Below are 56630 nucleotides of genomic sequence, written 5' to 3'. Positions count from 1 at the left end.
TCGCCGCCCACGACCGGGGCGGCGACGTCCTGGTCGCCACCAAGGGCGGTCATCTGCGCCCCGGTGACGGCAGCTGGACGCTGGACGGCAGCCCCGGCCACCTGAGGAGAGCCTGCGAGGAGTCCCTGCGCCGGCTCGGTGTGGAGGCCATCGGGCTCTACCAGTTCCACCGGCCCGACCCCCGCGTCCCGTACGCCGAGTCCGTCGGCGCGGTGCGCGAACTGCTGGACGAGGGCAAGATCCGCATGGCCGGCGTCTCCAACGCCGACCCGGAGCAGATCCGGCAGGCCGACGAGATCCTCGGCGGGCGGCTGGTCTCCGTGCAGAACCAGTTCTCCCCGGCCTTCCGCTCCAGCGAGCCGGAGCTGGAGCTGTGCGACGCACTCGGCATCGCGTTCCTGCCCTGGAGCCCCTTCGGCGGCATCTCCCGGGCCGCCGGACTGGGCTCGGCGTACGCCCCGTTCGCGCGGATCGCCGAGACCCACGGGGTGAGTCCGCACCGGGTGTGCCTGGCCTGGATGCTGGCCAGGTCACCGGTGGTCGTGCCGATTCCGGGTGCGAGCCGGCCGGAGTCCGTCCGCGACTCGGCGGGCGCCGCCGACCTCGTGCTCACGGCCGACGAGGTCGCGGAACTGGACGCGGCCTGAGGCCGGTTCCGGGCCATCCGGGGAGAACGCTTGCCGCACGACGGCTCACAGGCCCACAGGCCCACGGCTCACAGGGGAGGACCACCACCGATGGCGTCGTCGCTGGAAAGACCGCTCGACCACCGCTACCGGGGCGAGCACCCGATCCGCACCCTCGCCTATCTGTTCCGCGCCGACCGCGGCCGACTGGCGGCCGCGGTCGGCGTCTTCACGGTCAAGCACAGCCCCGTCTGGCTGCTGCCGCTGATCACCGCGTCCATCATCGACACCGTCGTGCAGCACCAGCCGATATCCCGGCTCTGGACCAGCACCGGCGTCATCATGGCCATCCTGCTGGTCAACTACCCGCTGCACGTCCTGTACGTCCGTCTCCTCTACGGCAGCGTCCGCCGCATGGGCACCGCGCTGCGCTCCGCCCTGTGCACGCGCATGCAGCAGCTCTCCATCGGCTACCACTCCCGCGTCAGCGCCGGAGTGCTCCAGGCCAAGGTCGTCCGGGACGTGGAGACCGTCGAGCAGATGGTGCAGCAGACCGCGGAGACCGGTCTCGGCGCGCTCACCGTGCTCGCCGGCGGACTCCTCATCATCGCCGTCCGCACCCCGGAGTTCCTCCCCGTCTTCCTCGTCGTCGTGCCCGCCGCGGCCCTGCTCATCGCCCGGTTGAGGGCCCGGCTGCGCACCCACAACGAGCACTTCCGCCACGAGGTGGAGGCGCTGTCCTCCCGGGTCACGGAGATGACCCGGCTCATCCCGGTCACCCGTGCCCACGGTCTGGAGGGCAAGGCCCTGCGCCGGATGAACGGCACCCTGGACCGGCTGCTCACCTCCGGGATGCGCCTGGACCTGGTCAACGGCCGGTTCGGCTCGCTGGCCTGGGTCGTCCTCAACGTGGTGGGCGTGGCCGTGCTGGCCGGCGCGGCGCTCGTCTCGTACTACGACGTCTGGGGCGTCACCGCCGGCGACGTCGTGATGCTCAGCGCCTTCCTGACCACGCTCACCAACTCGACGACCACGCTCGCCGGGCTGGCCCCGGTCATCACCAAGGGACTGGAGTCCGTCCGCTCGGTCGGTGAGGTCCTCCAGGCGCCCGAACTGGAGGACAACGAGGGCAAGGCGGAGCTCACCGCACTGCGCGGCGCGATCACCTTCGAGGGCGTCGGCCACGCGTACGAGGCGGACGGGCGCCCCGCGGTGCGCGACTTCACCCTCGACGTCGCGCCCGGCGAGACCATCGCCCTCGTGGGCGCCTCCGGGGCGGGCAAGTCCACCGTGCTGAACCTCGTCATCGGCTTCATCCGTCCGACCTCGGGCCGGCTGCTGCTCGACGGCACCGACATGAACAGCCTCGATCTGCGCACCTACCGGCGCTTCCTGTCGGTCGTGCCCCAGGAGTCGATCCTGTTCGACGGCACGATCCGGGAGAACGTCGCCTACGGCATGGACGACGCCGACGAGGAGACGGTGCGGGCCGCGCTGCGGGACGCCAACGCGCTGGAGTTCGTCGACCGGCTGCCGCAGGGCCTCGACACCGTGGTCGGGGAGCGCGGCGCACGGCTGTCCGGCGGGCAGCGGCAGCGCCTCGCCATCGCCCGCGCCCTGATCAGGGACCCCAAGGTGCTCGTCCTGGACGAGGCGACCTCGGCGCTCGACACCCGTTCGGAGGCGCTGGTGCAGGAGGCGCTCGCCCGGCTGCTGCGCGGGCGCACCACGTTCGTCGTGGCGCACCGGCTGTCCACCGTGCGCGGCGCCGACCGGATCGTGGTCATGGGGGAGGGCCGGATCCAGGAGATCGGCACCCACGAGGAACTCCTGCGGCGGGGCGGGGCGTACACGGCGCTGCACAGCGGTCAGGTGGCCTGACGTCCGGTCAGCAGGCGAAAGTTTTTGGTCAATTACGACCAGTCGAGTAAAAGGGGTGAATGCTTCCGCCTGGCTCGGGCATACGCAGCGAAAACCAGAGAGGGGCGCTTCGTGCTCGTACCGGATCCGAAGGTCGTCAGAGGGCTGCTGACGCGGTATGCGACGCTGCAGATCGCGCAGGCGGAGAGGCACTCGCCTGCGGTGGCGCGGGAACTGGAGGACGTCAGCTACACGCTCTGCGTGATGACGGGAACGTCCAGCATCCACGACGCCGTCGCACGGGCGGACAACCTGCTCGCACAGGAGCGGTCCGCGGCCGGCCGGGCCGCGGACCCGGACGGGGAGAGCGGCCTGCCCCTGGCCGTCTGATCCCGTTCCACCGGGCTCGTGACCGGCCCCCGCGACGGGCCGGTCACGAACCCGTCGCGGGGGCGGTGCGCCTGCCGTGGAACGCCGAGCGGTAGGCGTACGGCGTGGTGCCCACCACCTTGCGGAACCGCTCACGGAACGCCGTGGGCGAACCGAACCCGGCCTGCCGGCCGATCCGTTCGACGGTGTGGTCGCTGTTCTCCAGCAGGTACTGGGCGCGCCTGATGCGCGCCCGCAGCAGCCACTGCAACGGCGTGGTGCCCGTCTGCTCGCGGAAACGGCGGCTGAAGGTACGCTCGCTCATCCCGGCGCGCGCGGCCATGGCGGCGAGCGTGACCTCGTGCGCCAGATTGTCCTCGATCCAGTCCAGCAGGGGCTCCAGGTCCGAGCCGCGGGGCACGGGCGGGTGCTCGTGCACGATGAACTGGGCCTGACCGCCCTCCCGTTCCAGCGGCATGACCGACATCCGGGCCGCGTTCGCGGCCACGACCGAGCCCAGGTCCCGGCGGATCATGTGCAGGCACATGTCCAGTGCGGCGGCGGCGCCGGCCGAGGTGAGGATCTGGCCGTTGTCGACGTACAGCACGTCCGGCTGCACCTCCACGAGCGGGAAGGAGGAGGCGAGCTTCTCGGCGGCCACCCAGTGGGTGGTGGCGCGGAGCCCGTCCAGCAGTCCGGCCTCCGCCAGCACGAAGGCACCCACGCACACCGAGGCGATCCGGGTGCCCGCCTCGGCCGCCCGGCGCAGCGCCGCGAGCACGGCGGGCGAGAGCGGCGGGGCGTCTTCGGCGCGCCCCGGGACGATGACCGTGTCGGCGTCCGCCAGCGCCTCCAGCCCCCGGTCGACGCGCAGGGTCAGACCGCCGTCCGCGGACACCTCCGGCGTCTCGGCGCACAGGCGGACCCGGTAGGGGCGCCGGCCGTCGGGCAGCCGCGTCCAGTCGAAGACCTGCATGGGCGCCGCCATGTCGAACGGCACGACCCGATCGAGAACCAGAATCGCCACGGAGTGCATGACCGCCACGATAAGCGGGTTCCCGCCGTCCGCGCGGGCCGGGGCACCGGAGGGACGAGGAGTGGAAAGCACCGGTCAGGGGTGTTGGCGGGAATCCGTTGGAACCTGTCGTTTCAGCCTCTGGGGGGCGCCCGACGGGCCGCTTAGCGTGAGCCCGCCACCACTGATCGCACCATGGAAAGGGTCCCGGTGACCAAGCTCCTGCTGTCCCTCCACGTCCTGGCCGCCATCGTCGCCGTCGGTCCCGTGACCGTCGCGGCGAGCATGTTCCCGCCGGCCGTGCGCCGGGCGGCGGTCCCGGCCGGGGGCGGTGGGCCCGCCGCCACCGCGGTGACCACCGTCGAGCTGCTCCACCGCATCTGCCGGGTCTACGCCCGCATCGGGATCGCGGTACCCCTCCTCGGATTCGCCACGGCCCTGGCGATGGGGGTGCTGGGCGACGGCTGGCTCGTCACGTCGATCGCCCTGACCGCGGCGGCGGCCGGCGTCCTGCTCGCCTTCGTGCTGCCCCGCCAGGACGAACTCATCGGGCAGCTGACCGGGCACCGGCCCGTCGACCGGCACGGCACGGTGCAGCTGGCCATGTTCACCGGGGTGTTCAACCTGCTGTGGGCCACCGTCACGGTCCTGATGATCGTCCGTCCCGGTTCCACGACGGGGGCGTGAACCACCCGCGGGGGAGCGCGGAACGTCTTGAGCGAGATATGGGGGAGATGTCCGCTCTGTGCCACTCGTGCAGGGGAATCGCCACGTCGCGGTGGACGGGCGCCTACACTCGGCAGTCGCGTCCCCGCACCGGGGCCGACGAACAGAAAGGCACGTTGTCGGGTGTTCCAGGATTCCCCCATCTACGACCGACTCATCGCGGAGTGCGGCGATGTGCCCGCACAGGTCCGCCGCGAGGCCGAACGCGTGAGCAGGGAGCTGGAGCTGGTCATGCGGCCCCTGCAGTCCCCCGGCTACGCCCCGGGCCTCGACCGGCCGCAGTCCCCGGGCAACGGATGGCAGCGCACCGCCCTGCTGCCCGGACCGCGGTCGCACTGACCGCGGGATCCGCGGCCCGGCGTGGCCGGGGGGCGGCAGCCCCTCACCGCAGCGTGCTGCTCGCCCCGTCGGCCTCCGAAGGCGCCGCGGGAACGGGGCGGGCCAGCCACTCGGCGATGGTCCGAGCGATCGGCTGCCCCGTCTCCACTTCCACGAACCCGAACTGCCCCGACTGGTTGCACTCCAGGAACCACCACGTCCCGTCGGCGTCCTCGGCGAAGTCGAAAGCGCCGTACGTCAGTTCGGCCCTCCGGACGTAGGCGCGGACGGCGTCGGCGGTGCGCGGCGGGACCTCGACCGGCTCCCACGGCGCCCCGGGGGCGGCGAAACGCACGTCCACCTCCGCCGGATCCGCGTCCGGTGCCGTCGCCTTGCGGGCGGCCAGGAACCGTTCACCCACCACGGTGAGCCGGATGTCGGCCCGCTTGGCGATCCGCCGCTGGAGCAGCGTCGGCCCGAACGCGACGGCGGAGAAGTCCGTGTCCGGCGCCACCCGGCTGGTCGGCACCGCCCGCGGGGGGTCCTGCGGATGCGCCCCCGACACCGGTTTGACCACCAGGTCCGGGAAGCGCTCCGCGAACTCCCGGGCGGCGCGCGGGAACGTGGTGATCACCGTGGCGGGCACGGGCAGGCCGCACCGCTGGGCCAGGCGCAGCTGCCACGGCTTGTGGCGGGCCTGCCGGGCCGCGTCCGGGTGGTTCATCCAGCGCGCGTCCGAGCCGCGCAGCATGCCGTAGAGCGCCTGTGAGGCCTCCTCGGTCAGCCATGCGGACGGCTGGGCCGCCCGTCCGGCCGGGGTGCCCGGCCGGCGCACCCACACGGACCGCAGCCCGTTGATGCTCACCAGCCGCCCCCCGGCGGACAGGTGGCCGCGGAAGCGGCCGTGGACGAACTCGCCGGACAGCGAGACGCCGTCGGTCAGATCGGCGGGGTCGATGCGCACCACCGGCACCCCCGAGCCGTTCAGGTGCACGACCACCATGTCGGCGGTCACGTCCTCCTCACAGGTGAGGATCAGCACGGTCATCGTCTACGGTCCGCGTTCAGTCGTCGAAGTGGGTCTTGGAGCCCGCGGTGGACGTCGTGGTCCCCACCTCGCGCAACAGCGCGTGGTCGCAGGCCGCGATCCGCCCGTCGACGAGTACGTTCAACTGCAGTCCGGAGTCATACGCGTACGGAGTGGCAACCGCCAACTCCGCTGCCGGGCGTGCGTAGTTGAGCGCGAACGGTTGCATCGTCTCTCCCTCGTCGGTGCTGCGCCGATCAAGCGGCGGCCACCTGTCCGCCGTCGCCTGGTCCGCCGACTTCTTTTGCTTTCCAGAGACTTATACGAATCGAACGGGTGGTTGGTTTCCTCACGGTGCGTAGTCATCGACGGATCGGTGGTCCGGACGCCGGGACGCCGCTCCGAGCCCCTTCGCGCCGAGGGGGCCGCGCACGGCGCGCAGAGCGAGCAGGAGGACGCCGATGTCGTCCAGGAAGACCGGGTCGGGCACCAGGTCGGCCGGCAGCACCAGGTAGAGGACCGCGCCCCAGAAGACCCAGCGCGGCCCCGTGGGCAGACCGGCGCGGCGCAACTCCCGTCGCGTACGGACCAGTCGCACCAGGACCGCGACGGCGCCGGCCAGCACGACGGCCGCGAGGACCGCGGCGACCACGAGCACCACGGTGGTCGTCTCCAACGGACTGCCCTCCTTCCGGGGCCCGTGCCGAGGACCTCGTCCCGGCACGGGCTTCCTCCGAGCGGATTCCCCCTCCCGACGCCGGTATGGCCGCCGGGAACCGGACAGGCGCGCCCGCGTCCGATGCCCCGTGAGATCCCGGCGGAACACCGGATCGCCGCAGGTCATCCCGATGGCCCAGCCGACGGGCAACGCCCTGTGGGGCGCCCGGCGACGGGCCGGAGAGGCCTCGGTCTCCCGCAGGGGGCCGAGCGGGAACAGGCGCCCGAGCGCACGAGGGCCGTGGTCGGCACGCTGCCGCGAAGAGGTCTTGCGGGCGCCGGGCGGTCCGGCCGGCGCCCGGGGCACGGCGCGCGCCGGGGTGACCGCTCCGACCGGGGCACGGGCCCGGTCCCGCACCCGCGCCACCGTCGGAGCGGAGGCCGGTCCGCCTGATCCGGAACCGGCTATCGGTCGGACGCCGCCGACTGCGCTTCGGACGCGGCCGACCGCGACGCGGCCGGCGCCTCGGCGTCCTCGTGCGCCGCGGGACGCCGGGCCCTGGTGCCGCCCTTCAGCCGGTCCAGCGCGCGGGTCAGCTGCTGCAGGGGGGAGACGGCCGTCCGGGAGTCCGGCTGCTGCCGGTTCCCCGGCACCTCGGCCGACTCCCGGTACGCGGCCAGCGCCTCGTGCGCGCGCTCGGCGGCCTCCCGGTACAGGTCCCGGGACTTCGTCATGGCGTCCAGCGCCTCGGCGTACATGGCCACCAGCTCGCGTTCGCGGGCGAGCTCCTCCTCGAGCGTCAGCAGCCGCCAGTCCTCCCGCAGCGCGGTCAGGGCGTCCTGAGCGCCGTCCGGCAGCGGACGCGGCAGCGCGTCGAACCGGGTCACGGCCTCGACGAGATCGGTGGGCTCCGTACCGTCCAGGAAGACCGCGCGCACGGAGAAGTCCCCGGCGTCGTAGCCCTCCGGGGCGGGGCCGCCGGGCAGCACCACCGCACCTCCGCGCGGCACCTCCACGCCGAACTCCCGCAGCGCCCAGTTCACCACCCGCGCCTGCTGCGGCGCGGCCCGGTGCTCCACGACGCGGTGCCGCAGACCCGGCGGCAGCCAGTGCGCGAGCGGCACCCGACCGCGCTCGTCCGTGGTCATCGCCTCATGGACGACGACATGGAGGTGCCACGCGTCACGCGCGCAGTCGCGCAGCCGCCGCCGCACGGCCTTGTCGTCCTCGGGGAGCGGGTTGATCCCTCCCCGCCGCAGCCCCGTCGCGGCGTCGTGCCACCAGTCGGCGTCCGGCTCCCGCGGCCAGAACATGCCGGCCGGGGACGGCCAGGAGCGGTCCCACGGCTGCGTGGCCTCCGCGACCAGCGTCCAGTCCTGACCCCCCTCCGCGCCGGGCGCGAGGCTCAGCCGGGCCCGCACGGTGACCTCCCCGGCGACCCGCACGCGGGACTCGAAGACCCGGTACGGGGAGGCCGCGGGTTCGGGGACCTCCAGGAAGTCGTCGATGTCCTGACTGTCCTTGAGCCGGCGCAGGGTGCGCCGGAGTACGTCCTCGGCCGTCGTTCCGGCGTGGCGGCCACGGGTCAGCCAGACCGTGGAAGGAGTGGTGGGACGGGCTGCGGGGGAGGTCGACATGGGTCCAGTGGTGAGCGGGGGCACGTGCTCCTGCCAGTATCGTCGCCGTCGGCCGGCGAAATGACGCGGGACCCGCCGGACGGAGGGTCCCGGCTGCGCCTACCCCGCCGGACGGCCTCCATGTGACGCGAGCGGACGCGCGGTGGCGCGCGCGGGGTGTGCGCGGCGCGCACACGGAGGTGGCCGTTCACCCGTGGTCCCGGTGGTGCCGGGGCGACCACAATGGGGCCCGCGGCCGGGCCGGCCCACCATCCGCACCGGGGCCGGCCCCGCCCTCACGGGCCGGTCAGCCCCGGGTGCCGCGCGGAAGCGCGGACCCTACCAGCGCGGAGCCGGCCCCGTCGCATATTCCCCCGGAAAACGCCAAAGCCCTCACCTCGGTCGAGCACACACCGTAGCGTCGACGTCACGTTCGCGGTACAGGCGTGCGAGAAGGGGGATCCGGCGTGCCCGGAATCGACGAGAGCCTGCTGGAAGCCATGCGTGTCCCGGGCGCCCGCGGAGCCCTGGTGGTCGACTGGATCAGCGGGCTCGCGCTGGGTGCGGTGGGCGAGGCGCCGGGAGGCGACCCGGAGGCGACGGCGGCGGAGACCGCCGAGCTCGCCCGTCTCTCCATGGAGAGCGGCACCCTCGCGCCGGCCGACGGGGCCGGGCCCACCGGGTCCGGCAAGGAGCCGTCCGTCCAGGACCTGATCCTCACCACCGCCGACGCGTACCACCTGCTGCGGTTCGTCGTCACCGCCTTCGACAGCACGGTGTTCCTGTACCTGTGGCTCGACCGTGCCGACGGCAACCTGGCCCTGGCCCGGATCCGGCTGGCCGAGATGGCGGACCGGCTGGTGCTCGGATGAGCGCGGCGGCGTACCCGGACGGATCCGCCCCGGACCTGCTCGGCACCCTCGCGGCCGACCGCGCCACCGGAGCGCTCGCCACGCGGTCCGGCGTCTTCTACCTCTCGGCGGGACACGTCGTCCACGTCGAGTCCGCGGACAGCCCCGGTCTCGAGGACCTGCTCACCCGCAGCGGTGCCGTCGCCCGGGACGGCTGGTGGGAGGCGGTCGAGCGGGCCGGGGCCCGGCACCGCGTCGGCCGCCAGCTGGTGGACAGCGGCCGTCTCACCACCGGTGCGCTGGAACTGTGTCACCTGGGCGCGCTGTTCGACGCGGCGTACTTCGCGCTCGCCCACGACGGCACCGCGCTCCGCTTCCGCCCCGGAGTCGCGCACTGGCTCGGCACGGTCCGTCCCGTACCGGTGGCGACGGTGCTGCGCGAGTCCTGGCGCCGCCGCGACCTGCTGCACCGCATCTGGCCCGACCCGGCCGTGGACACCGCCCCGCTCACCCGCGTGCCCGGTGTCGACCCCGCCGACCTGCCGCCCCGCCGAGGCCGCACGTTCGCCCTGGTCGACGGCGGTCGCACCGCCGCACAGATCGCCTCGGTCCTGGCCTGCCGCACCTTCCACACCCTCGTCGAACTGCGCCGCCTGGCCGCCGACGGACTGGTCACCCCCGCGCCACCCGCGCCCGCCGCACCCGTCCGTCCCGTCCCCGGCGAGGGCGGCTCGGCGTGGGACGAGCCCGACACAGCGTTGCTGAGACGGCTCCTGCACGCCTTGGAGGCACTGTGATCCGCGCGCGCCGACAGCGTGCCGAAAGGAGACTGCTCATGGCCGTCGAGACCGACGTGCTGGACGAACTGCGTCGGCTCCGCACCCGTGTACCCCGGCTGGCGGGCTCCCTCGCGGCCACCGTCGACGGACTCGTCCTGGCCCACGACGTACCGGACACCGAACCGGAGGGACTGGCCGCGCTCACCGCCGCCGCGCTGGGCGTCGCCCACCGCATGACGGACGCCGCCGCCCGCGGCGGCTTCCGGGAACTCCTGGTACGGGGCACCCAGGGCTACATCGCCACCTACGCGGCCGGCGCCACCGCCGTCCTCACCCTCCTCGCCGACGACCGGGTCAACGTGGGCCGGCTGCATCTGGAGGGCCGGCGCAGCGGCGCCCGGATCGCGGAGCTCGTCGACACCCGCATCGGTCCGGGCGGGGGCCGGCACGCCGACCGGCTCGCGACCGGGGAGCACCCCGCGCCGCCCCCGGACCCGGCCCGCCGCATCGGCACCCTCCCGGTGCGGACCCCGCAGCGGCCCGCACCCCGCCCCCGGCCCCAGCCCGGCGGCTGATCCGGCTCTTCCCCGGGCCGCGCGCCGGCACACGGCCCGGCGACCGGCCCACACCACCCATCACGAGGAAAGGACACCTCTCATGGCCAACACCGAGACCGCGCTCAAGGAATGCCTCAGCTCCATCGACGGGGCGACGGCCGCCGCGCTCGTCGACTACACCAGCGGCATGGCCCTCGGCACCATCGGCGGTGGCAAGGACTTCAACCTGGAGGTCGCCGCCGCCGGCAACACGGACGTCGTGCGGTCCAAGCTGCGCACGATGGAACTGCTGGGCCTGAAGGAGGAGATCGAGGACATCCTGATCAGCCTGAGCAGCCAGTACCACCTGATCCGCCTGCTGAAGGGGCGCGGCGGCAACGGTCTCTTCCTGTACCTGGTGCTCGACGGGAGCCGGGCCAACCTGGCGATGGCGCGGCACCAGCTGCGCCGCATCGAGTCCGACCTCGAGGTCTGAGCCGGCCGCCGGACGGATCCCGGCCCGGGCCCTTCGCGCCGCACCGTGCGCGGAGGGCCCGCCGGCCCGTGCGGGTGAGGCCGCGTCGGGCAGCCACAGGTCGGGACCGAAGACCTCGTGGTGGAAGTCGCGGGCCGGGACACCGGCGCCGGGCAACCGGCCGCGCACGGTGCGCATGAACGGCAGCGGGCCGCACAGGTGCACCGTCGTGTCCGCCGGGACGTCGATTCCGGTCAGGTCCGTCAGCCCGCCGCGGGCGTCGGGCTCCTCGGCACCGGGACGTTCGCACCGGAAGACCGCCTCCGCGTCGGGCAGCTCGTCCACCGTCCCGCGGGTCTCGGCGCGCAGCCGATGCCGGCCGGGACCAGGACGAGGGGGGTGTCGGCGTCGTCCAGAGCCACGTCCCCGAAGGGCACGGAGAGGGTGAGCTCGTCCCCGACGGCCGTCCGCTCGTGCAGCAGGTCGGAGACCTCGCCGTCCGGTGCGCCGTCCGCGCCGGCGACCCGCTTGACGGTGATGCGGCGCAGCTCGTCGCCGGGGTCGGAGGACAGGCTGTACTGGCGCAGCTGGTGCGCACCGTCGGGCACGAGCACCCGCACGCTGACGTACCGGCCCGCCCGGGCGCGCGGGACCTCCGGCAGCGGATCCCGGACATCTTCGGGCACACCGGCACACCGGCACACCGGGGTAGGGCCGTCCGGCCCATGCGGAACACCGTCGAACCGGACAGGCTTGACCTCAGAGGGACGATCCGGGCGTCGAGGCGCCCTGGAAGCCCGACGCGAACCGGACGTGAGAGGGAGTGACGGTCATGGCCGAACAGGTCCTGCCGAACGTGGCGGAGGGCGCCCCGGTGGGCGACCTGGGACGCCGTCTGGCCCGGCGCCGCACGGAGCTGGGCCTCACCCGGAGGGCGGTGGCGGTCCGGGCGGGCCTGGCGCCCGGTTACCTGCGTTACCTGGAGGAACAACCGGGTGCCGCACCGGGCACGGGCGTCCTGATCAGGCTGGCCGGCGTACTCGGGACCACGCTGAACCAGCTCGCCGGCGGGGACATCGACCTGCCGCCCGGCCCCGGGCGGGCCGCCCGCAACGCGGAGTTCACCGAGCTGGACACCGAGGAGTGCCGCGTGCTGCTCGGCACCCACGGCGTGGGACGGGTCGCCGTTCCCACCGACGAGGGACCGGTCATCGTCCCCGTCAACTACAGCGTCGTCGACGGCGCCGTCGTCTTCCGTACCGCCCCCGGCACGACCCCCGCGCGGGCCTCCGGTCACCGGGTGGCCTTCGAGATCGACCGGATCGACGACGCGCTGAGCCAGGGATGGAGCGTGCTGGTGCGCGGGGACGCGCGGGCCGTCACGGACCCGGACGAGGCGCGCCGCCTCGACGAGCGGGCGTTCAGCACGCCCTGGACGGGCGGCCGGCGTGAGCTGTGGACGCGGATCGATCCGCTCGAGGTGACCGGGCGCCGCATCACGGTGTGAACCGGCGGCCCGGAGGCCGGTGGGGCCGGAGCCCCGGCGGGGCCGGACGGACCGGCGGCGGAGCGGCACCGCGGGGGACCGGTGCCGCTCCTGACGCCAGTATCGCGCGCCGGGGTGCCGCGCCGCGGGTGCCGAAGGTCCCCGGTGAGGGCCGACCGGCCCCGGCGGGGCAGGACCACGGCCCGGGGCCCGTCGTGCGGGGCGCGTCGGACGCGGGCCGCGCCGCGAGGCGGCCTGCGGCACGGCGACGGCGTCCGCGAGCGCGGCTCCCGGCGCGGTGAGCGGCGGGAGTCGCCCGCCGGACCGATGCCGCACCGTCACCGTGGCACGTGCCGGTGGGCGAGCGGCAGGCGGCCCCCACCGGGCGCGGCCGGCCCCCACCGGGCGCGGCCGGTCCTTTCCGGTGTGCCCGGTGTGCTCCGTGTCCGCCGCGGGTACCCCGTGCGCAACCGCCTGCCGTGGCGGCCGTCCCGACCACGACGGCGTGGATCCCACCGTCGGTGACGGATCAGGGACGGACCGACGCGGTACGGCGTCCGGCATCCGTCGGCGGGAGGAGCGTCGAAGTGACGGGCTGGACGTGGGAGTACGAGGGGTACGACCCCGCCGACGCGCGCCTGAGGGAGTCGCTGTGCACCCTGGGCAACGGCTACGTCGCCACCCGGGGCGCGCTGCCGGAGTGCGCCGCGGACGAGGTGCACTACCCGGGCACCTACGTGGCCGGCTGCTACAACCGGCTCACCTCCGAGGTGGCCGGACGGCAGGTCGAGAACGAGGACATGGTCAACCTCCCCAACTGGCTGCCGCTGCGCTTCCGCCTGCCCGGCGAGTCCTGGCTCACCCCCGACACCGGGACCGTGCTCGAGCACCGCGAGATCCTGCACCTGTCCTCCGGGGTGCTGGAACGCGGCACACGGTACGGCCTCGGTCCGGGGCGGGCGTTGCTCGTGCGCCAGCACCGGCTCGTGCACATGGCCGACCCGCATCTGGCCGCGCTGCGCACCGAGCTCACCGCGGAGGGCTTCTCCGGCACCCTCGAGACCGAGGCGGCGCTCGACGGCGGCGTCACCAACGCCGGCGTGCCGCGCTACCGGGACCTGGACGGCCGTCATCTGACCCACGTGCTCACCGGAACGGCCGCCGCGGACACCGTCTGGCTGCGCTGCCGCACCCGCACCTCCGACGTCCGGGTCGCCCTCGCCTCCCGGATGGTGTCCGAGGCGCCCGTCACCCACCGGCACGACCGCCCGCGCGCCCTGCAGACGATCCGCCTGGACCTGGCCGCAGGCCGCCCCGTCACCGTCGACAAGATCGTCGCCCTGCACACCTCCCGCGACCCGGCGATCAGCGATCCGCTGCACGCCGCCGTCGACCGGGTGGGCCGGGCGGGCGGCTTCGACGAGCTGCTCCAGCCGCACCTGACGGCCTGGCACCAGCTGTGGCGCCGCGCGGAGCTGGACGTCCCCGGTGAGGCGGGCCGCATCCTCCGGCTGCACCTGTTCCACGTGCTGCAGACCCTCTCGCCGCACACCGCGGACCTGGACGTGGGGGTCCCGGCCCGGGGACTGCACGGCGAGGCCTACCGCGGCCATGTCTTCTGGGACGAGCTGTTCGTCCTGCCGTACCTCAACCTGCACTTCCCCGAGGTCTCCCGCGCGCTGTTGCACTACCGGCACCGGCGCCTGGAGCGTGCCCGCACCGCCGCGCGGGACGCGGGACACAGGGGCGCGATGTATCCCTGGCAGAGCGGCAGCGACGGCCGGGAGGAGACCCAGCAGCTGCACCTCAACCCCCACTCCGGCCGCTGGCTGCCCGACCACTCCCGCCTCCAGCACCACGTGGGCTCGGCGATCGCGTACAACATCTGGCAGTACTGCGAGGCCAGCGGGGACGAGGAGTTCCTGCACACCAAGGGCGCCGAGATGCTGCTGCAGATCTCCCGCTTCTGGGCGGACTCGGCCACCTGGGACGACCGTCTGGGCCGGTACCGCATCAAGGGCGTGGTCGGTCCGGACGAGTACCACGACGCGTATCCGGACGCCGCCGGGCCGGGCCTCGACGACAACGCCTACACCAACGTCACGGCCGCCTGGGTGCTCGCCCGCACCCTGGACGTGCTGCGGGGCCTCCCCGAGCCGCGCCGCCGTGAACTCGACGAGCGGACCGGGCTGGACGAGGGCGAACTCGAGGAGTGGGACCACATCTCCCGCACCCTCCACGTCCCCTTCCACGACGGCGTCATCAGCCAGTTCGAGGGGTACGGCGAACTCGCCGAACTCGACTGGCGGGGCTACCGGCGCCGCTACGGCGACATCCGCCGCCTGGACCGGATCCTGGAGGCCGAGGGCGACACCGTCAACCGCTACCAGGCCTCCAAGCAGGCGGACGTCCTGATGCTCGGCTACCTCTTCTCGCCCGCCGAGCTCCAGGGCGTCCTCCGCCGGCTGGGCCTGAGCCTGGACGAACGGACCTGGCGGCGCACGGTGGACCACTACCTGCACCGCACCAGCCACGGCTCCACGCTCAGCGGCCTGGTCCACGGCCGGGTCCTGGCCCGGGCCCGGCGCGCGGACGCCTGGAAGTTCTGCCAGGAGGCCCTCCAGGCGGACATCGCCGACATCCAGGGCGGCACCACCGGCGAGGGCATCCACCTCGGGGCGATGGCCGGCACCCTCGATCTCGTCCAGCGCGGGCTGACCGGACTGGAGACCCGCGGCGGAGCCCTGTGGCTCGACCCGGTGCCCCTGCCGGAGCTGTCCTCCTACGGCTTCACCCTGCGCTACCACGGCCACTGGGGCGTGCGGCTGCGGCTGGAGCACGGCCTGCTGGAGGTCACCGTGCCCTCGTCCGGCCGGTCGCCGATCGACGTGCACCTCCCGGACCGCACCGTCCGCCTCCAGCCGGGCGAGACGGACCGGCTGGTCCTCCCGGGCTGACGGCCCGGCCGGTCACTTGTGGAAGGACACGTATCCGTTGCGGTCGGGGCCGGAGCCGCTCCTCGCGGACGAGGGGACGTCGGCGCGGCTGCCCGTGGGCTTGCAGAGGTGGGTCGTGTCCTTGTCGTCGTTCCACGGGAAGGTGCAGGTGTCGCGGTAGACGACGTTGTCCTTGTCCGAGTCGGTGCCGTTGCCGCCGCGCAGCTTCACGTGGTCACCGGGCCGGAGGAGGTGGCTGGCGGCGGAGGCGGACCCGTTCCCGGCGGCGTCCGTGACGACGTACCCCTCGAGGCCGACCGTCGTCGACGACGAGTGGTTCTTGATCGTCAGGTCCCCCAGGTGTGGGCGTTGCCCCCGGAGCACCGGTCGGAGCGGCCGGCGCGCCCGGTCCGGGGGCCGGACCGGGCGCGCCCGACGGTGCGATCGCTCGGAGGGTCAACGGCTCACGCGCCGCTGGCCCGCAGCATGTCCTCGCGCTCGACGATCTTCACGCGCTCGCGGCCCTGCGGCTCGCCCAGCGCCTTCTCCGCGGCGTCCAGGCGGTACCAGCCGTCCCAGGTGGTGAAGCGGATGCCGCGCTCGGCGAGGAACGCGTCCACGGCCTCCGGTCCAGGGGACGCGGGCGTGTGCAGCCGCCCGTTGGCGTAGTCGTCCAGCAGGTTCGCCACCGTCTCGTTGGCGTCGCCCTTGGTGTGGCCGATCAGGCCCACGGGGCCGCGCCGGATCCAGCCCGTGACGTACGTCGACCGCAGGTGTTCACCGGTCTCCTGGATCACGCGTCCGCCCTGGTCCGGGACCGTGCCGGAGTCGATGTCCCAGGGCAGCTTGGGCAGTTTGTCGGAGAGGTAGCCCACCGCGCGGTAGACCGCGCTGACGTCCCAGTCCTTGAAGGTTCCGGTGCCCTTGACGTTGCCGGTGCCGTCGAGTTCGGTGCGTTCCGTCCGCAGGCCGACGACCTTGCCGTCCTCGCCGAGGATCTCCACCGGGGACTCGAAGAAGTGCAGGAACAGCTTGTGCGGGCGGTCGCCGGTGTCGCGGATCGCCCAGTTCTCCAGGGTCTTGGCCACCATGTCGGCCTGCTTGTTGCCGCGCCGGGTGGCGATCGAACCCTCGTCGTAGTCGATGTCCTCGGGGTCGACGATCACCTCGATGTTGGGGGAGTGGTCCAGCTCCCTCAGCTCCATCGGGCTGAACTTGGCCTGCGCCGGGCCGCGGCGGCCGAACACGTGGATCTCCACCGCCTTGTTGGCCTTCAGGCCCTCGTAGACGTTCGGCGGGATCTCCGTCGGCAGCAGCTCGTCCGCCGTCTTGGCGAGGACGCGCGCGACGTCGAGGGCGACGTTGCCGACGCCGAGCACGGCGACCTTCTCGGCCTCCAGCGGCCAGGTGCGCGGCACGTCCGGGTGGCCGTCGTACCAGGAGACGAAGTCCGCGGCGCCGTAGGAGCCGTCGAGGTCGATGCCCGGGACGGACAGCGCGCGGTCGGCCATGGCGCCGGTGGCGAAGATCACGCCGTCGTAGAACGCGCGCAGGTCGTCGAGGTGGAGGTCGGTGCCGTAGTCCACGTTGCCGAACAGGCGGATCTGCGGTTTGTCGAGCACCTGGTGCAGGGCCGTGATGATGCCCTTGATCCGCGGGTGGTCGGGGGCGACGCCGTACCGGATCAGTCCGAACGGCGCCGGCATGCGCTCGAAGATGTCGATGGACACGCCCGGTTCGGCGGCCACGTCGGACTTGAGCAGGGCGTCGGCGGCGTAGATCCCGGCGGGGCCGGATCCGACGATGGCTACCCGCAGGGGGCGGGGCATGGTCAGGTTCCCTTCGAGCGATGACAAGCGTCTCGCCCGGAAGCCTAAACTAAGGCATGCCTTACCTGGTACGCGGGTCCGGTCTATGGGCTCATAAGTCTACGTTATGACATCTCATCGGCCCCCTTATGTCCCGGGAGCGGCTGTTCCGCCCAGATGACCTTGCCGGCCGGCAGGTAGCGGGTGCCCCAGCGCTCGGCGAGCTGGGCGACCAGGAACAGGCCCCGTCCCCCCTCGTCCGTCATGGTCGCGTACCGCAGGTGCGGGGAGGTGCTGCTGCTGTCGTAGACCTCGCAGATCAGGTTGCGGTCGTGGAGCATGCGCACCCGGATGGGGGCGCCGCCGTAGCGGATGGCGTTGGTGACCAGCTCGCTCAGGATCAGCTCCGTGGTGAACGTCAGCTCGTCCAGCCCCCACTCGGCCAGCTTCCGGGTGACCGCGGCACGCACCTCGGCGACCGCCGCGGGATCGGACGGCACCGGCCACTCGGCGATCCGGTCGGCGGCCAGTGCCCGCGTCCGAGCCACGAGCAGGGCGATGTCGTCGCCGGCCCGGCCCGGGCGCCGGGACTCCAGTACGGCCCGGCAGGTGTCCTCGGGGGACTCCCCGGCCCGGGACAGGGCCTCGCGCAGCAGTTCCAGGCCCACGTCGATGTCGTGTTCCCGGTCCTCGACGAGCCCGTCGGTGTAGAGGACGAGCCGGCTGCCCTCCGGCAGTTCCAGGTCCGCCGTCTCGAACGGCAGACCACCGAGTCCCAGCGGGGGTCCGACGGGCACGTCGGGGAACTCCACGCCGCCGTCCGGGTGGACCAGGGCCGGTGGGGGGTGGCCCGCGCGGGCGACGGAGCAGTGCCGCGAGCCCGGGTCGTAGACGGCGTACAGACAGGTCGCCCCGGTCACCGGGGCGCTGTGCTCCTCCTGCGCCTCGTCCTGGTCGATGCGGGCGACCAGCTCGTCGAGCAGGGCGAGGAGCTCGTCGGGCGGCAGGTCCAGCGCGGAGAAGTTGTGCACCGCCGTGCGCAGCCGGCCCATCGTGGCCGCGGCGTGCAGGCCGTGGCCGACGACGTCGCCGACCACGAGCGCGACCCGGGCCCCGGACAACGGCAGGACGTCGAACCAGTCCCCGCCCACCCCGGCCTGCGCGGGGAGGTAGCGGTAGGCGATCTCCAGGGCGGTCTGCTCCGGCAGGGTGCGCGGCAGCAGGCTGCGCTGGAGCGTCACCGCCATGCTGTGCTCGCGCGTGTAGCGGCGCGCGTTGTCGATGGAGACCGCGGCCCGGGCGACCAGCTCCTCCGCCAGCGCCTGCTCCTCGACGTCGAACGGCTCGGGCTTCTCGGAACGCCAGAAGCTGACCACGCCGAGCACCAGGGTGCCGGCCCGCAGCGGCACGGTGATCAGCGAGTGGATGCCGTACTCCACGACCTGCCCGGAGCGTTCGAGGTCCTGCGCCCGCCAGCCCGGGGCGTCACTGAGCCGGGGTTCCAGGACGGCCCGGCCGGTGGTGAGACTGCGGCCCTGCGGGGAGGACTCGACGAAGCGGATCGTCTCGCCGACGGGATAGAGCGGGGCGTCCCCGCGGACCCCCGTCATGGCCGTGCGGCGCAGCGTGGCCGCCGCGTCCGGGTGGCCACCCGCCAGCACCGACTCGAACAGGTCCACCGTGACGAAGTCCGCGAACCGGGGCACGGCCAGTTCGGTGAGTTCCTCGGCCGTGCGGGTGACGTCCAGGCTCGTCCCGATGCCCACCCCGGCGTCGTAGAGCATGTTGAGCCGCTCGCGTGCCGCCTCGGCGCGGCCGGACAGGGCACGCAGCTCCGTGGAGTCCCGGACCGTGGCGACGCTGCCGGGCGGGCCGCCCGCGCGGTCGGTGGGCCGCTGGTTGACCGCCAGCAGCCGGTCGCCCACCAGGTGCACCTCGTCCGTGGCGACCCTTCCCGAGGACAGCAGGTCGGCGGTGCCGGGGTCCAGGCCGATGTCCAGCACATGGCGGCCCTCCCCGTCCTCGGGCAGACCGAGCAGGCGGTGCGCCTCGTCGTTGGCGAGCATCAGGGTCCCGTCCCCGTCGACGATGATCACACCCTCGCGCACCGAGTGCAGCACCGCGTCGTGGTGTTCGTACATCCGGGTCATCTCGTGCGGGCCCAGACCGTGGGTCTGGCGCAGCAGCCGTCTGCTCACCAGGGCCGCGCCCCCGGTGGCCAGGGCGAGCGCGGCGGCCGCCGCACCCAGCACGAGCGGCAGCTGGTTCTCGGCGGCCCCGCCGACGTGCTCGGTCGTGATCCCCGAGGACACGAGGCCCACCACGGTGCCGTCGGCGTCCTCGACCGGCACCACGGCCTGCACCAGCTCGCCGATGGTGCCCTCGATCTCCTCGATCACGGGTTCACCGGCCAGCGCGGGCTCGATCGTGCCGACGAACTGCCTGCCGATGCGGTCCGGCTTGGGATGCGTGTAGCGGATGCCGTCGGTGTTCATGACGACGATGAAGTCGACGTTCGCCTTCTCGCGGGCCGCCGTGGCGTGCGGCTGCAGCACGGCCGTCGGGTCGGGGGAGCCGAGCGCCTCGACGACGCCCGGCGCGCTGGCGAAGCTCTGTGCGACGGCGAGCGAACGGTTGCGGGCCTCCTGCGTGCTGTCCCGCCGCACCTGCAGCACCAGGGCGACGACGGCCGCCACGACGAGCAGCAGCACGATCACCAGGTGCAGCACGAACACCTGCCCGGCGACGCTGCGGCCGCTCAGCACCGACCGCAGTCCCGCCGCCGGATGCCACCGCGAGCGGCCGTCCCTCTCCCGCCGGCGCCGTACGGACGCCATGGTGCCGGGCCGCAGGGGCGGCCGGGTCTTGGATCGACCCATGAGTCGGACCATGTGCCATGTCTACACTGCCGGGCCACGCGAGGCGAGGGCGTCACCCGTCGTGACCGGCGGTTCTCACCGTAACGTCACCGGTCCCGGGCCGCCCGCTCCCACGCCACCGGGTTCTCGCGGTGGTTGAGGAGCTTGGGGTACGCGGCGGCGGTGCTCTCCCACTGCCGGGCGTCGGCGATGGCCTTGAGCAGCTGGATGATCTGAGCACGACAGGTGACGTGCGGCAGCTGGGCCAGCTCCCAGAGGAAGGGGACCGTGGCGGCGGTCGCCTGTTCCGTGACGAAGCCGTACTGGCAGATCCGTTTCCGCAGATCCTCCAGGGCGGCCCGGGCCGTCTCGGCGTCCCCCCAGGCGATGCCGTTGAGCAGCAGGGGGATGGCCGCCGCCGATCCCGTGGAGTCCTGGATGTCGCCCCACGGCACGCGGGACAGCGCCGTGAGGGGCGTGGTCCGTGCCACTCCGGTGGGGGACGTGTGGCGCACAGGGCGCTCGCTGCTCGGCTGCTGTGTCGAAGCGCTGCGCATGGCGTGGGTGCCTTTCCGCGGCAGTCGTGTCAGGTGGGCGGGTGGGCCGACGACCGGGCCCGCGGCGTCCTGCCCGCCGGTGGGGAGGGAGGCAGGACCCGCGTCTCGGACCGGGCGCCGACGATGCACAGCCCCCGGCCGTGCTCCTCCAGGGCGGAGCCGGCGTCGGGGACGTGGACGGGCGGGTGGTCGTCGGGGGCGGTGAGGGTGCGCGGTGGAGGCGCCGGCTCCGGACGGAGCCCGAGCCGGACGCCCGGCGCGCCCGTGCACCGCGATGCCGCGTGCGGCGCGGCTCCGGCCGACGGCCGGAGCACTGGATGCGCAGGTGAGGACACGGCATCTCCCCGATGCGACGTCAGGACGGGGCGTCAGCACGGGGGTTGACGCCGCAGCTATTATCCACGCTGACAGCGCTCGCGTGCAATTGCACGAGAAATTGCGCGGAATGGGGGACGGGGCGAGTGCGTCCGACAGGGCCCGGCCCGTCCCGGACGAACGGCCGGCCCCGTGCGCGGCGGGACATGGGAACAGCGAGGAGACTGCGGTGCCAGGAGTGCGGAACGGAGTGCGGGCCAGCCAGCTGGACGCCCGCTGGATCAAGAGCCGGCACAGCAACGCCGAGGGCAACTGCGTCGAGGTGGCCCCGCTGTCCGACGGGGCGATAGCGATGCGCAACTCCCGTGACCCCGACGGTCCCGCCCTGGTCTACACGGCCGCGGAGCTGGCGGCGTTCCTCGCCGGCGCGAAGGACGGCGAATTCGACCACCTGGTCTGAGCCCCGGCGCCGGCGCCGGGGGACCGGGCCGGCGCCGACGATGCGGAAGTGCGACTCCCCACTTCTTCACGACTTCTGCGCGCGGCTGCGGTGCGGCAGGATGAGGTGCGATAGTGTGAATCGCCCTTGTGCCGGTCTGCTGGGAGTCAGGATGTCCGCCGCGTCGCATCGCATCTCCCGTCTGGAACCCTATCTGGACAGGCCCGAGCCGGCTCCGACCCTGCTGAAGATGCTGGTCGGCGTACAGCTGGCGGGCTTCCGTGAGGACGCCGGGATGGCCCAGGACCAGGCGGCGCGCTCCGTCGGTTTCAGTGCGGCGAAGCTGTCCCGCATCGAGTCCGGCAAGGGCCGCCGCCCGCCGACCGAGAGCGACGTCCGGGCGCTGCTGGAGCTGTACCGCACCGACGACTACGAGGCCTCCGTCCTGCTCAAACTGCTGCAGCGCGCCGGGGAGCCGGGCTGGTGGCAGCGGTACGACAAGCGGCTGATGCCCGAGTGGTTCGACCGCCTGGTCGGCCTCCAGGAGGCCGCCGCCACCATCCGTACCTTCGAGATCCAGTACGTCCCCGGCCTGCTGCAGACGGCCGCGTACACCCGCGCGGTGGTCGAGCGCGGCCTGCCGAACGCCCCGGCGAGCGAGGTGCAGCGCAGGGTCGAACTGCGCATGCGCCGCGCGGAGCTGCTGTTGCGCGAGGGTGCCCCGCAGTTGTGGGCCGTCATCGACGAGTCGATTCTGCTGCGCGTCCTGGGCGGCTCCGAGGTGATGCGTGAGCAGCTCGCGCACCTGGTGCGGATGGCCGAGCGGCCCAACGTGACGGTGCAGATCGTTCCGTTGGACGTGACGAACGCCTCGGCTCCCGCCATCCCGGTGACGTACCTGCGCTTCGGCGGTCTCGATCTGCCCGACGTGGTCTACCTGGAGCACATCAGGAGCGCCAACTTCCTCGAGGACCGCGACGAGACGGAGGAGTACCGGATCGCGCTGGACCGCCTCGCGGACGAGGCCCTCGAGCCCCGCGAGTCCGTGGACCTGCTGCGCAGGACGATGCGGGACCGCTATCCCGCGCCGCGGTGAGCGTCGCCCCCGCGCCGTGGCGGGGACGCGCGGCGCCCCTCGCCGGACCCCGAAGGTTCGGCGAGGGGCGCCGACGCGTCGGGGCTACAGCGGGACCCGGCCCACGCCGCCGAACTCGATCCACTCCTGGGTGAGCTGACGGGGCGCCACCTCGGTGTCCGGACGCCAGGTGGACACCTCCACCAGGCCCGGTTCCAGGATCTCCAGGCCCTCGAAGTACGACTCGACGTCCTTCTGCCGGCGCACGCGGCCCCAGCGTCCCTGGGTCGCCCGATTCATGAAGTCGGTCACGGAGGCGCGGACCTCGGGGTCCTCGCTGACCAGCTGGCAGGTCACCATGAAGCTGCCCGGCGCCAGCCTCTCGCGCACCCGGCGGGCGAGGGCGAGCGGGCCGTCGGTGTCGCTGTCCGGGATGCAGTGGAACACCGAGTTGAACAGCACGCACACCGGCTGCGAGAAGTCGATCAGGCGCCGGGTCTCGGCGTGACCGAAGATCTCGTCGGTCTCGCGCATGTCGGCCTGGATGACCGCGGTGCGCTCGTCCTGCTCCAGCAGGGCGCGGCCGTGGACCAGCACCATCGGGTCGTTGTCGACGTACACCACGTGGGTGGTCGGGTCGATGCGCTGCGCGACCTGGTGGACGTTTTCCTGCGTGGGCAGGCCGGAGCCGTGGTCGAGGTACTGCCGTATGCCGTACTCCTGCGTGAGGATCCGGACCACCCGCTGGAGGAAGCGCCGGTTGTTCAGGGCCAGGCGGCGCGTGCTGGGCACCACCTTGTCGAGTTCCTCGACCGCGGCCCGGTCCGCCGCGTAGTTGTCCTTGCCGCCCAGGTAGTAGTCGTACATGCGTGCGGCCGTCGGCACGGTGGCGTCGATCTCGGTGGACAGCTGCTTACCCGTGTGCATCGTTCCCCCTGCGGAGTGCCGCGCCAACTGGACTGGCTGGACAGGGAGTACATCCTAGGGAGCACCGCGCGGCCGGTGCCAGCCCATCGCTGAAGGAGGGCACGGACGAACGACGCCCCGGCCGCCTCCGGTCACGTACGGGATCCGGGGGGACGCGCAGGGTGACGCCCCGGGACCCGGAGGGGGTGCTCGCGGGGCGGAGCCGTTCCCGCGCGGCTCGGAGGGGGGAAGCCTTCGCCGGCCCCTGCGCGAGCGCTTGTGTCCCGCTATCGTCGGTTTCGTCCGACTGGGCGTTCGTCGCCGACGAGGCAGCGGCCGGCCCATCCGCCCCCGGGAGGCACGCATGGACGACTACTACGACCTCGGCACCTACGGCCGGCCCGTGACGACCTCCTCCGCCGAAGCCCAACTCTGGTTCGACCGCGGGCTGATGTGGACGTACGCGTTCAACCACGAGGAGGCCGTCGCCTGCTTCGAGAGGGCGGCCGAGGCCGACCCCGACTGCGCCATGGCCCACTGGGGCATCGCCTACGCCCTCGGCCCGAACTACAACAAGCCCTGGGAGGCCTTCGACGGCGACGAACTCGTCACCACCGTCGCCCGCACGCACGGCGCGGTGGAGCGTGCGCACGAGAAGGCCGCGCACGCCGCACCCGTCGAGCGGGCCCTCGTCGGGGCCCTGCGCGCCCGCTACCCGCAGTCACGGGTCGCGGAGGACTGCTCGGTGTGGAACGAGCCCTACGCGGACCGGATGTGCGAGGTGTACGCGAGCGCCCCCGACGACCCGGACGTGGCCACGCTCTGCGCCGACGCCCTGATGAACCTCACCCCCTGGCAGCTGTGGGACCTCAGGACCGGCCGCCCGGCCGACGGCGCCCGCACCCTGGAGGCCAAGGCGGTGCTCGACGCCGCGCTCGCCACCGACGCCGGTGCCCGGCACCCCGGGATCCTGCACCTGTACATCCACCTGATGGAGATGTCCCCCACGCCGGAGGCGGCCCTCACCGTCGCCGACCGGCTGCGCGGGGCCGTCCCCGACGCCGGGCACCTGCGGCACATGCCCTCGCACCTGGAAGTGCTGTGCGGCGACTACCGCCGGGTCGTCTCGGACAACACCCTCGCCGTCGCCGCCGACGAGAAGTACCTCGAGCGCGCCGGCGCCATGAACTTCTACACGCTCTACCGCGCCCACAACCACCACTTCAGGATCTACGGAGCCATGTTCGCCGGCCAGTCGGAGGTGGCCCTGGACGCCGCCGCGCAGCTCGAAGCCGCCGTCCCCGAGGAACTGCTCCGGGTGCAGAGCCCGCCCATGGCCGACTGGCTCGAGGGGTTCCTCGCGATGCGCGTCCACGTCCTGATCCGCTTCGGCCGGTGGGACGACATCCTGGCCCTGCCGTTCCCGGCCGATCCGGAACTCCACTGCGTGACCACCGCCATGCTCCACTACGCCCGGGGCGTCGCCCTCTCCGCGACCGGCGCCACCGACCGGGCCGAGGCCGAACGGGAGGACTTCCGCACGGCCGTGGGCCGGGTCCCCGAGTCCCGGACGCTGTTCAACAACACCTGCCGCGACATCCTCGCCGTCGCGGCGGCGATGCTGGACGGCGAACTCGCCTACCGCAAGGGCGAGTACGAGGCCGCCTTCGCCGCGCTGGAGCGGTCCGTCGAACTGGACGACAACCTGCCCTACGACGAGCCCTGGGGCTGGATGCAGCCCACCCGGCACGCCCACGGCGCACTGCTGCTGGAGCAGGGCCGCGTGGCGGAGGCCGAGGCGGTCTACCGCGCGGACCTCGGCCTCGACGCCACCCTGCCCCGGCCCCTGCAGCACCCCGGGAACGTCTGGGCGTTGCACGGGTTCCACGAGTGCCTGCTGCGCACCGGCAGGACGGGGGAGGCCGCGATCGTGGCCCAACAGCTCAAGCAGGCGGCCGCGGTGGCCGACGTGCCGATCGAGTCGTCCTGCTTCTGCCGCCTGGAGACCCGTCCCGTGACCGCCGGTGACGACGACTGCCACTGCCCCTGAGCCCCGGCGGGCCCACCCGGGACCCGCCGGCCTCAGTCGGCCGCGGCTTCCGCCCGACGGCGGGGCCCCGACTCCATGACGGTCTGGAACGTCTTCATGCAGGGGAAGCAGTGCCGGTCCGTCGCATGCCGCCGGCGGGACTCCTCCTGCTTCTCCACTCCGCACAGCGTGGACCTCTTGTCAGGGGTGAGGACATGCCACACCGGTTTCCCCGAGGTGTCTGCACCGCACCACATCTCGTGCATTCCCAGCTCCCTCCGGGTAGGCATGGAGACCGCTTCCATACGAGCACGGCAGGGGCCGGGACGGCTCGTCCGGAAGGCCACTCGGGTGATGTGCGCGGCCGGGATGCCCGTCCGTCCTCCCGGCCGGATCCTGGAAGGACGACGAAGGCGCCGACCGGGGTACACCCGCCGCTCGGGTCGGGCGGACGACGGGTGACCGTGCGCGGTGAGATCGTCGGCCTCGCGAACTCCGACCGGGACGTGGTGGAGCTCCTGCGGCGGGCGGGGCTGCCGGAGGGAGAGCGGCTGCTGGACGATCCGGCCGGGTGAGGCGGACCGGCGGCCGGGCCCACGTCTACGACGCGGCGTGAGGGGCCGCGCCCGCTCGGCCGGGACGCGCTCCCGGTCGCTTCGGGGACCGCAGGACCTCCCGTGCGCGGCACGCGCGCTTCCCACGCACCCGCGGCCCCCGTCGGCGCCGACTCCGACGGGGGCCGCGCCTGTCCGTCTGCCCCCGCTTCCCCACGGCATGCGGTGCACGCCGGCCGGTGAACCGGAGGACCGACCGCCGCACGGGTTCCGGGGAGCGCCGGTCCCCGAGCCCGGACACCCCGGTCCCGGGAGCCCCGGTCCTCCCCCGGGTTCTCCGGTTCCGGGACCGCTCCAGGCAGCCGCCGCCCGACCCCGCGCCGTGCGGGCGTCGCGCCCGCGGAACCCGGACCGGCCCGTGCGGTGCGGTGCGGGAGACCGGTGAGATTGCCGGTCCGCACCGGCCCCCTCCTCTCCGACAGTGGCACCGCCAGCCCATCGGCGGCGCCCCCGGCCGGGGCACGGACACTTCCCACGCCGTACTCCCGTGCACCGGCCGGCCGGGCGGTCCGCCGCGACAGAGAGGACCACTCGTCGTGCACCAGCACCCCCACACCGGTACCGACGGACCGACCGCCCGGCCGCTCGCGGCCCGTGCCGGGCGACGCGGGACCGGCCGGCTCGCCGGACTGGCCGCGGCCGTCGCCGCCGTCGTCGGCCTCACCACCCTCAGCGGCCCCGGCGCCCATGCGGCGGACAACCCCTACGAGCGCGGTCCGGCGCCGACCGAATCCAGCATCGAGGCGCTGCGCGGCCCCTACGCGGTGTCGGACATCTCCGTCTCCTCGCTCTCGGTGACCGGCTTCGGCGGAGGCACCATCTACTACCCGACCAGCACCTCCGACGGCACCTTCGGCGCGATCGCCATCTCGCCCGGCTTCACCGCCTACGAGTCCTCCATCGCCTGGCTGGGCCCGCGCCTGGCCTCCCAGGGCTTCGTGGTCTTCACCATCGACACCAACACCACCCTCGACCAGCCCGACTCCCGCGGTGACCAGTTGCTGGCCGCGCTGGACTACCTCACCCAGCGCAGCGCGGTCCGCGGCCGCATCGACGGCAGCCGGCTCGGTGTCATGGGCCACTCCATGGGCGGCGGCGGCAGCCTCGAGGCCGCCAAGGACCGGCCCTCGCTCCAGGCCGCGATCCCGCTGACGCCCTGGAACCTCGACAAGAGCTGGCCCGAGGTCAGGACCCCCACCCTGATCTTCGGGGCCGACGGCGACACGATCGCCCCGGTCTCCAGCCACGCCGAGCCCCTGTACTCGGGCCTGCCGTCCTCCCTGGACCGCGCCTACCTGGAACTGAACGGCGCCACCCACTTCACGCCCAACTCGTCGAACACGACGATCGCGAAGTACAGCATCGCGTGGCTGAAGCGGTTCATCGACAACGACACCCGCTACGAGCAGTTCCTGTGCCCGCTGCCGCGACCGGGCCTGACGATCGAGGAGTCCCGGGGCAACTGCCCGCACGGCTCCTGACGTCCGGCCGACCCCGGCCGGACCCGGCCGGCCGACGACCCGGTGGCGGCCCGCACACGGTGCGGGCCGCCACCGGCGTTGTGCGCGTGCACCGCCGCGGACCGTCCGCCCTGGGCCGCGGCACACTCCCTCCTCCGACGAGCCGTGAGAAACCGCTGACGACGCGGCGGATGCGCGGTCCCGATGACGCGGACGTACACCTTCCACCGTTCCTTACGCGTGAGTAAGGTCGTGGGAATGACCGGACAGACGAACCCGGGATCCGCCCCGCACCGGTACCGCCCGGGACCGGCGCGGCACGCGATCGCCGAGCTGCTGGACGGGCTGCGCGCCGACGGCGGCGTCCGCGTCGTGACCGGTGAACCCGGCTGCGGCCGCACGGCCTTCCTCGAGTTCGCCGCCCGCTCCTTCCGCGCCGGGCCGGTGTGGCACGTCCGCGCCGACCCGGACCGGACCGGGCGGCCCCACCACGGCCTGCGCACCCTGCTGCGCGCCGCCGGCCGTCCCGTGCCCGTCCCCGGGGACGGGACGGCGGGAGAGGCGCTGCTCGACGTCCTGCGCGCGGCGGCCGCCGCGTCCCCCCTCCTGGTGTGCGTGGACGACGTGCACCTGTGGGACGCCGCGTCGCGCGCCGCGCTGGGGCACGCGGCCGCACGGGTGCGAGCGGCGGGCGACCGGGTGGGACTGCTCCTCGCCGTGCCCGGGCACCGGCCCGTCGACCGGGAGACGGCGGGGCTGCCCGTGTGGCGCATCGCCCCGCTCGCACCCGGGGACGCGGCGGGCCTGGTCGACGACGTGACGGACGGCACCGTCGACCCGGTCGTGCGCGAGGAACTGGTGACGGAGGCGGAGGGCAACCCAGCGCTGCTGCTGGCGCTGGTCCGCCGGCTGTCGCCCGCCCAGCTCCGCGGCCGTCACGCGCTGCCCCGGCCGTTGGCCGACGCGGAGACCCTGACCGCGGTCGTCGGCGGGGGCCTGGCCGGCGTACCGCCGGACCAGGCCGACCTGCTCCTGACGACGGCTGCCGCCATGCGGGCGACCGGGGAACCGGACGCCGCCGCGGACCTCGTGCGAAGAGCGGCCGGGAACGCCGCGGGGCCGCTGCCCGAGACGCTCGCCCCGGCCGACGGCCGGCTGCGCTTCCGCAGCGCGCTGCTCGGCAGGGTGGTGTACGCCGGTGCTTCGCCCGAGCGGCGCCGGGCCGTGCACCACGCACTGGCGGAGTGCCAGCCGGACCCGCACGGTGTCCCGGCGCTGCTGCACCGCTCGTGGACGGTCACGGGCCCCGCTCCCGACCTCGCGGCCGAACTCGCGGCAGCGGCGGCCGACCCGGCGTCCGCGCTGCCGCCCGGCCTGCGCCGCGAGGCGTACACGCGCGCCGCCGAGCTGACGCCGGACGACGCCGGGCGCGCCCTGCGGTACACGGCCGCCGCGCGGCAGGCCCTCCTCGCCGGGCACCCGCCCGAGGCCCTGCGGCTGCTCGACGCCGCCCGGAGCCGTCCGGCACCCGCGTCGGTGCGCGGCGGCGCGGAACTCCTGCGCGGCGCGGTGCTGCTGGCCGACGGCCCGGTGGACGACGCACGCGAGTCCTTCCTGCTCGCCGCCGGCCTGCTGGCGGACCACCGCCGCGAGGAGGCCGACACGGCGGGCCTGGGCGCGGCGGACGCGGCGTGGGCCGCGGGGGACAGGGCGGCCTGCCTCCAGGCCCTCGCCCCCGACGGCCGCCCTCCGCACGAGTCCGCCCGCTCCGCCCTGCTCCGCGACCACCGTGACGGAATGCGCGCCGTGCTCCTGGGGCGTTTCGACCTGGCCGCCGCCCCGCTGCGGCGCGTGGTCGAGCGGGGGCTGTCCGCCGACGAGCCCGAACGGCTGCTGGGTTCCGCCGCCGCGGCGCTCATGCTCGGCGAGGTGACCGCCGCCCGCAGAGCCGGCGCGCGGGCCCTGGCGGCCGCCCGGACCCACGGATCCGCCGCCCTCGAACCGAGGGCGCTGGAGTACCTGGCCTACGCCGAACTGAGGGCCGGCCGCCACCAGCTCGCGCGCACCCACGCCGAGGAGGGGCTGAGCACCGCGCGGCGGACCGGGCAGCGGAACACGGCCGCCCACCACCACGCGGTCCTGGCCCTCGCGGCGTCGATCGAGGGGGAGAAGGAACTCGTCGCCGAGCATGCGGCGGCGGCCCTGTGCACGGCCCGGCGGCACGGACTGGCCCAGGCCGCCACGCTCGCGCAGTGGGCCCTGGCCCGTGCCGACCTGGGCGCGGGCCGCCCCCGGGAGGCCGCCGACCGGCTCGGACCGCTGGTGCGGCCCGGTGCGCGGCGCGGCCACTTCGCGGTGTGGATGCTCGCCGTCCCCTGCTTCGTGGAGGCCGCCGCACTCGTCGGCCGGCCCGAGCAGGCCCGGACGGTGGTCGAGGACTTCGCGCTGTGGGCCGCGTGCGGGGCGGACCCGCAGGCCCCCGCCCAACTCCTGCGCTGCCGTGCCCTGCTGGCCGCGCCGGAGGCCGCCGACGAGCTGTACCTGCGCGCCCTGGACCGCCATGAGGGGACTGCCGGCGAGTTCGAGCGGGCACGCACCGAACTGCTCTACGGCAAGTGGCTGCGGCGCCGGCGCCGGCTGGGCGAGGCGCGTGTGCGGCTCGGGGAGGCGCTGATGGGCTTCGAACGCTGCGGCGCGCACCCGTGGGGACAGCAGGCGACGGCGGAACTGCGGGCCAACGGCGCCGCGTCGGGCGGGGCCGGGGCCGCACGGCCGTCCCGGCACGGTCCGGGGGAGCTGTCCCGGCTGACCCCGCAGCAACTGCGCATCGCACGGTGTGTCGCCGAGGGCGCCACCAACCGGGAGGTGGCCCTGAGCCTGTCCGTCAGCACCCGCACGGTCGACTACCACCTGCGGAACGTCTTCGCCACGCTCGGCGTCCGCTCCCGGGTGGAGCTGGCCCGACTGGTCGAGCAGGCGGAAAAGACCGGTGCACAACTCTAGGGACCGACCGGACGGTATGCCATCCTTCGGGGCAGGACGAGTCAGGTGGCGGGCGGCCCACGGGCTCCTCGGCCGGCCGGGCGCCGGTACGGGGAACCGTCCCGCGGGCGCCGCCGGGAAGCCGACCCTGGGGGAGATGAGCGATGCAACACGCCGTACGGCCACGTACCCTGCTCCGCCCCGGGCCCGTGCCCGCTCCGCGGCCGCGGACGCGGCGCGTGCGGTCGCTGATCGACGCCGACGCGCTGCGCGTGCTGCACCGGGCCGCCCGGGTGCTGCTGGACGACCTGCCCCAGCTCACCGACCGCCTGGTCGCCGTCCTGCAGGAGCAGGAGCCCGTCTACCGGGCCGCCGTCGAGGAGGACCCCACCGCGACCTGGCAGGAGGTGCACCGCTCGCTGCGGCACAGCATCTCGTCCCTGCTCGATCCGCGGGGCGCCCGGGACGCGGCGCGCCGCTGCTCCTGGAAGATCGGCGCCACCCGCGCCGAGCAGGGGATGCCGCTGGACGCGCTGCTGCACGCCTTCCGGCTGGGCGGCTCGCTGGTGTGGCAGGGCCTGGTCGACGAGACGTCACGGACGGCGCCCGAGGACGTGCGGCTGCTGGTGCACGTGGCGTCCGACGTGTGGGACTTCGTCGACGAGCACTGCACCCTCGTGGCGGACGCCTACCGGCAGACCGAGCGGCAGCTGGCCTGGCGGCGGGAGAACAGGGTGCGCCTGCTCGCCGCGGCCCTGCTGGACGGCACGAGCCGCATCGCCGACCTGCCCGAAGCCGCGCAGGCGCTGGACCTGCCGGAGCAGGGGCGGTACGTGGTCGTCGCGGTCGGCGGCGGCCGGCCCACCGGTTGTCCGGGTGCCCAGGCGGTCCTCGGTCCCGGTGTGCGCGTGCACTGGCACACGGGAGTGGAAGCGGACTACGGCATCGTCCTGGCCGAGGACGGTGAGGAGGTGGTCGTGCCGGAGGAACAGCCCCCCGGGGTACGGGTGGGCATCAGCGGCGAGGTGGAGGGGCTGGCCGCCGTCGGTGAGGCCCGCCGGCTGGCGGACACCGCGCTCGGCCTGTCCCCGGAGACGGGTGGCACGGTCCGGCTCACCGACCACCTGCCCGCAGCGCTGGTGGTGTCGAGCCCCGAACTCGGTGCCGCCCTCGTCGACCGGCTGCTCGGTCCGCTGGAGCACCTCGAACCCGCCGACGCGGAGGTCCTGCTGGACACCCTGGCCACCTGGCTGGCCTGCGACGGTTCCGCCCAGCGGGCGAGCCGCCGCCTGTACTGCCACCGCAACACCGTCCTCAACCGCCTGCGCCGCTACGAGCAGTTGTCGGGCCGCTCCCTCTCCCGCCCGTCCGACCTGGTCGAGGTCAGCCTCGCCCTGACGGCCCGCAGTCTCCTCTCCCGCTGACGAACCGCACCGCCCCTCGGCCGGGGCGTGCCCGGACGCGGGCGGGAACGCCCCACGGGGGTCTCCCGGGCGGGACGGACGGGGGTGCGCGGGGCGGACCCGGGGCGCGTGCCGCCGTTCGCACGGTGTCCGACGGGCCGCACGGCACTCCCGGGACCGACCACCCGGGCACGGGCGGCCGGCCGCGCCGACCGTACCGGCTGTGCCGACCGTGCCGATCGCACCGGCCGCACCGGTCACACCGGCCGTGCCGCCCGCTCAGCCGATCCACCCGGCCCGGGGGAGGGCCGGACCGGGTCGGGGCGGAGCCGGCCGGTGGGCCGCCGCCGGTCCCGCCGCCCGGATGGGCACCCGCACAACCCCCGTCCGCCCCCGTTGGTACGCCGCAGCGAGCGGGCCAGGAAGCCTGTACCGCCCGCCCGTGCCCGTGCTGTCGTGAGCTCGCCTTTCCCCGAATCCCCCGAAGCCGTCGCCGCCCCCGGGCGGTACGGCCCCGAGGAGCCGCGATGCCCGAAGCACCACCGGACGCGCTGCCCGCACTGCACGTCGAGAACGTCGACGTGACGTACGGACGCGCCGTGTCCGCCCTCCGTTCCGTGTCCCTGACCGTGCCGCACGGCACCGTCGTCGCCCTGCTCGGCGCCAACGGCGCCGGCAAGACGACCCTGCTGCGGGCCGTGTCCGGCACGCTGCGCCTGCACCGCGGCGCGATCGCGGCCGGCCGCATCCGCTACGGCGAGACGGAGCTCGACGGCAAGGACCCCGTCGCGGCGGTCCGCGCCGGAGTCGTCCAGGTCCCCGAGGGCCGTCGGGTGTTCGCCGGACTCTCGGTCGACGAGAACCTGCGCTCCGGCGGACTCGGGCTCGGCCGGCGCGGACGCGCCCAGGTCCAGGAGGCGCGGGACCGCGTCTTCACGCTCTTCCCGCGGCTCGCCGAACGCACCCACCAGGCCGCCGGACTGCTGTCCGGGGGCGAGCAGCAGATGCTCGCCATCGGCCGCGCCCTGATGGCGGCCCCGCGCCTGCTGCTCCTCGACGAGCCCTCCCTGGGCCTCGCCCCGCAGATGGTGCACCGCATCGCCGAGGTGATCCGCGAGATCAACGCCCAGGGCACCGCCGTCCTCCTGGTCGAGCAGAACGCCGGCATGGCGCTCTCCCTCGCCGACCACGCCCACGTGCTGGAGGTCGGCGAGACCCGTCTGTCCGGCCCCGCCGACGAACTCGCCCGCACCGACGCCGTACGCCGCCTCTACCTGGGCGAGTCGGCCGAGGACCGGGGGGCCGCGTGAACGACCGCACCCCCGTCGCACCGCCCGCGCTCGACGTACGGGACGTCACCGTGCGCTTCGCCGGCCTCACCGCCCTCGACGGCGTCTCCTTCACCGCCGCCCCCGGCTCGCTGCACGCGCTGATCGGACCCAACGGCGCCGGCAAGTCGACCTGCTTCAACGTGCTGTCCGGCCTGTGCCGCCCGGACGCCGGCACGGTGACGCTCGGCGACACCGAGCTGACCCGGCTCGCCCCGCACCGCATCGCCGCGCTCGGCGTGGCCCGCACCTTCCAGAACATCGTCACCACCCAGGGCACGGTCGCCGACAACCTGATGCTCGGCCGCCACGCGAAGTCCCGCGCCGGCTACGCCGCCAGCGCGCTGCGCCTGCCGAGCGCCGTGCGCGAACAGCGCGCGCACCTCGCCCGCGCCCGTGAGATCGCCGAACTCACCGGCCTCGGCCACCACTTCGACAGCCCCGTCGGACTGCTCTCCTACGGCGACCGCAAACGGGTGGAACTCGCCCGCGCCCTCTGCCTGGAGCCGCGCGTGCTGCTCCTCGACGAACCGGTCGCCGGCATGAACGCAGCGGAACGCGCCCGCACCGCCGACGTCGTACGCGAGCTGCGCGCCGAACTCGGCCTGACCATCGTGCTCGTGGAGCACGACATGGGCCTGGTCATGCGCCTCGCCGACGACGTCACCGTCCTCGACTTCGGCCGGACCATCGCCCACGGCACACCCGACGAGGTCCGCCAGGACCCCGAGGTGCTGCGCGCCTACCTCGGCACCGGAACACAGGAGGAGGAGGCGGCGTGACCGGCTTCCTGGACAACGTCCTCAACGGCCTCGCGCTCGGCGCGGTCTACGCACTGGTCGCCCTCGGCTTCGTCGTCATGTTCAAGGCCTCCGGCGTCCTCAACTTCGCCCACGGCTCCCTGCTCCTGTTCGGCGGCTACCTGATCGCGGTCCTGCACGACGACCTCGGCTTCGCCGGCGCCCTGGCGCTGGCCGTCCTGGCCACGGCCGCGCTCGCGGGCGCCCTCGACCGCTTCCTGCTGCAACGAGGAGGGCTGGACGAGCAGTCCGCCCACATCCAGACCATCGTCACCATCGGCATCGACATCCTGCTCTTCACCGACCTGGCCCGGCGCATCGGCGGCGACCTGCTGCCGCTGGGCGACCCGTGGGGCGACGCGGTGACCGAGCTGGGGCCGGTGACCGTCGCCGACAGCAGGCTCGCCGCGATCGTGGTGTCCACCGTGGTCATCGGCACGGTGTTCGCGCTGTTCCGGTTCACCTCCTGGGGACTGTCCCTGCGGGCTGCCGCCGAGGACCTGGAGGCGGCGGCCCTCATGGGCGTGCGCCTCGGCCGGGTGCGCGCGGGCGGCTGGGCCCTGGCCGGTGCGCTCGCCGCGCTGGCGGCGGTGTTCCTCGCCTCGTTCCCGGCGCCGGGCCTGGAGCGCACCACCGGACAGATCGCGCTGCACGCCTTCCCGGCGGCGATCCTCGGCGGACTGGCCTCCCCGGTCGGCGCCCTCGCGGGCAGTCTGCTCATCGGCCTGACCGAGGCGCTCGTCGTCGGCTACCAGTCCGAACTGCACGTACTCGGCGAGGGCTTCGGCGACGTCGCCCCGTACGCCGTGATGCTGCTGGTGCTCCTGGTACGGCCCACCGGGCTGTTCGGCGGGAAGGGAGCGGCCCGTGTCTGACCGTCTCCCCGGCGCCCTGACGCGCCGCCCCGCGAGGATCCTCCTGCTCGCCGTCGCCCTGTGCCTGCCGCCCTTCTACCTGGACGCCTTCTGGCTGCGGATCGGCCTGTTCTCCATGGCCGCGGCCATCGGCGCCGTCGGGCTGTCCCTGCTCAGCGGCACCGCGGGACAACTCTCCCTCGGCCACGCCTTCTTCCTCGCCGTCGGCGCCTACGGCTACGCCTACCTCGCCGGCGAGCCCGGCCCCGGACTGCCCCCGGTCATCGCCGCCGTCCTCGCCGTGCTGCTCGCCGGAGCGGCGGGCGGGCTGTTCAGCCCCGTCGCCGGCCGGGTGAAGGGCATCTACCTGGGCATCGCCACCCTCGCGCTGGTCTTCCTCGGCCACCACGTGCTGCTGACCGCGGACTCCGTCACCGGCGGCTTCAACGGCCGCTCCGTGCCCCCGCTGGAGCTCGGCGGGTTCGCCTTCGCGGCCTCCGACCCCGAACTCGTCGTGCTCGGCGTCCCGTTCGGCGCCGAGGAACGGCTGTGGTTCCTGGGCCTGGCCCTGTTCGCGTTCACCTGGTTCACCGCCGGCGGCCTGCTGCGCGGACGCCCGGGCCGCGCGCTGGCCGCCCTGCGCGACAGCGAGACCGCGGCCGCGGTGATGGGCGTCGACGTCGCCCGCCACCGCTCGGCGGCCTTCGTGGTGTCCTCCATGTACGCGGGCCTGGCGGGAGTGCTCCTCGCGCTCGCCTTCCGCCGGGTCGTCCCCGACTACTTCTCGCTCGCCCTGTCCATCGACTACCTCGCCATGATCGTCATCGGCGGCCTCGGCTCGGTCGCCGGAGCCACCGCCGGCGCCGTCTTCGTCACCGCGCTGCCGCTGCTGATGACCCGCTACGCCGACCAGCTCCCGCTGGTGGCCGCCCCCGGTTCCACCGAGGGCGCCGTGGGCCCCACCGAGGCCGCCCGCTACCTCTACGGCGCCGCGATCGTCCTCGTCCTGCTGTACGCGCCCGACGGCCTGCACGGCCTGGCCCGCCGGGTCCGCGAACACCTGCGGCGCCGCCGCCCCCGTACCCCTGCCACGGACCCCGTCCCCCCGCCCCCGCAACCGGCCGCAGCCGCACGACCCAAGGAGCACACCCCGTGAACACCACGCCCCACAGGCACCGCAACCGGCGCCGCACCACCGGGTCCGTCCTCGCCGGCGCCCTCGCCCTGCTGCTCGCGGTCTCCGGATGCAGCTCCAAGGCCGAGGGCGGCGACGAGAACGGCGACGCCGCCGACGGCGTGCGCACCGGCCCCGGCGTCAGCGCCGAGACCATCAAGCTGGGTGCCCTCACCGACCTCACCGGCCCCTACGCGACCCTCGGCAAGTCCATCGTGCAGGCCCAGCAGATGTGGGCCGACGAGACCAACGCCAAGGGGGGCATCTGCGACCGCAAGGTCGAGATCGTCGTCAAGGACCACGGCTACGACGTGCAGAAGGCGGTCACCGCCTACGCCGACATCTCCCCGGACGTCGTCGCCCTGCCGCAGGTCATCGGCTCCCCGGTGGTCGCGGCCCTGCTCGACGACATCGAACGCGACGGGGTGCTCACCTTCCCGCAGGCCTGGGCCGCGTCCCTGCTCGGCAAGGACGCCATCCAGGTGCTGGGGACCACGTACGACGTCGACATGATCGCCGGGGTCGACTTCCTCACCCGTACCAAGGGACTGGAGAAGGGCGACACGATCGGCCACGTCTACTTCGAGGGCGACTACGGCGCCAACGCGCTGGAGGGGTCCACCTGGGCGGCGGAGAAGGCCGGCCTGAAGGTGGTCGGCCAGAAGATCAAGGCGACGGACACCGACCTGTCCGCGCAGGTCTCGGCCCTGCGCAAGGAGGGCGTGAAGGCCGTCCTGATCAGCGCCGGTCCCGCGCAGACGGCCTCCCTGGTCGGCGTCGCGGCCTCCCGCGGCCTGCGCGTCCCGGTCGTCAGCAGCGCACCCGGCTTCGCGCCCCAGCTGATGAAGACCCCCGCCGCGCCGGCCCTGGCGGCCATGCTGAACGTGGTGAGCGCCGCGCCCGCGGTCAGCTCCGACCTGCCCGGCGTCAAGGCCATGGTGGCGGCGTACCGGAAGAAGTACCCGGACTCGCCGGTCGACTCCGGGGTGCTGTCCGGGTACAACGCCGCGCAGCTCATGGGCGCCGACCTGAAGAAGGCCTGCGAGGCGGGCGGCCTCACCCGTGAGGACGTCGTCAAGGCGCACCGCTCCCAGAAGAACGCCGACACCGGTCTCGGCACCGCGCAGGACTTCTCCGACGTCGACCGTCCGGCGAGCGTCGAGACGTATGTGCTCAAGCCCGACGCGAAGGCGGTCGGCGGCGTGGTGAACGCGGAGGAGGCGCGCACGGCCCCGGGTGTCGAGGAGTACCTGTCCTCGCGTTAGGCGCGCGGCACGACCGGACGGCCCCGGCGGACCCCGAGAGGGGGACGCCGGGGCCGTCCGCGTGTCCGGGGCGAGGACGGGTCGTCCGCCGCTCGCGAGGCACCCGTGCGGCGCGGCCGGGCGCACCCGCCCCTGGAATATACCCCCGGGGGTACTCGTGTTACCGTCGAAGACATACCCCCGGGGGTAAAAATCCGCTTGGAAGGGAGCACGAGGTGTTCTTCGTCGACACGATCGAGGTGCCGGGGCTCGGCAACCGCAGCTATCTCGCCGGCGGTGAGCAGGCGGCCGTGGCCGTCGACCCGCCGCGCGACGTCGACCGGGTGATCGCCGCGGCGGCCCGGAGGGGCGTACGGATCAGCCACGTCGTCGAGACCCACGTCCACAACGACTACGTCACCGGCGGCCTGGAACTCGCCCGCCTCACGGGCGCCGCCTACCTGGTCCCCGCCGACGCCCGCGTCTCCTGCGCCCGCACCCCGGTGCGCGACGGTGACGAGGTGACCGTCGACCCCGGGGCCGGCCTGACCCTGCACGCCCTCGCGACACCCGGGCACACGCCCCACCACACCTCGTACGTCCTGCGGGAGCGGGACGAGGCGGTCGCGGCGTTCACCGGCGGATCCCTGCTGATCGGCACGGTCGGCCGCCCCGACCTCGTCGAGCCGCGCCTGACCGAGACGCTCGCCCGCGCGCAGCACGCCTCGGCCCACCGGCTGGCCGCCGAACTCCCGGACGGCACGGCGGTGCTCCCCACCCACGGCTTCGGCAGCTTCTGCTCCGCCGGCCGGACGGAGGGAGACTCCACCACCATCGGCAAGGAGCGGGCGTCCAACGAGGCGCTCACCCGGGACGTGGACACCTTCGTCGCCGGCCTGCTGGCCGGACTCGACGACGTCCCCGCCTACTACACGCACATGGGCCCCCTCAACGCGGCCGGGCCCGCGCCGCTCGACCTGACCCCGCCCGCCGCGGCCGACGCCGAGGAGATCGCCGGCCGGCTGGCCGCGGGGGAGTGGGTCGTGGACCTGCGCAACCGCGTCGCCTTCGCCGAGGGCCATGTGGCGGGCTCGCTCAACTTCGAGGCCGAGGGCAAGCTCGCCACGTACCTGGCCTGGCTGATCCCCTGGGGCAAGCCGGTCACCCTGCTCGCCGATTCCGCCGAACAGCTCGCCGCCGCCCAGCGGGAACTAGCCCGGGTGGGCATCGACCGCCCCGCCGCCGCGGCCACCGGGGGCCCGGCGCGCTGGGTGCGCGAGGGCGAGACCCCGGCCTCCTTCCCGCGCGCCACCTTCGCCGACCTCGCCGACCGGCGCCGGGACGAGCCCGTCGTCGTCCTCGACGTCCGCCGGGACGCCGAGCGGGCCGGCGGATTCGTCGAGGGGTCGGTCCACATCCCGGTCCACACGCTGCACGGCCGTCTCGGCGAGATCCCCGACGGCCAGGTGTGGGTGCACTGCGCGGGCGGCATGCGCGCCGCCGTAGCCGCCTCCCTGCTGGACGCGGCGGGCCGGGACGTCGTCGCCGTGGACGACGGTTTCGAGGGCGCCGAGCGGGCCGGCCTGACGGCCCGGAACGTCTGACGGCACCGGGCACGCGATGCACACCGTACGACCGAGGAAAGGAGCGGACACCACCATGAGCGTCTTCCGGCGGAACCGGGGCGGCCCGGGCCGCGTGAGCGTGCGGGAGGCCGCGGCGCGCACCGGTCACCGCGGCGCGGCCGAGGGCGGCGGCGCCGCGCTGCTCGACGTCCGTGAACGCCACGAACGGCAGGCGGGGCACACTCCCCGCGCCGTCCACCCGCCCCTGTCCGCCCTGGCGGCCGGAACCGGTCTGCCGCCGACGGCCCGGGCGCGCCCCCTGGTGGTCTGCCGCACGGGCCGCCGCTCCCGGCACGCCGCCGAACCGCTCGTCGTCCGTGGCGCGGACGCCGTCGACGTGATCGGCGGCATGGAGGACCGGGCGCGGGCCGGACTCCCGGTCGTCGGCCGGCCCGGCGGGAGCGGCACCGTCACGTGAGCGCTCTGATCCTCGCCCTGACCGCCGGGGCCGTCGTCGGCCTCACGCTGGGCGCACTCGGGGGCGGCGGCGGTGTCCTGGCCGTCCCGGCCCTGATCTACCTGCTCGGTCTCACCCCGGTCGCGGCCACCACCGCGAGCCTGGTCATCGTCGTCGTGACCTCCGCGGCCGCCCTGTCCGCGCACGCCCGCGACGGCCACGTCCGGTGGCGCGCCGGACTGCTGTTCGCGGCGGCGGGCGTCGTCCCGGCGGTGCTCGGCGCCGCGCTCGCCGTCCGCCTGCCGGGCACGGTCCTCACGGCCGCCTTCGCCCTGGTGGCGGGGGCGGCCGCGGTCCGCATGCTGCGGCGGCCCGGCCCTGCGGACGAGGACGTCCCGGTGCGGCCGGTCCGCGCGGCGGCCGCCGGTGCCGGACTCGGCGGGGTCACCGGCGTCCTCGGCGTCGGCGGCGGCTTCCTCGCCGTACCGGCGCTGGTGGGTGTGCTCGGTCTGCGGATGCGGGCGGCGGTGGGCACCAGCCTGGTGGTCGTCACCGTCAACGCGCTCGCCGCACTCACCCAGCGCACCGGCACGATCGACACCCTGGACTGGACGGTCCTCGGGCCGTTCGCCGGGGCCGCGGTCCTCGGCGCCTGGGACGGCAGGCGCCTGGCCGCCGAGGTCTCCGGGGCGGCGCTGCAGCGCGTCTTCGGCGTGCTGCTGCTGGCCGTGGCCGCGCTCATGCTGATCGACGCGGTGGTGTGATGAGCACCGACGGACGGCCCCGCCGCCCGGCCCTCACGCCAGCGACAGGAACAGCTTCTCCAGCCGGGCGCGCATCTCCTCGGCGTCCTCGCCGTTCCGGCGGCCGGACTCGATGTCGGCCACGCACTGCTGCAGTCCCGTGGCGATGATCGCGAACCCGGCCCGGTCCAGCGCACGGGAGGCGGCGGCGAGCTGCATGACGACCTCCTCGCAGTCGCGTCCCTCCTCGATCATCCGGATCACTCCGGAGATCTGGCCCTGCGCCCGGCGCAGCCGGTTCAGCACGGCCTTCAGACTCGCACCCTCGAGCTCCAGCTCCACGACCACTCCTTGATGAATACCCCTCGGGGTATAGTACGTCCCGATTCGGGACGGCGTCGACCAGTAAGGATCACACCAGTCATGACCGCCCCCCTCACCCCCGTCGCCCTCGGCGTCGACCAGGCCCGCACCCGCCTGCCCGGGTTCACCGTCATCGACGTGCGCACGCCCGGCGAATACGCCTCCGGTCATCTGCCCGGCGCCCTGAACATCCCCCTCGACCACGTCCGCCGCGCCCTGCCCGAACTGCGCGACGCCGCCCGGCGCGGTGACCTCCTGGTCGTGTGCGCCTCCGGCGCCCGCTCGGACACCGCCGCCGGGCTGCTGGCCGAGCACGGCGTTCCCGCCGCCACGCTCACCGGAGGGACCAACGCCTGGGCCGCCGACGGCCATCCCCTCGACCGGCCCGCGGCCTGCGACACGCGCGCCGGCTGGAGCATGGAACGCCAGGTCCGTCTCACGGCCGGCACCGCGGTGCTCCTCGGCCTCGTGCTCGGCCTGCTCGTGCACCCGACGTTCCAGCTCCTCTCCGCCGGCATCGCGGCCGGTCTGGTCTTCTCCGCGCTCACCGACACGTGCGGCATGGCGGTCCTGCTCGGCAAGCTGCCCCACAACCGGCCGCGCGCGACGGATCTGGACGCCACCCTGGCAGCCCTGCGCGAGCGCTGAGGGCGGGCGGACGGGTTCCGGGAATGCGCCGTCCCGCCCCGGCGTTGCACCCCCTGTCCGTGACATGCCACCAGTGACCGGTGGGTGTCCGGGTGCACAGTGAGGAGGCCGTCCATGACGAACAAGGGTGCACGCCCGGTCGTGACACTGAGGTCGACGGCGGGGACCGGCGTGACGTACACGACCCGGAAGAACCGCCTGAACGACCCCGACCGGCTGGTCCTGCGCAAGTACGACCCGGTGGCCCGGGCGCACGTCGCGTTCCGCGAGGCCCGGTGACCCGCCGACGCCCGGTCCACGCCCGACCCGGAGGAGAGCACAGCCGTGAAGGTGCGCACGTCGTTGCGCTCACTGAAGTCGAGGCCCGGGGCGCAGATCGTGCGCCGACGGGGCACCGTCTTCGTGATCGACAAGAAGAACCCGCGCTTCAAGGCCCGCCAGGGCTGACGAACCGCCGGTGAACCGGCCGGGCCCGGTCTCCCGCATCCCGCGGGGGCCGGGCCCGGCCCGTGCCCGCGGACGGGTCAGTCGGCCACCGCCTCGGGGTCGCGGTCGGACGCCGGCCAGACGTACGGCAGGTCGTCCGGCGCCCCGGGGAAGAGCTCCCCGTAGAAGGCGGGGTCCTTGCGCACCAGGGCCGAGCGGTGGCTGCGGTGCAGGGCGTCGTCCCCGAGCCAGGGCGGCAGCTCACCGGCCTCGGCCAGCTCCCGCTGACCGCGCACCGGCGCGCCGGGCCGGACGGAGGCGAGATCGGCGACGAGGGTGGCGGCACAGCTGTCCTGGTGGCCCCGGTCCCGCCAGACCCGGCAGATCTCCAGGCCGTAGCGCACCAGCGCCTCCTCGTAGCCGGTCCACATGCGCACCGCCGGATGCCGGCGCCAGCCGTAGCCGGGGACGATCAGGCCGCGCAGCACCTGGATCGCCTCGACCCGCTGCTTGCCGAGCCGGCGCCGGTCGAGCACCAGCGCCGACTCGTGGAAACCGGGGTACGGCAGAAAGGTCTGCATCGGGCCGTCCGAACCGTCGAGGACCGCCGCGGCCTCGGAGCGCGGCTCACCGCACCACAGTTCCCCTTCCGCGGCGGCGCACACCCGCGCGGGTCAGCCGAGGTTGCCCAGCCTCGCCTCGCGCCACAGGTCGACACCGCCGTCGGTGGCGTACGCGTCGATCTCGGCCAGTTCCTCGTCGCCGAAGTCGAGGTTCTCCAGCGCGGCGACGTTCTGCTCGAGCTGCTCGGTGCGGGACGCGCCGATGACCAGCGAGGTCACGCGCGGGTCCCGCAGGGCCCAGGCCAGCGCCATCTGGGCCAGGGTCTGCCCGCGGCGCGCCGCGATGTCGTTCAGGGCGCGCAGTCGGTGCAGCATGTCGTCCGTCAGCCAGGCGGTGTCGAACGACTTGCCCGCCGCGGCCCGCGAGTCCCGCGGGACGCCGTCCAGATAGCGCCCGGTCAGCAGGCCCTGGGCGAGCGCCGTGAAGCCGATGACCCCGAAGCCCTCCTCCTGGGCCACGTCCAGCAGCCCCTCCGTCTCGATCCAGCGGTTCAGCATGCTGTACGACGGCTGGTGGATCAGCAGCGGGGTCCCGAGGTCCCGCAGGATGGCCGCCGCCTCGCGGGTGCGCTCGGCGTCGTAGGAGGAGATGCCGACGTAGAGCGCCTTGCCCTGACGGACCGCGGTGTCGAGCGCGCCCATGGTCTCCTCGAGCGGAGTGGTGGCGTCGAGGCGATGGGAGTAGAAGACGTCCACGTACTCCAGCCCCATGCGCTTCAGGGACTGGTCCAGCGAGGCGAGCAGGTACTTGCGGGAGCCGCCGCCCTGCCCGTAGGGGCCGGGCCACATGTCCCAGCCGGCCTTGGTGGAGATCACCAGCTCGTCCCGGTACGGGGCGAGGTCCCGCTTCATCAGCCGGCCGAAGTTGATCTCGGCGGCGCCGTAGGGCGGACCGTAGTTGTTCGCCAGGTCGTGGTGGGTGATGCCGAGGTCGAAGGCGCGCAGCGCGATCTCGCGCTGGGTCTCGAAGGGCCGGTCGTCACCGAAGTTGTGCCAGTAGCCCAGGGACAGCAGGGGGAGGTCGAGCCCCGAGCGGCCGGTGCGCCGGTAGCGCATGGTGCCGTCGTAACGCTCGGGATGGGCGATGTGGTTCATCGGGTCGTCTCCGGTGGTGCGATCAGGGGTGTCCCGTGGGATGGTGCGGATCCCCGCCCACAGTGCCCCCGCGTGATCGGGAAGTCCAACCGATCCTCTCCATGGGATTCAGCAGCACGGCTTCTGAATCGAAGGCTCTGCACCGGGGCCGGCCGGAACGACGGACCGGCGGCCGTCCCCGGCGGGCAGGAGGCGGGGACGGCCACCGGCATCCCCGGCCCTCCCCCTGCGGGGAGGCCGGCCATGCACGTCCGTACGCCGACCGGCGGCCCGGCCGCGGCTCTGGTGGTGTCCGTCCCCCTGCTGGACGGCCCGGCCGCGGCCGCTCCGTCCAGCGACACCGCGGCCCCGCCGGCCGCCGCCCGCGTGCCCACCCACGACGCGAGCGGCTCCGCGGAGTTCGCGTCCGCGGCCGACCGGGAGGGCGACGACCTGGAACGGGAGCGTCGACGCCGTCGAACGGCGCCCGGCCGCGCCCGGGCAGCGGGACGGCATCCGGGTCCTGGCGGACGACGGGCGGCCGCACGCCCGGCCCGCCCCCTGGGCGAGGGCACCGTCCGCATCGGACGCCAGGCAGGGGACCAGGGCTGTCACACGGTCCGCGTCTCGGCCCACGAGCTCGGCCACATCCCGGGCCTGCCGGACCGCAAGCCCGGTCCCTGCTCCCGCCTGACGTCCGGTTCCAGCGCGGGGGTCCCGTGCGCGAACCCCTTGCCCGAACGCGGCGGAGAGGGCGGAGGCCGAGGAGAACATCGCGGAAGCGGCCTCCGCCGGGCCGCCGGCGCCGCGGGGCGTCCCCGTCCGGGACTGACCGGCCGCGCGGACCGGTGCACGAGACCGCTCAGCACGGTGCTCGTGTGACTGGTGTGGCTGAAGTGCCTTCCGGGGTGGTTGCCGCTACAGTCGAGTCAGGACGCGGCGCCGGAAATCTCCGGATTCGCCCCATGCGTTGGTGGTCCAAGGAAAGACACCCCGCTTCCCGCGGGGAGATGCAGGTGCAAGGCCTGCCCAACGCTCCGCCGCGAACCCCCGCCCCGGAGCCCCGGGGCGGGGGTTCCCGCCGTCGGGGCGGTTCAGCGCTGCATCGGCATGCTCCAGCAGTTGGACCTGGCCGGCTTGCCCGCGAGCCGGTCGGCCAGCCAGGACACCGCGTCGCCCTGGTCGGTGAGGAGCGGCGCCAGGTGGTTGGTGAGGATCTTGTCGCCGAGGTTCGGCAGGGCGACGGCCTTGTAGGTGACGTCGGCGCCCTTGCGGCACCAGTCGACCGCCAGCTGCCGGGACTGCGCGTGCGGCACGATGTCGTCCTGGACGCCGGTGACCAGCCGGACCGGCCCCGTGGGCCTCAGCGAGCCCAGGCGCTGCTCGTCGAGGACGGCCTGGGCGCGGGGCTCGCCGGCCATGACCTCCGCGATGCTCTCGCCGCTCGTCGTCCACTCGGTGCTCTTGGTGAACCCGTGACCGAGGATCCCGTCGCCCACGCAGGTGGTGGAGATGTCCTCCAGAGCGGCCCGTCCCGTGGCGTTGACGTTCTCCTCGACGACGTCGCGCAGGTCGGGCTCGGCCTGGGTGAAACCGTTGATCGCCCAGCCCAGCGCGGCGGCCAGGGCGCTGCCGTCGATGCCCTTCATGACCTCCGTCAGGTCGGCGGGCGGCGCACCGCTGTAGGTGCCGACGAGGTTCACCTCGGGCGCGTACGTCCGGTGGAGCTCGGCCGCGGAGGCGCTGGCGCCGCCGCCCTGGCTGTAGCCGTACATGCCCACCCGGGAGCCGGCCGTGACGGACGCGCCCGGCACGGAGCGCGCCGCACGCGCGGCGTCCAGCATGGCGTGGCCCTGGTCGACGCGGTTGACGTAGGTGTGGAGCCGGTCGGTCGCGCCGAGGCCGACGTAGTCCGTGACGACGACGGCCGCACCGGTGGCGAGGAGGCGGTGGACCGCCAGGTTGTCGTACCCGACCGACAGGGTCCGCCCGCTGAGGACCAGTGGGCGCTCCAGCGCGAGCGAGGGCGCGCACTGGTCGCCCTGGCCCATGGTTCCCGAGCCCACGACCACCAGGGGCCGGGGGCCGTGGCCCCTCCAGTCCGCCGACGGTTCGATGTACGCGCCGGTCACCGCGACCCGCTCCCCGGTCGAGTCGGTGGACGTGTACATCAGACGGGTGGCCGTGCCGGGCAGCGGCCGGCCGCCGAGACCGGGCAGGCTCAGACCGAGGCGCAGCGGCTCGTGCCGGATCAGCACGCCGTCGGCCGACGGCAGTTCGGAAGGCGGGGTGTAGAAGGCGGGGACGGTCACGCCCCGGGACACCACGGGGTCGCTCGCAGCGGCCGGCACGGTGGTCACGCACACACAGGCGGTCGTGGCGACGACGGTGGTCAGCGCACGGCTCAGACGGCTCACGGCTCGCTCCTCACTCCGCTCAAGAAGGTGAGCCGGAAACTAGCACCGCTTACTTACCGCCGGTAACACGTACGTGAGTTACGGAGCGGTAACTATTCGCCGCCCGCCCTCTCCGGACAGCGCGAGAACGGGCCCCGCCGGTCGCCCGGCGGGGCCCGTCCGCTGTCGGTGCGTCAGGTCAGGCCGTGTGCAGGGTCAGCCCGTAGCGGTCGAGGATCTCGTTGACCGGCTGGAACCAGGTCTCGCCCCCGCCGGAGCAGTTGCCCCAGCCGCCGGAGGTGACGCCCTGGGCCTGGTCGCCGCTGATGAACGCGCCGCCCGAGTCGCCGGGTTCGGCGCAGACGCTCGTCTTCGTCATCTGGTGCACCGCCCCCTGGCTGTAGTTGACGGTCTCGTTCTTCGCCAGCACGGTGCCGCAGTGCCAGCGCGTCGTGGAGCCGGAGCGGCAGACCGAGGCGCCGACCGGCGCCTCCGCCGAGCCGCGGACCAGCCGGTCCGGGACCGTGCCCCAGCCGAGCACCACCGGTACCGTCCACCAGCCGCTGCCCACGTTGACCCACGCGTAGTCGTTGCCCGGGAACGAGGAGCCCTGGAAGGTGCCGATGTGCGAACCGTCCCAGCCCCGGACCCCGGCGCCGGCGTTGCCGCAGTGCCCGGCGGTGACGAAGCCTCCGTGGACCGAGAAGCCTATGGAGCAGCGGACGTTGCCGGTGTAGTAGGGGTCGCCGCCCACCGTGCCCGCCGCGAAGGTGCGGGCCGCGGCCGGCACGGTCCGCACCGTGACCGGGCCGGCCACGCGGGCCCGGTCGACGAACCGGCGGACATCGTTGTCGGTCCGCTCGCCGCCGACGACGTTCACGACGACCGCGTTGGCGGCCGGATCCACCGACCAGCTGCTGACGCCCGCGGGCGCGTCGAGGCGGTCGATGCGGGACTTGGCCGCGTCGAGCCGGCGTGCGCTGTGCTCGACGGTGCGGACCCGTGCGCCGGAGTCCCGCAGGGTCCGGACCGTCGAGGTGTCGGCGTCCGGGGTGACGGCGACGGTCAGCTTCCCGCTCCCGGCGTCGAACCAGGCGCCGCCGTAGGCGGATCCGGCGGTCCTGCGCGCCTCGGGGGCGAGTTCGGCGGCCGCGCGTTCGGCGGCCAGCCGGGCCTCGGCCTCGGCGCGGGACAGGCCGAAGTCCCGCTGCATCGCCTGCAGCAGACCGGCGGAGGCGGGCGCGGAGTCGGCGGACGGGGCGGAGGGGGGTGAGCCGGGGGCGTCGTTCGCCGAGGCGGGCAGGGAGCCGGCCGCGGCCCAACTGCCGATCATGAGCAGGGCGGCCACGTCGGCACGGACGAGTCTGGTGCGTCTCATGGAAGGTGTCCTTCGTCGTTCCAGCAAGGTGGGGGTGGAACAACCGCAGTGTGAGAGCGCTCTCAAGGGTGCCCGGCAGAGCTTAGCGGCTCAGTTATGTCAGGTCTATGCCAATACCGGATCCGTTTCCGCCCGTCACGGGCGGGGTGGCGCGTCCCTGCCCGTCGAAGGGGACCGGCGCAGGTCCGTGCCGACGCACGGGGGCTTCGGCACGGGTCGGCGGTGCGGGCCGCGCGCCGTCACGCTCCGGAGGGGATGCGCAGGGCGAGCAGGGCGACGTCGTCGTCGTTCCCGGAGGGGCGTGCGCGCTCCAGCAGGAGGTCGGTGAAGGCCTCCAACGGGCGGTGGGCCAGGGAGGCGGCGTGCCGGCGCAGCAGGTGCAGACCCTCGTCGAGGGAACGGCCGGGTGACTCGATGAGGCCGTCGGTGTACATCACCAGGGTGGAACCGGGAGGCAGTTCGGCCACCGAGTCGGGGCGCGGCCCGTGGGAGCCGGCACCGAGGAGGACGCCGTGCTCCTCGGCGAGGTAGCGGGCCCGGCCGTCATGGGCGACCAGGAGCGGCGGCGGGTGACCGGCGTTGGTCCACAGCAGCCGCCACCGGCCGTCGTCGTCGACCGTCATGTGGGCGAACAGCAGGGTGGCCATGGGGACCTCGGTGATGTGCAGGATGGCCTGGTCCAGTCGCTCGACGACCCGGCTCGGGGGTTCCTGCTGCGCCCAGGCGTAGGCACGGAGCATGTTGCGGATCTGAGCCATGCCCGCTGCCGCGTCGAGATCGTGTCCGACGACGTCCCCGATGGCCAGCGCGGTGGCGCCGTTCGGCAGGGTGAACGCGTCGTACCAGTCGCCCCCCACCTGCGAGGCGTCGGGAGCGGCCAGGTACCTGGCGGTGATCGGCAGGCTGGGGATGCGCGGGAGCTGGGGCAGGAGATGGCGCTGCATGGTCTCGGCGACCTTGCGCTGCCGCTGGTAGAGGCGGGCGTTGTCCAGGGCCAGCCCGGCCCGGCGGGTGATGTCCTCGAGCAGGGGGAGATCGGCGGCCGTGAGCGGCTCCGACCGCCGGGTCCGGCCCAGGGTCAGAGCTCCCAGTACCTCGCGCACCCCCCTGATCGGCGCGATGGCCGCCGAGTGGATGCCGGTCTCCTCGAAGAGGCGCCGCTGCTCGACGGCGATTCCGGAATCGGGCGTCCCCTGGTAGGTCTCGGGCCCGGCGAGCGCCGAGGAGACTCCCCGCAGCGCGCGGGAGAGGGGCATCGGGGACTCCTCGGGCACCGGTGGCATCGGCCCCTGCAGGTCCTCGCGGTGCACGAGGCGCCCGTTCTCCGCGTGCACCACCGCCGAACGCCGCACCTCGTCGTGCTCGGTGATCAGGTCGACGATCGCCCAGTCCGCGAGCTGCGGCACGACCAGGCTCACCAGCCGGCGCAGTGCCTGCTCGACGTCGAGGGTGGAGGTCAGCTGGGTGGTCGTCTCGGCCAGCAGGGCCAGCCGCTCCAGCTCCGAGAGGGGGCCGTGGAGCCGGTTCGACTCGGAGTCGGCCACGTAGTGGTCCCCCGGGAGGTGGAAGAGCACCAGGGTCGTTTCGCTCTCACCTTCCGTGTGGCACGGGGTGATCAGCCAGGAAACGGGGATGAGCGAGCCGTCGCCCCGCTCGAACCACTCGTTGTCGGACTGCTGCGTCCGGCGGGCCATGTACGCCGGTCTCATCCCGCACTGCGTCCTGGGCAGCGCAGCGCCGTGCCTGCTGCGGTGCAGCAGGTCGTGCGCGTCGTGGCCGAGCAGCTCCCCGGCGGGGCGGGCCAGCAGCCGCTCGGCGTGCTCGTTGACGGCGAGGATGCATCCCCGGTCGTCCACCACGTAGGCGCCGGTGCCGATGGAGTCCAGCAGCGCGGAGAGCGAGGGCGACGCGGTCGGCAGGCGCCGCCCCTCGGTGCCGTCCACGGTATCCGGGCCCGTCACGTGCCGCCCCTTTCCGACCGGAGCGGGATCGGACGCCCTGAGAACCTCCTCGTCCCGCTCCGTCACGTGAGGCTCTTCCAGCCAGTATCCCGCGAAAGGGCGTGTGAACCCCTTGTGACGAGGCCCTCACCACCGTTGCCGGGCGCTCGCCGGTACCGCACGCGGTGTCCCGGGGCCGCCCCGACCGCACCGTGCCGGGGGAGCCGGAAGCGGCGCAGGGCCCGTCGGGCGTCGTTCCCCGCCGCGGGGCCGGAGCGGTCCGGGGCCGGCGTGGCCGGCAGCGAGGTGTTGGCCGGGCCCGTCGGGGCGGCCGTGACCACGGAGTCCGGAGCCGGCGGCCACCGGATCCGCGGAGCGTCCACGACGGCGGCGGCCGCGTCCGCCGCGTCGTGCGCGCGTCCCGCTTCCGGGACCCCGGCGGCTCGCGCGTCGCCCACGCCGTCGACACCGCCGGAAGAGCCCGGCGGTTCCCCCTCACCGGCGACGGCACGTCCCTCACCCGCACCCTGCCCGCCGGAGCCGTCACCCGCTCACGAGGCGGCGCGCCGGACGAGGCGCCCGTGGTGCCCCGCGGTCGGCGCGGTCCGGCGTACGCCGACGTCAGTACGCGCGGTTACTCCCGTCGGCAGACGTCCTCGCCGCGCGGACCCGGCACCGTGGTGGGCGTGAAACTCAGCCGCCCCGCACGCCGGGCCTCCCTCGTCGTCCACGTCGTCGCCTCCGCGAGCTGGCTCGGGCTCACCCTCGGTCTGCTCGCACTCGGCACCGCCGCGAACACCACCGGGTCCGCGGCCACCGTGGAGGCGTCCGTCCGGGCCATGAAGCTCTTCGCCGACCGCCTCCTGCTCCCGGTCGCCTTCCTGACGCTCCTCAGCGGCCTGATGCTGTCGCTGGGCACGCCGTGGGGACTGGCGAGGCACCGGTGGGTCTGGACGAAGTTCTGGCTGACCCTGGCCACGACCACCGCGACCGTGTTCGCGCTGCGGCCCGGGGTGGACACGGCGGCCGCGGCCGTGGCCGCCGGCCACCCCCTTCCCGACGGGGGCGACGTCCTGATGGGGCCGGTCGTCTCCCTGTCCGCCTACGTCTTCATGACGGTGATCTCGATCCTGAAGCCCTGGGGCCCGACCCGCCGGGGCCGCCGCCTGCGGGCCGCCGCCCGGCAGCCGGGGACCGCCGCACCGGCCCGCGGGTGAGCGCGGCGCCCCGCCGCCGCGTCACAGGGTGCGCTCCAGGCGGTCCGCCGCCAGCTGCACGAAGCGTGCCGGGTCCTTCGGCCGGCCGCCCTCCGCCAACACGGCCAGGGCGTGCAGCAGTTCGGCGGTCTCGGTGAGCTCCGCGCGGTCCTCGCGCTCCCGGTACGCCTGGTTCAGGCCCTTCACCAGGGCGTGGTCCGCGTTGAGCTCGAGGATCCGCTTGGTGCGCGGCACCTCCTGGCCCATGGCCCGGTACATGCTCTCCAGCGCCGGCGTGAGATCGTTCGCGTCGGCCACGAGACAGGCCGGGGACACCGTCAGGCGCGTCGACAGGCGCACTTCCTTGACGTCCTCGTCCAACTGCTCCCGCAGCCAGCCGAGCAGACCGGCGTACTCCTCGGCCTGCTTCTCCCGGTCCTCCCCGGCCTTCCCGTCGTCCTGCGCGCCGAGGTCGATCTCGCCCTTGGCGATCGACCGCAGCCGCTTGCCCTCGTACTCGCCCACGGCGTCGACCCACACCTCGTCGACGGGGTCGGTGAGCAGCAGCACCTCGATGCCCCGCTCCCGGAAGGCCTCCATGTGCGGGGAGTTGTCGATGCTCTCCCGGGACTCGCCGGTGATGTAGTAGATGTCGTCCTGCCCGTCGCGCATCCGCTCCACGTACTGCTTCAGCGTGACCGTCCCGTCCTCGCCGTGCGTGGTCGCGAACGAGGACACCGCGAGGATGGCGTCACGGTTGTCGGAGTCGGTGACCAGACCCTCCTTCAGCACGGTGCCGAACTCCCGCCAGAACGTGGCGTACCGCTCGGCGTCGTCGGTCATCATGCTCCTGACCGACGACAGCACCTTCTTGGTCAGGCGCCGCTGCATCATGCGGATGTGCCGGTCCTGCTGGAGGATCTCGCGGGACACGTTGAGCGAGAGGTCCTGCGCGTCGACGACACCCTTCACGAAGCGCAGGTACGGCGGCAGCAGCTCCTCGCAGTCGTCCATGATGAACACGCGCTTCACGTACAGCTGCACCCCGCGCTTGAAGTCCCGGGTGAACAGGTCGTGCGGCGCGTGCGAGGGGAGGAACAGCAGGGCCTGGTACTCGAACGTGCCTTCGGCCTGCAGCTGGATGGTCTCCAGCGGATCGCGCCAGTCGTGGCTGATGTGCTTGTACAGCTCGTGGTACTCGTCCTCGGACACCTCGTCGCGCGAGCGCGCCCACAGCGCCTTCATCGAGTTCAGCGTCTCGGGCTCGGCCGCCTCGCCGCCGTCGCCCCGCTCGCCGACGAGCCGGACGGGCCAGGTGATGAAGTCCGAGTAGCGCTTGACGATCTCCTTGATCTTCCACACCGAGGTGTAGTCGTGGAGCTGGTTGTCGGGGTCGGCCGGCTTGAGGTGCAGCGTGACCGAGGTGCCCTGCGGCGCGTCGTCGACCCGCTCCAGGGTGTACGTGCCCTCGCCGCGCGACGTCCAGCGCGTGCCCTGCTCCTCACCCGCGCGCCGGGTCAGCAGGGTGACCTCGTCCGCGACCATGAAGCCCGAGTAGAAGCCGACGCCGAACTGGCCGATCAGCCCCTCCGCCCCGGCCGTGTCCTGCGCCTCGCGCAGCTCCCGCAGGAACTCGGCGGTGCCCGAGTTGGCGATCGTGCCGATGAGCTGCCCGACCTCGTCGTACGACATCCCGATGCCGTTGTCCCGCACGGTGAGCGTACGGGCGTCCGGGTCGGTCTCGAGTTCGATGTGCAGGTCGGAGACGTCGGCGTCGAGCGAGTCGTCCCGCAGCTTGGCCAGCCGCAGCTTGTCCAGCGCGTCGGAGGCGTTGGAGACGAGTTCACGGAGGAAGACGTCCTTGTTCGAGTAGACCGAGTGGATCATCAGCTGGAGCAGCTGACGGGCCTCTACCTGGAACTCAAACGTTTCGGTCGGCATGGTTCGCGATTACCTCACTGGTCCATGGATCGCCGGGATGTGGCGCTGTAAGCGTAATAAAACACTGGGTCACCCCGGGCCCGCGCCGGTCACCGCCGCGTCGAGGAGGGGCCCGAGTTCGCGGGCGACCGTCGTCAGTGCGCGGACGTCCCGCTCGGCGCGGGCCATGAGGAGGGCCCCCTCCAGGGAGCTGATCATGAGTGTGGCCAGCGGTTCGGCGCGTTCCCCGGGCACACCCATGCCCGACAGGGCCCGGGCCACCGCGCCCGTCCAGTGGGCGAAGGCGGCGGACGAGGCCTCGCGCGTCGACGCGGTGGACTCCGCGCAGTCCACGGTGGCGGCGGCGACGGGGCAGCCGCCCGCGAAGCCGGTGGTCCCGTACTCGTCGGTCCACTGCCGGACCATCTGCGCGAACAGTCCGCTGGGCGTGGGCTCGGGAAGGGCCGCCAGGAACCGGTCGACGCGCTCGGCCGCGTACCGGCCCGCCCAGCCCACCGCCTCGTTGACGAGCTGCTCCTTGCCGCCGGGGAAGTAGTGCTGGAGCGATCCGCGCGGCGCCCGCGCGTGCGCGGCCACCTCGCGCATCCCCGTGGAGGCGACTCCGTCGCGCCGGATGAGCTGGGCCGCGCTGAAGACCATCCGCTCCCGCGGCCCTCGTCCGGACACCGCCATCCCGACCTCCCGCCGCCGGATTCCCTCTCCCGCACTCTATGACCGCTGTCATGACGGCCGCTACTATGACAGCGGTCATAGCAGGGGGACACCGGGCCCCGCCCCGCGGACCCGCCGGTGTCCACGAGTGCGGCGGCGCCCGATCGCGGCGCGGGCCGGAAACGGCGGTGCATCGTGTGCGTCGGCTTCATCGGACTCGGGGTCATGGGCCGGCCCATGGCGCTCAACCTCGCCCGCGCCGGAACGCCCCTCGTCGTCTGGAACCGCACCGCCGCCCGGTGCGCACCGCTGCGCGACGCCGGGGCGGAGGTCGCCGAGAGCCCCGCCGAGGTCTTCGAACGAGCCGGCACCGTGTTCCTCATGCTGGCCGACGAGACGGCGGCCGACACGGTGCTGGCCCGCGGCACCCCGGACTTCGCCGCCCGCGTCGCCGACCGCACCGTCGTCCACATGGGCACCACGTCGCCGGAGTACTCGGCCGGCCTGGAGACCGCCGTCCGCGCCGCGGGCGGCGCGTACGCGGAGGCCCCCGTCTCCGGATCGCGGGTCCCGGCGGAGCAGGGGCAGCTGGTGGCCATGCTGGCGGGCGACACGTCCGCCGCGGCGTCGGTGCGGCCCCTGCTCGCGCCGATGTGCCGCGAGACGTTCGACTGCGGTCCGGTCCCGAACGCCCTGCTGATGAAGCTCTCGGTGAACCTGTTCCTGATCACCCAGGTCACCGGACTGACCGAGGCGTTCCACTTCGCCGACCGGCACGGGCTCGACCGCCGCCGCTTCCTCGACGTCCTGGACGCGGGCCCGATGGCCAGCGCCGTCTCCCGGATGAAGGCCCCCAAGCTGCTCGCCCGCGACTTCACCGTCCAGGCCGCGGCCACGGACGTGCTCAAGAACAACCGCCTGATCGCCGAGGCCGCCCGCGAGGCGGGCCTGGCCTCCCCGCTCCTCGACGTCTGCCACACCCTCTTCGAGGAGACCGTGTCCCGGGGGCACGGGGGCGAGGACATGGTGGCCGTGCTGCGCGCGCTGGAGGCCAGGACCGCCGGCGCGCACTCCGGCGGGTCGGCGGGCGGAGGAGCCTGACGTCCGGCCGGATCCGGGCGGACGGCCGGTTCGCCGCCGGGCGTGCGAGCATGGGACGGATGAGCATCCTTCGCAGAAACAACGTCCGTGTCACCGGACGCGCCTCCGGCCGCACGGTCGTCCTGGCCCACGGGTTCGGTTGCGACCAGAACATGTGGCGCCTGGTCGAGCCCGTCCTGGCCGAGAACTTCCGGGTGGTGCTCTTCGACTACGTGGGCGCCGGCCGCTCCGACCTCTCGGCCTGGGAGGAGGAGCGCTACTCCCGCCTCGACGGCTACGCCCGTGACGTGGTGGAGGTCTGCGAGGCGCTGGACCTGCGGGACGCCGTCCTCGTCGGCCACTCCGTGAGCGCGATGGTCGGCGTGCTGGCCCGGGCCGCGGCCCCGGAACGGATCGGCTCCCTGGTCATGGTGTGCCCCTCCCCGTGCTACATCGACGAGGACGGCTACCGCGGCGGCTTCAGCGCACAGGACATCGACGAGCTCCTGGAGTCACTGGAGTCGAACTACCTGGGCTGGTCGGCGACCATGGCCCCCGTCATCATGGGCAACCCGGACCGGCCCGAGCTCGGCGAGGAGCTCACCAACAGCTTCTGCGCCACCGACCCCGACATCGCCCGGGTCTTCGCACGCACGACGTTCCTGTCCGACAGCCGCTCGGACCTCGGGGCCGTGACCGTGCCCACGTTGATCCTGGAGTGCGCCCAGGACGCCATCGCGCCCCCGGAGGTCGGCGCGTACGTCCACTCCGCGATACCCGGCAGCCGGCTGGTCACCCTCGACGCCACCGGTCACTGCCCCCAGCTCAGCGCTCCCGAGGCCACCGCCTCGGCGATCTCCGCCTTCGTCTCGGACCTCACCTGATGAGCAGCGCGGCGGGTGACTCCGGCTCCGGCAGGGGCATACCGGGCACGGACGCGGCCTTCAGCGCGCTGTTGGAGGACTCCGCCGAGGACCTGTACGAGTCGGCGCCGTGCGGCTACCTGTCCACGCTGATGGACGGCACCATCGCCAAGATCAACGCCACTCTGCTGGGCTGGCTCGGCCTGTCCCGCGACGAGGTGGTGGGGCGGATGAGCTTCAGCGACCTGCTCACGGTCGGCGGCAGGCTGTACCACGAGACGCACTTCGCCCCGCTGCTGCGGATGCAGGGACACCTCGGCGGCATCGCCCTGGAGATGAGGACCGCGGCGGGCCCCCGGCTCCCGGTGCTGGTCACCTCCACCGTCAAGACGACCGAGGCCGGCGAACCCCTGCTGATCAGGACCACCGTCTTCGACGCCACCGACCGGCGGGCCTACGAGAAGGAACTGCTGCGTGCCCGCCGCGCGGCCGACGAGGCCCGCCGGCAGGCCGAGGCCGACCGCGCGCGGCTGCGGGAGGCGCTGGCCGTGCTCCAGCAGAGCCTGCTGCCGGCCGTCCTGCCCGACATCCCCGGCATGGAGACCGCCTCCCACTACCACATCGCCTCCGACGTCCAGCTGGGCGGCGACTTCTACGACCTGTTCCCGCTCGACGACGACCGGTTCGCCTTCTTCCTCGGCGACGTGTGCGGCAAGGGGCCCCAAGCCGCCGCGCTCACCTCCCTCACCCGCTACACCCTGCGCGCCGCCGCGCTCCACGACCCCGATCCCGCCGCCGGCCTGAGTGTCCTCAACACCGTCCTGCTGGACCGGTACACCGGGGACGACCCGCGGTACTGCACCGCCGTGGCCGGGGTGCTGGAGCGCGCCGGGGACACGACGCACGTCCACCTGGCCTCCGGCGGCCACCCTCCCGCGCTCGTCCTGCGCGGGGACGGGCGGGTGGACCACCTCTCCACCCGGGGCGGCATGCTGATCGGCGCGCTGCCCGCGGCGCAGTTCGTCTCCGTCCGCACCGCACTGCACCCGGGCGACACGCTGCTGCTCTACACCGACGGCCTCACCGAGGCCCGTGTCGGTGACAGCCGGGAACTGTACGGTGACGAGGCCCTGGAGTCCTTCGCCGCCGACCTGGCCCCCGCGTCCGCCCGCCGTGTGATCGACGCCCTGACCGCGCTGCTGCACGGCTTCGGCGACGGACTGGGCGACGACACCGCCCTGCTCGCACTCGGCCTCCCCGCCCGCACCGCCACCGGATCCGAAACACCAGAATGAAGCCCCTGACGATCACCGCGTCGCACGTCCCCGCCGGCCTCGTCCTCGAGGTCGCCGGCGACCTCGACTACACCAACGCGCAGCGGCTGCGCCACGCAGCGCAGGAGACGGCGCTCCCACCCGGCCGGCGTCTCGTGGTCGACCTGAGCGAGTTGGAGTTCTGCGACTCGAGCGGCATCACGGCACTGATCGCCGTGCGCAACCACGCCCTCGCGACCGGGAGCGAGATGGTGCTGGTGGCCGTGCCGGCCGGCACGAGGCGCCTGCTGCACATGACCGGCCTGGACCAGGTGTTCGACATGCGCGACGACCCGCGCTCCCTCACCGGCCGCTGACGGACGCCCCCTGACGCGGGAAACCCCAGCCCACGGCACCGGCGCATCCGCCGGACCGCGATCCCCAGGCGTGTGATCGGTGCATCCGGGAACCCGGAATGCACCGATCCGCCAGCCGGGTGATCTCGAGCCCCGGCCGGCACGGTACATGACTACGGGCAAGGGGACGAGCGGTGACGGTGCGTATCGGGGCAGAGGAAGAGTTCCATGTGCTGGACGTGGAGAGCGGCGGACTCGTGCCACGCGCCGACGCGCTGCTCGAACGGCTCGGCAGAACCGGCTTCACGCGCGAGCTGCAGCAGTCGGTGGTGGAGAGCAACAGCCGGGTCCACGACACCCTCGACGACCTCTACGCGGACCTGACCGGAGCGAGGCGCCGGCTGGACGCGGTCGCCTCCTCCGTCGGACTGGCGGTCGTGGCCGCCGGCACCGTCCCGCTGGCCCGCGTCACCTCACGGGACGTCACCGCGGACCCCCGCTACCGGCGCATGGTCGACGACTACCGCCGGGTCGCCGACGAACAGCTCATCTG

53 protein-coding genes and 2 pseudogenes (2 of these 55 cut by a window edge) are annotated in these 56630 nt (G+C 73.9%); 35 read left to right on the top strand and 20 right to left on the bottom strand.

Annotated features, from left to right (window positions below; genetic code table 11):
• From FHS37_RS26800 to FHS37_RS26790, 3 genes are all read left to right on the top strand, one after another.
• Window positions 1-647 carry the 3' portion of an aldo/keto reductase gene (locus FHS37_RS26800; RefSeq protein WP_184825757.1) on the top strand. 211 nt of this gene lie to the left of the window's left edge, so the window shows 647 of its 858 coding nt (coding positions 212-858); its start codon lies beyond the left edge, outside the window; it ends in the stop codon at window positions 645-647.
• Window positions 648-737: 90 nt separating this feature from the next.
• A complete protein-coding gene (locus tag FHS37_RS26795; RefSeq protein ID WP_184825755.1) occupies window positions 738-2507 on the top strand; it encodes an ABC transporter ATP-binding protein in 1770 nt (589 codons plus the stop codon).
• Window positions 2508-2618: 111 nt separating this feature from the next.
• Window positions 2619-2876, top strand: a complete 258-nt coding sequence (locus tag FHS37_RS26790) for a DUF5133 domain-containing protein (protein ID WP_184825753.1) — start codon at window positions 2619-2621, stop codon at window positions 2874-2876.
• Window positions 2877-2919: 43 nt separating this feature from the next.
• On the opposite strand, the gene FHS37_RS26785 is transcribed toward FHS37_RS26790, so the two are convergent.
• Window positions 2920-3891: a GlxA family transcriptional regulator gene (locus FHS37_RS26785; RefSeq protein ID WP_184825751.1), complete on the bottom strand. Its 972-nt coding sequence runs from the start codon at window positions 3889-3891 to the stop codon at window positions 2920-2922.
• 189 nt (window positions 3892-4080) lie between these two features.
• Between FHS37_RS26785 and FHS37_RS26780 the strand changes: the two genes are divergently transcribed.
• Together FHS37_RS26780 and FHS37_RS26775 are read left to right on the top strand one after the other, a co-directional pair.
• Window positions 4081-4557: a hypothetical protein gene (locus FHS37_RS26780; protein WP_184825749.1), complete on the top strand. Its 477-nt coding sequence runs from the start codon at window positions 4081-4083 to the stop codon at window positions 4555-4557.
• Window positions 4558-4719: 162 nt separating this feature from the next.
• The gene (locus FHS37_RS26775) at window positions 4720-4935 is read left to right on the top strand and encodes a hypothetical protein (protein ID WP_073934139.1); all 216 of its coding nucleotides are present in this window, start codon (window positions 4720-4722) and stop codon (window positions 4933-4935) included.
• 43 nt (window positions 4936-4978) lie between these two features.
• On the opposite strand, the gene tgmB is transcribed toward FHS37_RS26775, so the two are convergent.
• The 4 genes from tgmB to FHS37_RS26755 all read right to left on the bottom strand — a co-directional run bounded on the left by tgmB (window position 4979) and on the right by FHS37_RS26755 (window position 8236).
• Window positions 4979-5962: an ATP-grasp ribosomal peptide maturase gene (tgmB, locus tag FHS37_RS26770; RefSeq protein WP_184825747.1), complete on the bottom strand. Its 984-nt coding sequence runs from the start codon at window positions 5960-5962 to the stop codon at window positions 4979-4981.
• Window positions 5963-5978: 16 nt separating this feature from the next.
• On the bottom strand, window positions 5979-6170 hold the full coding sequence (gene tgmA / locus FHS37_RS26765) for a putative ATP-grasp-modified RiPP (RefSeq protein ID WP_184825745.1): 192 nt from the start codon (window positions 6168-6170) through the stop codon (window positions 5979-5981).
• A gap of 120 nt (window positions 6171-6290) precedes the next feature.
• Window positions 6291-6617 (bottom strand): YkvA family protein, encoded by a 327-nt coding sequence (locus FHS37_RS26760; RefSeq protein WP_184825743.1) that lies wholly within the window; start codon window positions 6615-6617, stop codon window positions 6291-6293.
• A gap of 446 nt (window positions 6618-7063) precedes the next feature.
• Complete coding sequence (locus FHS37_RS26755; protein ID WP_229889895.1) at window positions 7064-8236, bottom strand: hypothetical protein; 1173 nt, start codon at window positions 8234-8236, stop codon at window positions 7064-7066.
• Between the two features lie 446 nt (window positions 8237-8682).
• Between FHS37_RS26755 and FHS37_RS26750 the strand changes: the two genes are divergently transcribed.
• The 4 genes from FHS37_RS26750 (at window position 8683) to FHS37_RS26735 (ending at window position 10877) form a co-directional block, all read left to right on the top strand.
• A complete protein-coding gene (locus FHS37_RS26750) occupies window positions 8683-9087 on the top strand; it encodes a hypothetical protein (RefSeq protein ID WP_184825741.1) in 405 nt (134 codons plus the stop codon).
• Entirely contained in the window at window positions 9084-9863 is a 780-nt protein-coding gene (locus FHS37_RS26745) for a hypothetical protein (RefSeq protein ID WP_184825739.1), read from the top strand. Before FHS37_RS26750 ends, FHS37_RS26745 begins: the two co-directional genes overlap by 4 nt.
• 38 nt (window positions 9864-9901) lie before the next feature.
• Window positions 9902-10420: a roadblock/LC7 domain-containing protein gene (locus tag FHS37_RS26740; protein WP_184825737.1), complete on the top strand. Its 519-nt coding sequence runs from the start codon at window positions 9902-9904 to the stop codon at window positions 10418-10420.
• A gap of 82 nt (window positions 10421-10502) precedes the next feature.
• Window positions 10503-10877 (top strand): hypothetical protein, encoded by a 375-nt coding sequence (locus tag FHS37_RS26735; RefSeq protein WP_184825727.1) that lies wholly within the window; start codon window positions 10503-10505, stop codon window positions 10875-10877.
• A 242-nt stretch (window positions 10878-11119) separates the two neighbouring features.
• Here FHS37_RS26735 and FHS37_RS26730 read toward each other — a convergent pair whose 3' ends face one another.
• Window positions 11120-11542, bottom strand: coding sequence for a ferredoxin reductase domain-containing protein (locus FHS37_RS26730; protein WP_375372322.1), 423 nt, complete (start codon window positions 11540-11542; stop codon window positions 11120-11122).
• A gap of 146 nt (window positions 11543-11688) precedes the next feature.
• On the opposite strand from FHS37_RS26730, the gene FHS37_RS26725 reads away from it, so the two are divergent.
• Together FHS37_RS26725 and FHS37_RS26720 are read left to right on the top strand one after the other, a co-directional pair.
• The gene (locus FHS37_RS26725; RefSeq protein WP_184825726.1) at window positions 11689-12363 is read left to right on the top strand and encodes a helix-turn-helix domain-containing protein; all 675 of its coding nucleotides are present in this window, start codon (window positions 11689-11691) and stop codon (window positions 12361-12363) included.
• Between the two features lie 566 nt (window positions 12364-12929).
• Entirely contained in the window at window positions 12930-15299 is a 2370-nt protein-coding gene (locus FHS37_RS26720) for a glycoside hydrolase family 65 protein (protein WP_184825724.1), read from the top strand.
• A gap of 12 nt (window positions 15300-15311) precedes the next feature.
• Here the strand turns inward: FHS37_RS26720 and FHS37_RS26715 are convergent, their stop codons facing one another.
• From FHS37_RS26715 to FHS37_RS26700, 4 genes and pseudogenes are all read right to left on the bottom strand, one after another.
• Window positions 15312-15662: a lamin tail domain-containing protein gene (locus FHS37_RS26715; protein WP_184825722.1), complete on the bottom strand. Its 351-nt coding sequence runs from the start codon at window positions 15660-15662 to the stop codon at window positions 15312-15314.
• Window positions 15663-15742: 80 nt separating this feature from the next.
• The gene (locus tag FHS37_RS26710) at window positions 15743-17107 is read right to left on the bottom strand and encodes an FAD-dependent oxidoreductase (RefSeq protein WP_184825720.1); all 1365 of its coding nucleotides are present in this window, start codon (window positions 17105-17107) and stop codon (window positions 15743-15745) included.
• 104 nt (window positions 17108-17211) lie between these two features.
• Window positions 17212-19923, bottom strand: a complete 2712-nt coding sequence (locus tag FHS37_RS26705) for a SpoIIE family protein phosphatase/ATP-binding protein (protein WP_184826074.1) — start codon at window positions 19921-19923, stop codon at window positions 17212-17214.
• A gap of 137 nt (window positions 19924-20060) precedes the next feature.
• Window positions 20061-20501: pseudogene (locus tag FHS37_RS26700) on the bottom strand (hypothetical protein); the annotation flags it as partial.
• A 544-nt stretch (window positions 20502-21045) separates the two neighbouring features.
• Between FHS37_RS26700 and FHS37_RS26695 the strand changes: the two are divergent.
• Window positions 21046-21276 carry a DUF397 domain-containing protein gene (locus FHS37_RS26695; RefSeq protein WP_184825718.1) on the top strand — a complete coding sequence of 77 codons (231 nt, stop codon included), beginning with the start codon at window positions 21046-21048 and terminating at the stop codon, window positions 21274-21276.
• Between the two features lie 151 nt (window positions 21277-21427).
• On the top strand, window positions 21428-22351 hold the full coding sequence (locus FHS37_RS26690; RefSeq protein ID WP_184825716.1) for a helix-turn-helix domain-containing protein: 924 nt from the start codon (window positions 21428-21430) through the stop codon (window positions 22349-22351).
• Window positions 22352-22435: 84 nt separating this feature from the next.
• On the opposite strand, the gene FHS37_RS26685 is transcribed toward FHS37_RS26690, so the two are convergent.
• Entirely contained in the window at window positions 22436-23257 is an 822-nt protein-coding gene (locus FHS37_RS26685; protein WP_184825714.1) for an SAM-dependent methyltransferase, read from the bottom strand.
• Between the two features lie 343 nt (window positions 23258-23600).
• Between FHS37_RS26685 and FHS37_RS26680 the strand changes: the two genes are divergently transcribed.
• A complete protein-coding gene (locus FHS37_RS26680; RefSeq protein ID WP_184825712.1) occupies window positions 23601-25286 on the top strand; it encodes a tetratricopeptide repeat protein in 1686 nt (561 codons plus the stop codon).
• A 32-nt stretch (window positions 25287-25318) separates the two neighbouring features.
• Here the strand turns inward: FHS37_RS26680 and FHS37_RS26675 are convergent, their stop codons facing one another.
• Window positions 25319-25531: a hypothetical protein gene (locus tag FHS37_RS26675; protein WP_229889894.1), complete on the bottom strand. Its 213-nt coding sequence runs from the start codon at window positions 25529-25531 to the stop codon at window positions 25319-25321.
• Between the two features lie 884 nt (window positions 25532-26415).
• On the opposite strand from FHS37_RS26675, the gene bdeA reads away from it, so the two are divergent.
• The 11 genes from bdeA to FHS37_RS26620 all read left to right on the top strand — a co-directional run bounded on the left by bdeA (window position 26416) and on the right by FHS37_RS26620 (window position 39910).
• On the top strand, window positions 26416-27360 hold the full coding sequence (gene bdeA, locus FHS37_RS26670; RefSeq protein ID WP_184825708.1) for a bis(hydroxyethyl) terephthalate hydrolase: 945 nt from the start codon (window positions 26416-26418) through the stop codon (window positions 27358-27360).
• Between the two features lie 237 nt (window positions 27361-27597).
• The gene (locus tag FHS37_RS26665) at window positions 27598-30342 is read left to right on the top strand and encodes a LuxR family transcriptional regulator (RefSeq protein ID WP_184825706.1); all 2745 of its coding nucleotides are present in this window, start codon (window positions 27598-27600) and stop codon (window positions 30340-30342) included.
• Between the two features lie 143 nt (window positions 30343-30485).
• Window positions 30486-31745, top strand: a complete 1260-nt coding sequence (locus tag FHS37_RS26660; protein ID WP_184825704.1) for an RsbRD N-terminal domain-containing protein — start codon at window positions 30486-30488, stop codon at window positions 31743-31745.
• Window positions 31746-32251: 506 nt separating this feature from the next.
• Window positions 32252-33034: an ABC transporter ATP-binding protein gene (locus FHS37_RS26655; RefSeq protein ID WP_184825702.1), complete on the top strand. Its 783-nt coding sequence runs from the start codon at window positions 32252-32254 to the stop codon at window positions 33032-33034.
• Window positions 33031-33834, top strand: a complete 804-nt coding sequence (locus tag FHS37_RS26650; protein WP_184825700.1) for an ABC transporter ATP-binding protein — start codon at window positions 33031-33033, stop codon at window positions 33832-33834. Before FHS37_RS26655 ends, FHS37_RS26650 begins: the two co-directional genes overlap by 4 nt.
• Window positions 33831-34727: a branched-chain amino acid ABC transporter permease gene (locus FHS37_RS26645; protein WP_184825698.1), complete on the top strand. Its 897-nt coding sequence runs from the start codon at window positions 33831-33833 to the stop codon at window positions 34725-34727. The genes FHS37_RS26650 and FHS37_RS26645 overlap by 4 nt, the downstream gene beginning before the upstream one ends.
• Window positions 34720-35862 (top strand): branched-chain amino acid ABC transporter permease, encoded by a 1143-nt coding sequence (locus tag FHS37_RS26640; protein ID WP_184825696.1) that lies wholly within the window; start codon window positions 34720-34722, stop codon window positions 35860-35862. The genes FHS37_RS26645 and FHS37_RS26640 overlap by 8 nt, the downstream gene beginning before the upstream one ends.
• Entirely contained in the window at window positions 35859-37145 is a 1287-nt protein-coding gene (locus FHS37_RS26635; RefSeq protein WP_184825695.1) for an ABC transporter substrate-binding protein, read from the top strand. The genes FHS37_RS26640 and FHS37_RS26635 overlap by 4 nt, the downstream gene beginning before the upstream one ends.
• A gap of 215 nt (window positions 37146-37360) precedes the next feature.
• Window positions 37361-38728 (top strand): MBL fold metallo-hydrolase, encoded by a 1368-nt coding sequence (locus tag FHS37_RS26630; protein ID WP_184825693.1) that lies wholly within the window; start codon window positions 37361-37363, stop codon window positions 38726-38728.
• Between the two features lie 55 nt (window positions 38729-38783).
• Complete coding sequence (locus FHS37_RS39885; RefSeq protein WP_184825691.1) at window positions 38784-39167, top strand: rhodanese-like domain-containing protein; 384 nt, start codon at window positions 38784-38786, stop codon at window positions 39165-39167.
• Window positions 39164-39910 (top strand): sulfite exporter TauE/SafE family protein, encoded by a 747-nt coding sequence (locus FHS37_RS26620; protein WP_184825689.1) that lies wholly within the window; start codon window positions 39164-39166, stop codon window positions 39908-39910. Before FHS37_RS39885 ends, FHS37_RS26620 begins: the two co-directional genes overlap by 4 nt.
• Window positions 39911-39943: 33 nt before the next feature.
• On the opposite strand, the gene FHS37_RS26615 is transcribed toward FHS37_RS26620, so the two are convergent.
• Window positions 39944-40231, bottom strand: coding sequence for a metal-sensitive transcriptional regulator (locus FHS37_RS26615; RefSeq protein ID WP_164344140.1), 288 nt, complete (start codon window positions 40229-40231; stop codon window positions 39944-39946).
• A gap of 81 nt (window positions 40232-40312) precedes the next feature.
• Between FHS37_RS26615 and FHS37_RS26610 the strand changes: the two genes are divergently transcribed.
• The 3 genes from FHS37_RS26610 (at window position 40313) to ykgO (ending at window position 41347) form a co-directional block, all read left to right on the top strand.
• Entirely contained in the window at window positions 40313-40900 is a 588-nt protein-coding gene (locus FHS37_RS26610; protein WP_184825687.1) for a rhodanese-like domain-containing protein, read from the top strand.
• A 114-nt stretch (window positions 40901-41014) separates the two neighbouring features.
• Window positions 41015-41179: a 50S ribosomal protein L33 gene (rpmG, locus tag FHS37_RS26605; RefSeq protein WP_184825685.1), complete on the top strand. Its 165-nt coding sequence runs from the start codon at window positions 41015-41017 to the stop codon at window positions 41177-41179.
• A gap of 45 nt (window positions 41180-41224) precedes the next feature.
• On the top strand, window positions 41225-41347 hold the full coding sequence (ykgO, locus tag FHS37_RS26600; RefSeq protein ID WP_184825683.1) for a type B 50S ribosomal protein L36: 123 nt from the start codon (window positions 41225-41227) through the stop codon (window positions 41345-41347).
• 77 nt (window positions 41348-41424) lie between these two features.
• Here the strand turns inward: ykgO and FHS37_RS26595 are convergent, their stop codons facing one another.
• Window positions 41425-41907, bottom strand: coding sequence for an MSMEG_6728 family protein (locus FHS37_RS26595; protein WP_184825681.1), 483 nt, complete (start codon window positions 41905-41907; stop codon window positions 41425-41427).
• A 93-nt stretch (window positions 41908-42000) separates the two neighbouring features.
• Entirely contained in the window at window positions 42001-43044 is a 1044-nt protein-coding gene (mgrA, locus tag FHS37_RS26590) for an L-glyceraldehyde 3-phosphate reductase (RefSeq protein WP_184825679.1), read from the bottom strand.
• Between the two features lie 243 nt (window positions 43045-43287).
• Here mgrA and FHS37_RS26585 point away from each other — a divergent pair.
• Window positions 43288-43855, top strand: a pseudogene (locus FHS37_RS26585) (snapalysin family zinc-dependent metalloprotease).
• Window positions 43856-44117: 262 nt separating this feature from the next.
• On the opposite strand, the gene FHS37_RS26580 reads toward FHS37_RS26585, so the two are convergent.
• The 3 genes from FHS37_RS26580 to FHS37_RS26570 all read right to left on the bottom strand — a co-directional run bounded on the left by FHS37_RS26580 (window position 44118) and on the right by FHS37_RS26570 (window position 48758).
• Entirely contained in the window at window positions 44118-45440 is a 1323-nt protein-coding gene (locus FHS37_RS26580; RefSeq protein WP_184825676.1) for a lipase family protein, read from the bottom strand.
• A 178-nt stretch (window positions 45441-45618) separates the two neighbouring features.
• Window positions 45619-46797, bottom strand: a complete 1179-nt coding sequence (locus FHS37_RS26575) for a S1 family peptidase (RefSeq protein WP_184825674.1) — start codon at window positions 46795-46797, stop codon at window positions 45619-45621.
• Window positions 46798-47036: 239 nt separating this feature from the next.
• Entirely contained in the window at window positions 47037-48758 is a 1722-nt protein-coding gene (locus tag FHS37_RS26570) for a SpoIIE family protein phosphatase (RefSeq protein WP_184825673.1), read from the bottom strand.
• Window positions 48759-49423: 665 nt separating this feature from the next.
• Between FHS37_RS26570 and FHS37_RS26565 the strand changes: the two genes are divergently transcribed.
• Window positions 49424-49954 carry a DUF2269 family protein gene (locus tag FHS37_RS26565; RefSeq protein ID WP_184826072.1) on the top strand — a complete coding sequence of 177 codons (531 nt, stop codon included), beginning with the start codon at window positions 49424-49426 and terminating at the stop codon, window positions 49952-49954.
• Between the two features lie 21 nt (window positions 49955-49975).
• On the opposite strand, the gene htpG is transcribed toward FHS37_RS26565, so the two are convergent.
• Together htpG and FHS37_RS26555 are read right to left on the bottom strand one after the other, a co-directional pair.
• On the bottom strand, window positions 49976-51874 hold the full coding sequence (htpG, locus tag FHS37_RS26560) for a molecular chaperone HtpG (protein WP_184825671.1): 1899 nt from the start codon (window positions 51872-51874) through the stop codon (window positions 49976-49978).
• Window positions 51875-51943: 69 nt separating this feature from the next.
• Window positions 51944-52546: a TetR/AcrR family transcriptional regulator gene (locus FHS37_RS26555; RefSeq protein ID WP_184825669.1), complete on the bottom strand. Its 603-nt coding sequence runs from the start codon at window positions 52544-52546 to the stop codon at window positions 51944-51946.
• A gap of 174 nt (window positions 52547-52720) precedes the next feature.
• Between FHS37_RS26555 and FHS37_RS26550 the strand changes: the two genes are divergently transcribed.
• The 5 genes from FHS37_RS26550 to FHS37_RS26530 all read left to right on the top strand — a co-directional run.
• A complete protein-coding gene (locus tag FHS37_RS26550; RefSeq protein WP_184826070.1) occupies window positions 52721-53626 on the top strand; it encodes an NAD(P)-dependent oxidoreductase in 906 nt (301 codons plus the stop codon).
• Between the two features lie 59 nt (window positions 53627-53685).
• The gene (locus FHS37_RS26545) at window positions 53686-54489 is read left to right on the top strand and encodes an alpha/beta fold hydrolase (protein ID WP_184825667.1); all 804 of its coding nucleotides are present in this window, start codon (window positions 53686-53688) and stop codon (window positions 54487-54489) included.
• Window positions 54489-55763 carry a PP2C family protein-serine/threonine phosphatase gene (locus FHS37_RS26540; RefSeq protein ID WP_184825665.1) on the top strand — a complete coding sequence of 425 codons (1275 nt, stop codon included), beginning with the start codon at window positions 54489-54491 and terminating at the stop codon, window positions 55761-55763. Before FHS37_RS26545 ends, FHS37_RS26540 begins: the two co-directional genes overlap by 1 nt.
• Window positions 55760-56098 (top strand): STAS domain-containing protein, encoded by a 339-nt coding sequence (locus tag FHS37_RS26535; RefSeq protein ID WP_184825663.1) that lies wholly within the window; start codon window positions 55760-55762, stop codon window positions 56096-56098. Before FHS37_RS26540 ends, FHS37_RS26535 begins: the two co-directional genes overlap by 4 nt.
• Window positions 56099-56271: 173 nt before the next feature.
• Window positions 56272-56630, top strand: the beginning of a protein-coding gene (locus FHS37_RS26530) for a carboxylate-amine ligase (protein WP_184825661.1). The gene runs 841 nt beyond the window's last position; the window shows 359 of its 1200 coding nt (coding positions 1-359); it begins with the start codon at window positions 56272-56274; its stop codon lies beyond the right edge, outside the window.

Source organism: Streptomyces griseomycini, assembly GCF_014203535.1.
In the GTDB taxonomy this organism is placed as follows: Bacteria; Actinomycetota; Actinomycetes; order Streptomycetales; family Streptomycetaceae; genus Streptomyces; species Streptomyces griseomycini.
Note: the sequence above shows the minus strand (reverse complement) of the source record. Positions and strands in the feature narration are given on the sequence as shown.

Bases quoted from the DNA above. Each gene is read 5' to 3' on its own strand.
- rpmG (WP_184825685.1), top strand. From the start codon at position 41,015: ATGACGAACAAGGGTGCACGCCCGGTCGTGACACTGAGGTCGACGGCG.
- FHS37_RS26725 (WP_184825726.1), top strand. From the start codon at position 11,689: ATGGCCGAACAGGTCCTGCCGAACGTGGCGGAGGGCGCCCCGGTGGGC.
- FHS37_RS26655 (WP_184825702.1), top strand. From the start codon at position 32,252: ATGCCCGAAGCACCACCGGACGCGCTGCCCGCACTGCACGTCGAGAAC.
- mgrA (WP_184825679.1), bottom strand. From the start codon at position 43,044: ATGAACCACATCGCCCATCCCGAGCGTTACGACGGCACCATGCGCTAC.
- FHS37_RS26705 (WP_184826074.1), bottom strand. From the start codon at position 19,923: ATGGCGTCCGTACGGCGCCGGCGGGAGAGGGACGGCCGCTCGCGGTGG.
- FHS37_RS26675 (WP_229889894.1), bottom strand. From the start codon at position 25,531: ATGCACGAGATGTGGTGCGGTGCAGACACCTCGGGGAAACCGGTGTGG.
- FHS37_RS26665 (WP_184825706.1), top strand. From the start codon at position 27,598: ATGACCGGACAGACGAACCCGGGATCCGCCCCGCACCGGTACCGCCCG.
- FHS37_RS26540 (WP_184825665.1), top strand. From the start codon at position 54,489: ATGAGCAGCGCGGCGGGTGACTCCGGCTCCGGCAGGGGCATACCGGGC.
- FHS37_RS26595 (WP_184825681.1), bottom strand. From the start codon at position 41,907: ATGCAGACCTTTCTGCCGTACCCCGGTTTCCACGAGTCGGCGCTGGTG.
- FHS37_RS26740 (WP_184825737.1), top strand. From the start codon at position 9,902: ATGGCCGTCGAGACCGACGTGCTGGACGAACTGCGTCGGCTCCGCACC.
- FHS37_RS26755 (WP_229889895.1), bottom strand. From the start codon at position 8,236: ATGTCGACCTCCCCCGCAGCCCGTCCCACCACTCCTTCCACGGTCTGG.
- FHS37_RS26710 (WP_184825720.1), bottom strand. From the start codon at position 17,107: ATGCCCCGCCCCCTGCGGGTAGCCATCGTCGGATCCGGCCCCGCCGGG.
- FHS37_RS26680 (WP_184825712.1), top strand. From the start codon at position 23,601: ATGGACGACTACTACGACCTCGGCACCTACGGCCGGCCCGTGACGACC.
- htpG (WP_184825671.1), bottom strand. From the start codon at position 51,874: ATGCCGACCGAAACGTTTGAGTTCCAGGTAGAGGCCCGTCAGCTGCTC.
- FHS37_RS39885 (WP_184825691.1), top strand. From the start codon at position 38,784: ATGAGCGTCTTCCGGCGGAACCGGGGCGGCCCGGGCCGCGTGAGCGTG.
- FHS37_RS26735 (WP_184825727.1), top strand. From the start codon at position 10,503: ATGGCCAACACCGAGACCGCGCTCAAGGAATGCCTCAGCTCCATCGAC.
- FHS37_RS26575 (WP_184825674.1), bottom strand. From the start codon at position 46,797: ATGAGACGCACCAGACTCGTCCGTGCCGACGTGGCCGCCCTGCTCATG.
- FHS37_RS26535 (WP_184825663.1), top strand. From the start codon at position 55,760: ATGAAGCCCCTGACGATCACCGCGTCGCACGTCCCCGCCGGCCTCGTC.
- FHS37_RS26660 (WP_184825704.1), top strand. From the start codon at position 30,486: ATGCAACACGCCGTACGGCCACGTACCCTGCTCCGCCCCGGGCCCGTG.
- FHS37_RS26785 (WP_184825751.1), bottom strand. From the start codon at position 3,891: ATGCACTCCGTGGCGATTCTGGTTCTCGATCGGGTCGTGCCGTTCGAC.
- FHS37_RS26745 (WP_184825739.1), top strand. From the start codon at position 9,084: ATGAGCGCGGCGGCGTACCCGGACGGATCCGCCCCGGACCTGCTCGGC.
- FHS37_RS26690 (WP_184825716.1), top strand. From the start codon at position 21,428: ATGTCCGCCGCGTCGCATCGCATCTCCCGTCTGGAACCCTATCTGGAC.
- FHS37_RS26610 (WP_184825687.1), top strand. From the start codon at position 40,313: ATGACCGCCCCCCTCACCCCCGTCGCCCTCGGCGTCGACCAGGCCCGC.
- tgmB (WP_184825747.1), bottom strand. From the start codon at position 5,962: ATGACCGTGCTGATCCTCACCTGTGAGGAGGACGTGACCGCCGACATG.
- FHS37_RS26555 (WP_184825669.1), bottom strand. From the start codon at position 52,546: ATGGCGGTGTCCGGACGAGGGCCGCGGGAGCGGATGGTCTTCAGCGCG.
- tgmA (WP_184825745.1), bottom strand. From the start codon at position 6,170: ATGCAACCGTTCGCGCTCAACTACGCACGCCCGGCAGCGGAGTTGGCG.
- FHS37_RS26685 (WP_184825714.1), bottom strand. From the start codon at position 23,257: ATGCACACGGGTAAGCAGCTGTCCACCGAGATCGACGCCACCGTGCCG.
- FHS37_RS26795 (WP_184825755.1), top strand. From the start codon at position 738: ATGGCGTCGTCGCTGGAAAGACCGCTCGACCACCGCTACCGGGGCGAG.
- FHS37_RS26545 (WP_184825667.1), top strand. From the start codon at position 53,686: ATGAGCATCCTTCGCAGAAACAACGTCCGTGTCACCGGACGCGCCTCC.